The organism is Nonomuraea maheshkhaliensis, from assembly GCF_039529435.1.
Taxonomy (GTDB): domain Bacteria; phylum Actinomycetota; class Actinomycetes; order Streptosporangiales; family Streptosporangiaceae; genus Nonomuraea; species Nonomuraea maheshkhaliensis.
In genome coordinates this window covers 1-57,671 of the sequence record NZ_BAAAMU010000071.1, presented here as the reverse complement: position 1 = coordinate 57,671, position 57,671 = coordinate 1, and the positions used below count along the sequence as shown (strand labels likewise).

48 protein-coding genes (1 of these 48 running past the window's edge) are annotated in these 57,671 nt (G+C 71.2%); 17 read left to right on the top strand and 31 right to left on the bottom strand.

Annotation, left to right across the window (positions count from 1 at the left end; translation table 11 throughout):
• The 4 genes in view from ABFX54_RS36195 to ABFX54_RS36180 are tightly spaced (at most 51 nt apart) and all read right to left on the bottom strand, a layout consistent with a single transcriptional unit that may run on beyond the window.
• On the bottom strand, positions 1-867 hold the 5' portion of the coding sequence (locus ABFX54_RS36195; RefSeq protein WP_346111219.1) for a sugar phosphate isomerase/epimerase family protein. Its footprint begins 120 nt before the window's first position; only the first 867 of its 987 coding nucleotides appear in the window; the start codon lies at positions 865-867; the stop codon falls past the left edge of the window.
• On the bottom strand, positions 864-1,793 hold the full coding sequence (locus tag ABFX54_RS36190) for a nucleoside hydrolase (RefSeq protein ID WP_346111218.1): 930 nt from the start codon (positions 1,791-1,793) through the stop codon (positions 864-866). The genes ABFX54_RS36195 and ABFX54_RS36190 overlap by 4 nt, the downstream gene beginning before the upstream one ends.
• 51 nt (positions 1,794-1,844) lie before the next feature.
• Positions 1,845-3,152, bottom strand: coding sequence for a hypothetical protein (locus tag ABFX54_RS36185; RefSeq protein ID WP_346111217.1), 1,308 nt, complete (start codon positions 3,150-3,152; stop codon positions 1,845-1,847).
• Positions 3,149-4,684, bottom strand: coding sequence for a pectinesterase family protein (locus ABFX54_RS36180; protein ID WP_346111215.1), 1,536 nt, complete (start codon positions 4,682-4,684; stop codon positions 3,149-3,151). The genes ABFX54_RS36185 and ABFX54_RS36180 overlap by 4 nt, the downstream gene beginning before the upstream one ends.
• Before the next feature lie 184 nt (positions 4,685-4,868).
• Between ABFX54_RS36180 and ABFX54_RS36175 the strand changes: the two genes are divergently transcribed.
• The 4 genes from ABFX54_RS36175 (at position 4,869) to ABFX54_RS36160 (ending at position 8,876) form a co-directional block, all read left to right on the top strand.
• Entirely contained in the window at positions 4,869-6,137 is a 1,269-nt protein-coding gene (locus tag ABFX54_RS36175; RefSeq protein WP_346111214.1) for an ABC transporter substrate-binding protein, read from the top strand.
• Positions 6,134-7,108, top strand: coding sequence for a carbohydrate ABC transporter permease (locus ABFX54_RS36170; RefSeq protein ID WP_346111213.1), 975 nt, complete (start codon positions 6,134-6,136; stop codon positions 7,106-7,108). The genes ABFX54_RS36175 and ABFX54_RS36170 overlap by 4 nt, the downstream gene beginning before the upstream one ends.
• A gap of 6 nt (positions 7,109-7,114) precedes the next feature.
• Entirely contained in the window at positions 7,115-7,933 is an 819-nt protein-coding gene (locus ABFX54_RS36165) for a carbohydrate ABC transporter permease (protein WP_346111212.1), read from the top strand.
• Between the two features lie 61 nt (positions 7,934-7,994).
• Positions 7,995-8,876, top strand: coding sequence for a nucleoside hydrolase (locus ABFX54_RS36160; RefSeq protein ID WP_346111211.1), 882 nt, complete (start codon positions 7,995-7,997; stop codon positions 8,874-8,876).
• 31 nt (positions 8,877-8,907) lie between these two features.
• On the opposite strand, the gene ABFX54_RS36155 is transcribed toward ABFX54_RS36160, so the two are convergent.
• From ABFX54_RS36155 to ABFX54_RS36090, 14 genes are all read right to left on the bottom strand, one after another.
• Positions 8,908-10,839: a DNA/RNA helicase domain-containing protein gene (locus ABFX54_RS36155; RefSeq protein ID WP_346111210.1), complete on the bottom strand. Its 1,932-nt coding sequence runs from the start codon at positions 10,837-10,839 to the stop codon at positions 8,908-8,910.
• A gap of 93 nt (positions 10,840-10,932) precedes the next feature.
• The gene (locus tag ABFX54_RS36150) at positions 10,933-12,813 is read right to left on the bottom strand and encodes a DNA/RNA helicase domain-containing protein (RefSeq protein WP_346111209.1); all 1,881 of its coding nucleotides are present in this window, start codon (positions 12,811-12,813) and stop codon (positions 10,933-10,935) included.
• A 228-nt stretch (positions 12,814-13,041) separates the two neighbouring features.
• The gene (locus ABFX54_RS36145; RefSeq protein ID WP_346111208.1) at positions 13,042-14,121 is read right to left on the bottom strand and encodes a LacI family DNA-binding transcriptional regulator; all 1,080 of its coding nucleotides are present in this window, start codon (positions 14,119-14,121) and stop codon (positions 13,042-13,044) included.
• A 155-nt stretch (positions 14,122-14,276) separates the two neighbouring features.
• Positions 14,277-14,918, bottom strand: a complete 642-nt coding sequence (locus tag ABFX54_RS36140) for a DivIVA domain-containing protein (RefSeq protein ID WP_346111206.1) — start codon at positions 14,916-14,918, stop codon at positions 14,277-14,279.
• Positions 14,915-16,036, bottom strand: coding sequence for a globin domain-containing protein (locus ABFX54_RS36135; RefSeq protein ID WP_346111205.1), 1,122 nt, complete (start codon positions 16,034-16,036; stop codon positions 14,915-14,917). Before ABFX54_RS36135 ends, ABFX54_RS36140 begins: the two co-directional genes overlap by 4 nt.
• On the bottom strand, positions 16,037-16,411 hold the full coding sequence (locus ABFX54_RS36130) for a group I truncated hemoglobin (RefSeq protein WP_346111204.1): 375 nt from the start codon (positions 16,409-16,411) through the stop codon (positions 16,037-16,039). It abuts the gene before it with no gap.
• 105 nt (positions 16,412-16,516) lie between these two features.
• A complete protein-coding gene (locus ABFX54_RS36125; protein WP_346111203.1) occupies positions 16,517-16,648 on the bottom strand; it encodes a hypothetical protein in 132 nt (43 codons plus the stop codon).
• 375 nt (positions 16,649-17,023) lie between these two features.
• On the bottom strand, positions 17,024-20,032 hold the full coding sequence (locus tag ABFX54_RS36120; RefSeq protein ID WP_346111202.1) for a glycosyl hydrolase: 3,009 nt from the start codon (positions 20,030-20,032) through the stop codon (positions 17,024-17,026).
• Between the two features lie 79 nt (positions 20,033-20,111).
• Complete coding sequence (locus ABFX54_RS36115; RefSeq protein WP_346111200.1) at positions 20,112-21,926, bottom strand: right-handed parallel beta-helix repeat-containing protein; 1,815 nt, start codon at positions 21,924-21,926, stop codon at positions 20,112-20,114.
• The gene (locus ABFX54_RS36110; protein WP_346111199.1) at positions 21,923-22,690 is read right to left on the bottom strand and encodes an RraA family protein; all 768 of its coding nucleotides are present in this window, start codon (positions 22,688-22,690) and stop codon (positions 21,923-21,925) included. The genes ABFX54_RS36115 and ABFX54_RS36110 overlap by 4 nt, the downstream gene beginning before the upstream one ends.
• Before the next feature lie 8 nt (positions 22,691-22,698).
• Positions 22,699-24,603 carry a DUF8034 domain-containing protein gene (locus ABFX54_RS36105; protein WP_346111198.1) on the bottom strand — a complete coding sequence of 635 codons (1,905 nt, stop codon included), beginning with the start codon at positions 24,601-24,603 and terminating at the stop codon, positions 22,699-22,701.
• Between the two features lie 2 nt (positions 24,604-24,605).
• Entirely contained in the window at positions 24,606-25,412 is an 807-nt protein-coding gene (locus ABFX54_RS36100) for a carbohydrate ABC transporter permease (protein WP_346111196.1), read from the bottom strand.
• Complete coding sequence (locus tag ABFX54_RS36095) at positions 25,409-26,338, bottom strand: carbohydrate ABC transporter permease (protein ID WP_346111195.1); 930 nt, start codon at positions 26,336-26,338, stop codon at positions 25,409-25,411. The genes ABFX54_RS36100 and ABFX54_RS36095 overlap by 4 nt, the downstream gene beginning before the upstream one ends.
• Before the next feature lie 55 nt (positions 26,339-26,393).
• The gene (locus ABFX54_RS36090) at positions 26,394-27,665 is read right to left on the bottom strand and encodes an ABC transporter substrate-binding protein (RefSeq protein ID WP_346111194.1); all 1,272 of its coding nucleotides are present in this window, start codon (positions 27,663-27,665) and stop codon (positions 26,394-26,396) included.
• 161 nt (positions 27,666-27,826) lie between these two features.
• On the opposite strand from ABFX54_RS36090, the gene ABFX54_RS36085 reads away from it, so the two are divergent.
• Positions 27,827-28,891, top strand: a complete 1,065-nt coding sequence (locus tag ABFX54_RS36085) for an FCD domain-containing protein (protein WP_346111193.1) — start codon at positions 27,827-27,829, stop codon at positions 28,889-28,891.
• Between the two features lie 8 nt (positions 28,892-28,899).
• Here the strand turns inward: ABFX54_RS36085 and ABFX54_RS36080 are convergent, their stop codons facing one another.
• Positions 28,900-31,362: a glycoside hydrolase family 95 protein gene (locus ABFX54_RS36080; protein ID WP_346111191.1), complete on the bottom strand. Its 2,463-nt coding sequence runs from the start codon at positions 31,360-31,362 to the stop codon at positions 28,900-28,902.
• 140 nt (positions 31,363-31,502) lie between these two features.
• On the opposite strand from ABFX54_RS36080, the gene ABFX54_RS36075 reads away from it, so the two are divergent.
• On the top strand, positions 31,503-32,345 hold the full coding sequence (locus tag ABFX54_RS36075) for an amidohydrolase family protein (RefSeq protein WP_346111190.1): 843 nt from the start codon (positions 31,503-31,505) through the stop codon (positions 32,343-32,345).
• 21 nt (positions 32,346-32,366) lie between these two features.
• On the opposite strand, the gene ABFX54_RS36070 is transcribed toward ABFX54_RS36075, so the two are convergent.
• From ABFX54_RS36070 to ABFX54_RS36045, 6 genes are all read right to left on the bottom strand, one after another.
• Positions 32,367-33,413 carry an aldose 1-epimerase family protein gene (locus ABFX54_RS36070; RefSeq protein WP_346111189.1) on the bottom strand — a complete coding sequence of 349 codons (1,047 nt, stop codon included), beginning with the start codon at positions 33,411-33,413 and terminating at the stop codon, positions 32,367-32,369.
• Positions 33,410-34,114, bottom strand: a complete 705-nt coding sequence (locus ABFX54_RS36065) for an SDR family NAD(P)-dependent oxidoreductase (RefSeq protein ID WP_346111188.1) — start codon at positions 34,112-34,114, stop codon at positions 33,410-33,412. The genes ABFX54_RS36070 and ABFX54_RS36065 overlap by 4 nt, the downstream gene beginning before the upstream one ends.
• Positions 34,111-35,178: a hypothetical protein gene (locus ABFX54_RS36060; RefSeq protein ID WP_346111187.1), complete on the bottom strand. Its 1,068-nt coding sequence runs from the start codon at positions 35,176-35,178 to the stop codon at positions 34,111-34,113. Before ABFX54_RS36060 ends, ABFX54_RS36065 begins: the two co-directional genes overlap by 4 nt.
• Positions 35,166-36,356: a CaiB/BaiF CoA transferase family protein gene (locus ABFX54_RS36055; protein WP_346111186.1), complete on the bottom strand. Its 1,191-nt coding sequence runs from the start codon at positions 36,354-36,356 to the stop codon at positions 35,166-35,168. Before ABFX54_RS36055 ends, ABFX54_RS36060 begins: the two co-directional genes overlap by 13 nt.
• Position 36,357: 1 nt before the next feature.
• Entirely contained in the window at positions 36,358-37,122 is a 765-nt protein-coding gene (locus ABFX54_RS36050; protein WP_346111185.1) for an enoyl-CoA hydratase/isomerase family protein, read from the bottom strand.
• Between the two features lie 79 nt (positions 37,123-37,201).
• Positions 37,202-37,918 carry a FadR/GntR family transcriptional regulator gene (locus ABFX54_RS36045; RefSeq protein ID WP_346111183.1) on the bottom strand — a complete coding sequence of 239 codons (717 nt, stop codon included), beginning with the start codon at positions 37,916-37,918 and terminating at the stop codon, positions 37,202-37,204.
• A gap of 144 nt (positions 37,919-38,062) precedes the next feature.
• Here ABFX54_RS36045 and ABFX54_RS36040 point away from each other — a divergent pair, with 144 nt between their 5' ends.
• The 9 genes from ABFX54_RS36040 (at position 38,063) to ABFX54_RS36000 (ending at position 49,488) form a co-directional block, all read left to right on the top strand.
• Positions 38,063-38,860, top strand: a complete 798-nt coding sequence (locus ABFX54_RS36040; protein ID WP_346111182.1) for a FadR/GntR family transcriptional regulator — start codon at positions 38,063-38,065, stop codon at positions 38,858-38,860.
• Positions 38,861-39,007: 147 nt separating this feature from the next.
• Positions 39,008-39,661 carry an aspartate/glutamate racemase family protein gene (locus tag ABFX54_RS36035; protein WP_346111180.1) on the top strand — a complete coding sequence of 218 codons (654 nt, stop codon included), beginning with the start codon at positions 39,008-39,010 and terminating at the stop codon, positions 39,659-39,661.
• The gene (locus ABFX54_RS36030) at positions 39,654-40,901 is read left to right on the top strand and encodes a RuBisCO large subunit C-terminal-like domain-containing protein (protein WP_346111179.1); all 1,248 of its coding nucleotides are present in this window, start codon (positions 39,654-39,656) and stop codon (positions 40,899-40,901) included. The genes ABFX54_RS36035 and ABFX54_RS36030 overlap by 8 nt, the downstream gene beginning before the upstream one ends.
• A gap of 10 nt (positions 40,902-40,911) precedes the next feature.
• On the top strand, positions 40,912-42,252 hold the full coding sequence (locus ABFX54_RS36025; protein ID WP_346111177.1) for a four-carbon acid sugar kinase family protein: 1,341 nt from the start codon (positions 40,912-40,914) through the stop codon (positions 42,250-42,252).
• 419 nt (positions 42,253-42,671) lie between these two features.
• Complete coding sequence (locus ABFX54_RS36020) at positions 42,672-43,427, top strand: SDR family NAD(P)-dependent oxidoreductase (RefSeq protein ID WP_346111176.1); 756 nt, start codon at positions 42,672-42,674, stop codon at positions 43,425-43,427.
• A gap of 461 nt (positions 43,428-43,888) precedes the next feature.
• Positions 43,889-44,866, top strand: coding sequence for an ABC transporter permease (locus ABFX54_RS36015; protein WP_346111175.1), 978 nt, complete (start codon positions 43,889-43,891; stop codon positions 44,864-44,866).
• Position 44,867: 1 nt separating this feature from the next.
• The gene (locus ABFX54_RS36010; RefSeq protein ID WP_346111173.1) at positions 44,868-45,707 is read left to right on the top strand and encodes an ABC transporter permease; all 840 of its coding nucleotides are present in this window, start codon (positions 44,868-44,870) and stop codon (positions 45,705-45,707) included.
• Complete coding sequence (locus tag ABFX54_RS36005; RefSeq protein WP_346111172.1) at positions 45,704-47,776, top strand: ABC transporter ATP-binding protein; 2,073 nt, start codon at positions 45,704-45,706, stop codon at positions 47,774-47,776. Before ABFX54_RS36010 ends, ABFX54_RS36005 begins: the two co-directional genes overlap by 4 nt.
• Positions 47,773-49,488, top strand: coding sequence for an ABC transporter family substrate-binding protein (locus ABFX54_RS36000; protein WP_346111171.1), 1,716 nt, complete (start codon positions 47,773-47,775; stop codon positions 49,486-49,488). Before ABFX54_RS36005 ends, ABFX54_RS36000 begins: the two co-directional genes overlap by 4 nt.
• A gap of 48 nt (positions 49,489-49,536) precedes the next feature.
• Here the strand turns inward: ABFX54_RS36000 and ABFX54_RS35995 are convergent, their stop codons facing one another.
• The 5 genes from ABFX54_RS35995 to ABFX54_RS35975 all read right to left on the bottom strand — a co-directional run bounded on the left by ABFX54_RS35995 (position 49,537) and on the right by ABFX54_RS35975 (position 53,644).
• Positions 49,537-50,376: an NAD(P)H-binding protein gene (locus tag ABFX54_RS35995; RefSeq protein WP_346111170.1), complete on the bottom strand. Its 840-nt coding sequence runs from the start codon at positions 50,374-50,376 to the stop codon at positions 49,537-49,539.
• Between the two features lie 52 nt (positions 50,377-50,428).
• Positions 50,429-51,457: a saccharopine dehydrogenase NADP-binding domain-containing protein gene (locus ABFX54_RS35990; RefSeq protein ID WP_346111169.1), complete on the bottom strand. Its 1,029-nt coding sequence runs from the start codon at positions 51,455-51,457 to the stop codon at positions 50,429-50,431.
• A gap of 135 nt (positions 51,458-51,592) precedes the next feature.
• Positions 51,593-52,009, bottom strand: coding sequence for a peptidase inhibitor family I36 protein (locus ABFX54_RS35985; protein WP_346111167.1), 417 nt, complete (start codon positions 52,007-52,009; stop codon positions 51,593-51,595).
• Positions 52,010-52,081: 72 nt separating this feature from the next.
• Complete coding sequence (locus ABFX54_RS35980) at positions 52,082-53,449, bottom strand: glycosyltransferase (RefSeq protein WP_346111166.1); 1,368 nt, start codon at positions 53,447-53,449, stop codon at positions 52,082-52,084.
• A gap of 33 nt (positions 53,450-53,482) precedes the next feature.
• Positions 53,483-53,644 carry a hypothetical protein gene (locus ABFX54_RS35975; protein ID WP_346111165.1) on the bottom strand — a complete coding sequence of 54 codons (162 nt, stop codon included), beginning with the start codon at positions 53,642-53,644 and terminating at the stop codon, positions 53,483-53,485.
• Positions 53,645-53,948: 304 nt separating this feature from the next.
• Here ABFX54_RS35975 and ABFX54_RS35970 point away from each other — a divergent pair, with 304 nt between their 5' ends.
• Positions 53,949-55,856: a glycoside hydrolase family 3 protein gene (locus ABFX54_RS35970; protein ID WP_346111163.1), complete on the top strand. Its 1,908-nt coding sequence runs from the start codon at positions 53,949-53,951 to the stop codon at positions 55,854-55,856.
• Position 55,857: 1 nt separating this feature from the next.
• On the opposite strand, the gene ABFX54_RS35965 is transcribed toward ABFX54_RS35970, so the two are convergent.
• Positions 55,858-56,379 (bottom strand): snapalysin family zinc-dependent metalloprotease, encoded by a 522-nt coding sequence (locus ABFX54_RS35965; protein ID WP_346111162.1) that lies wholly within the window; start codon positions 56,377-56,379, stop codon positions 55,858-55,860.
• 150 nt (positions 56,380-56,529) lie between these two features.
• On the opposite strand from ABFX54_RS35965, the gene ABFX54_RS35960 reads away from it, so the two are divergent.
• Positions 56,530-57,671: ABC transporter ATP-binding protein (locus ABFX54_RS35960; protein ID WP_487047326.1), on the top strand; the 1,142-nt coding region annotated here is incomplete at its 3' end.

The following is a 57,671-nucleotide window of genomic DNA, read 5'->3' as shown; positions in this document are numbered from 1 at the left end:
CGCGCGGATGGTCCTGATGCTCTGCGAGAGCGCGCGTACCGGATCCTCCCGAAACGGGAACTGGTCGAGCAGCACCGGCTCGCTCCACCCGATCCGCCGCACCGCGAGCAGGTATTCGATGGTCTCGAACAGGTGCACCGAGGCCACCGGCAGGTCGTCGTCCCAGCCGCGCCAGTTGTCGTTCAGCTCGACCGAGACGAGCTTGCCGCGCCGGTGCACGAGCTGCACCGCCTCGGCCGGCGTCTCCCCGGCCAGCAGCGAGTGGCCGAAGTCCATGACGATGCCCACGTTGGGCTGGCCCGACTCGTCGATGGCCAGCAGCGTACGGGCCGCGTCGGCGAGCGTGATGCGCACCCGCGGTTCCTTCGCCTTGTACTCGATGGCGAACTGCACGTCGGGGTGCGCGGAGGCGAGCTCGCGCAGCGCGTCCACGGTCAGCTCCCACAGCCGCGCGTAGTCGGCCTGGCCGGGCAGGTCGAACCCATCCTGACCGGGCCAGAACTTCACGTAGCCGGCGCCCAGCTCCCGTGCCATGGCGACGGCCTCGTGCACGCGCTCGGCGGCGCGGCGGCGGACCGCCGGGTCGGGGTGGGTGAACGCCCCCTTCACGAACTCCCGCGTGTAGAGGTGCGGGGTGATCGCCCTGGCCCGCAGCCCGCGCTCGGCCAGCGCCCCGGCCAGCTCCGACGCCTTGGAGATCCCGTCGGCGAAGGGCACGTTGATGTCCAGGCATTCCAGCCCGTCCACGGACGCCGCCAGGTCCAGCATCTCCGTCATGGTCCTGGCGGGGCCGTAGCCGTCGGTGGCGTACCTGTCGACGATCTGCCCGAACGCCCATATCCCCGCGCCGAACGTCAGCGCACTCATGGTGCATCGCCTCCTGTTGTGGGATGTGCCTGGCGCCCGGCGAAGGCGCGCAGCTTCGCGAAGAAGTCCTCGTGGATGAACCGGGCGTCGATCGAGTCGTACGTGCGGATCGGCCGGTTGGCGGCGGAGAAGTCGAGGCCGCCGTCGAAGCGGAAGTTCGGCGCGGGCCGCTCGACCCAGGTCCCGCAGTCGGGGTGCAGCATCAGCCCGATCGCGGGGGAGTCGCCGAGCACGCGGAACTCGATCGACCCGCCGTGCTGGCGCTCGTTCCACTCGACCAGTTGCCGGACCAGGTACTCGCCGATCTCGCCGCACGGGGCGACCTTCTCGTCCAGCTCGGCGTAGCCGACGGCCGTCATCCGGTACGTCGGCGCCGGGATCTGCCAGACCTTGACGGCCGAGGAGAAGACGATGTTGGCCGCCACGATGTCGTTGGACAGGTTGAACTCGGGCCTGCCGTCCTGCGGGCCCCGCCCGTCGTATCCGCCGCCGCCGATCCAGATCACGGTGACGTCCCGTTCGGCGATGCGCGGTTCGAGCAGCAGGGCCGCGGCCATGTCGGTCAGGGGGCCGAGGAAGGCGACGTAGAGCGGCTCGGCCACGTCGCGCACGGCCTCCTCGATGATCAGGTCCACGCCGGGGGAGCGCACCGGGGTGCCGGCGTCGGGCAGCGCGTACGGCACCCCGTCCGCCACCGGCACCCGGCCGTCGAGCTTCATCAGCCGCAGCAGCAGCTCGATTTCCCCGCGGCTTTCCTCCAGGCTCCGCCTGGTGCGCCGGTTGCCGAAATGCGCGGGTACCAGCCCGCGAATATCCAGGCTCGGGGAGAGCAGCGCGTGCACGATGGCGAATTGGTCGTCGGCCTCGTTTTTGGCATCGGTGTCGACGATCACTCTGCGCCGGTGGGAAAACGTCCTGCCCGCCATGGGCCCTCCCGAGCGTGAATAACTATTCAATACTGTATCTATATTCTGATATTAGGTTGTGACATTTGCCGTGTCAAGATCCCAGAGGATGACGGAAAGGGCGTGCGGCGAGATCGTGTGGTCGTCGTGCGTGGCGTCCTCCAGCAGGTCCCATCGCCCCCGCTCGGGCCGCCCGCCGGCCAGCAGCCGCACCCGGTCGCGCACCGGGGCCTGATAGACCCGGTGGCTCACGCCGTTGAAGCAGCACTCGTCGAACCGGTTGAGTATCTGCGTCTGGCCCCGGTTCGCGCCGATCGAGGCCATCACGTACATGTCGAGGAAGTCGTCGGAGCTCGCGGCGTAGAAGCCGGGGAACGCGGCCTTCGTCTGCTCGAAGTCGCCGATCGTGGGGCTCGGCTTCGGCGAGGCCGGCCGCAGGAAGAACGGCAGCGAGCCCGCCACCGGATAGCTGCGGGTGATCCGGGGGTCGAGCGCCGCGTAGACGGTCGTCGTCCAGCCGCCGCCGGACAGCCCGATCATCTCGACCGACTCCGGCCGGTACGTCCGCTCCGCGTGGTTGAGCGTGACCGTGAGCGGCTCCAGGAAGAAGGTCAGCGTGGAGAACTCCGCCGTCTCCCACGGGACGAGCTCGCGGTGCGAGGGCGGTGGCAGCATGGTGCCCGGATGGTTCGGGTCCTCGATGCCCTGCGCGTTCCAGTGGTGGAACGGCATCGCGTACACCATGACGCGGTAACCCCGATCGAGCAGGGCCTGCGTGGTGCGGATCATCGTGTCGGGCGGCTCGCCGTGGCCGTTGTGGTACAGCGCCAGGCGGCGGTTCCAGCCCTTGCGGGGGAGCAGGTCGTACACCTTGGCGGCGATCTGATACCTGAGCGGGACCGTCAGCAGGTCGATCCGGCGCACGCCGGTGAGGTCCTTCAGCTCCGCCGGGGCGGCCACGCCCGTCTCGACCTGGGGCAGGGTCCTGGGCGGGCCGGCGCCCTTCCAGATGTAGCCGGCCATGGCGGCGCGCCTGGCCTCGATGTCGCCGGCCGTCGCGATGCCGATCAGCGGCTCGATGTCGACGCCGGCGACGGCCGGGGGCAGGGTCTTGTACTCGGGGCCGAACTTGGCCGCCGCCTCCTGGTTCACCGGGGCCACCGGGCGGGGGGCCGGCTTGCCGCCGGTGTGCGTCCTGCCGGCTCTGGTCTCGACGGCCTGCGCCGCCGCGGCCGGCGCGGCGGTGGTGACCAGGGCGGCGCCGATCCCGCCCAGCACACCTCCCAGCACCCTGCGCCTGCTCGCACTCGCACTCGCACTCGCGCCCGCGCCCGCGCCCGCACCCGAGCTCATGCCTGGGGTGTTCTTTGTGTCCGTCACTTCGCCGCTCCGTCCGCCGATTCGGGGTTCCAGCCGCCCAGCACGTACGCCGGGTCGCTCCACTGAGCCGCCTCGGCGTCGGTGAGCTGCCGGGAGCAGGGCAGCCGCTGCGAGACGTCGACCGGCTCACCGTCCAGGCCGGTGCTGCGGTACTCCCAGAACGAGGCCGACTGGGCCTGGGCGCAGTCGTTCGGGTCGATCTGCCAGCCCACCGGCGCGATGTGGGTGCCCATCTTCGTGTCGATGAACACCGCCTGGCTGTGCGTGAACCGCCACACCGCGGCCCGGCTGAGCATCACCGACCCCGCCGGCACGCCGGGCGCCTGCGTCAGCCGCGTGCGCACCAGCACGATCCCCGGCCGCGTCTCGTCGTTGCGGCTCTGCGTGATGTAGCCGGAGTCGGTCGACTCCAGCACCGAGTCCTGGATGAACACCGTCCCGGTGCCCCAGATGAAGTCCGTGTCACCGCTGATGCGGCTGTCGGTGACGAACCCCTTGCCCTGGAGCCGCAGTGTGTCCTGGTTGCTGCGCAGATCCACCCGTTCCAGGACGATGCGCTCGTTGTTCCCGCGGAACGCCTCCGCCTGCGAGCCGCCGTCCGGCGTCGTGTTGTGCACGGTGAGGTCGGCGAGCCGGAAGTCGGCCGCGTCCACGCCGAACGTCTGCCGCCAGCAGTTGTGCAGGTCCGAGGTCTCCAGCACGCGGCGCGGGCACACGTCCGCCGGGCCGCCGTCGGCCAGCGCCTTGTCGCCGTTGCGCAGGTCGTTGTTCGGGTACGCGATCACGGTGCGTCCCGCGCCGGCGCCCTTCACCGTGAGGTGCGGCCGGTCCTCGCGGACGTACACGATCTCGGTGTAGACGCCGGGCTTGACGTCGATGGTGACCGGCCGCCGGTTCCCGGTCGGCACGGCGTCGATCGCGCCCTGCACGGTGCAGAAGTCGCCGTCGCCCGCGGCCGAGACCTTGAGGCGGCGGGGGTCGCCGTGCGGCGGGCGCTTCCTGGTCCTGAACCGCCAGTCGTCGGGGTCGCGCACGCCGTCCCATCCGGGAAAGACGTCGGGATCGACGGTGACGTAGTACTCCTCGCCGTACTCCAGCGGGTGGTGCGGGTAGACGGAGGCCCGCGTGCCGTCGATCATGATCGACTCGTACGAGAAGTCGTGCGGCAGCCCCGTGTCCGAGACGGCGGCGCCGATGTTCTTCCTGTCGGTCTTCGCGGTGGCCGCCTCGACGCGGTCGGCGAGCGTGCCGTCCGCGCGGCGGATCTCGATCGCCCCCGAGGCGCCGAGCGCGGGCGCGCCGCCGGGGAAGGTGATCGTCAGCGGCGCGTCCACGCACGTCCCGAAGCCCCGCCCGGGGACCGAGAACCGCGGGCCGCCGCCGGCGGCAGCCGTCGTCCGGGAGGTGGGGGATGACGGTGACGTCGCAGGTCGCTGGGGCTCGGGGGAGGACGCGGACGCGGTGCCGGGCGGCGTCCCTGAGGCGAGCGCGGTCACCGCCGCCGTCACGAGAACCGGGATCTTTGCCTTCACATTCGGCCTCTCTATGCGCGAATGGATAGTTGGCTTTGAATATATATGTAGACCTGCTGACAAGATCGGTCAAGGGCGATGAGCCTTGTCCGTGCCCGCACCTTCGTGACATGCTGTCGGCCACGCCTGAAGTGACACGTGTAGACTCCGGGAACGACCTGGTCAACGGCCAGAAGGAGCAGTCATGAAGAAGAGCCTGGCCCTCGTGAGCCTCCTGGCCGTGCTGGCGGCGGCCGGATGCGGATCGGGAGACGCCGGCGCGAACACGCTCAGCTTCCTCGGCCCGGAAGACCCCAAGACCTTCCAGCCGGTGATCGACGGCTTCGAGGCCAAGCATCCCGGGGTCGAGATCGCGTACACGCAGATCCCGTTCGACCAGCTCAACAGCACGCTCCAGCAGCGGCTGGCGGCCGAGGACGAGACCATCGACGTCTACACCGTCGACCAGCCGCGCGTCTCCGCCCTCGCCGCCCGCGGCTTCCTCCTGGACCTCAGCGACTGGAAGGAGCGCGTCAAGCAGGCGGCGCTGCCCGCCCAGTACGACGTCAACGAGTTCAGGGGCAAGCTCTGGTCCGTCCCCATCTGGACCTCCGACCAGTTCCTCTTCTACAACAAGACCCTGCTGAAGCGGGCCGGCGTCACCCCGCCGTCCAGCGACCCCGCCGAGCGCTGGACGTGGGAGCGTACGGTCGAGGCGGGCAAGCAGGCGCAGGCCAGGGGCGGAGCCCAGTGGGCGCTCATCCCCGAGCAGATCGAGCAGTACTACCAGCTCCAGAGCCTGCCCGAGTCGCTCGGCGGCGGATCCGGCATCACCGGCGCCGACATGCTCACCCCCGCCCTGACCACCGACGGCTGGCTCAAGGCGATGACCTGGTACCGGGACCTGTTCGCGGGCGGGCTCGCCCCGCGCGGGGTCGGCTCGTTCCAGACCTCGCCGCTGTTCACCGAGGGCAAGGTCGCCTTCTTCGCCGGCGGGCCGTGGGACGTCGGCACGTTCGGGGCGGCCGGAGATCTGGACTGGGGGGTGGCGCCGTACCCCTACTTCGAGGGCGGCAAGCAGGTCACGCCGACCGGCTCGTGGTCCTGGGGCATCAACCCGGCCTCCAAGAAGCAGCGGCTGGCCCGCGAGTTCCTGGAGTACGCCGCCCTCGACCCCGAGGGCAACCTGCTGACCACCAAGGCCAGCCCCATCATCCCGGCGAACCGGGCGGCCTTCGAGAAGTACGTCCCCACCCTCGACGCCCTCGCCGGCGAGAAGAGCAGAGGCGCGGGCGCGATCCTGACCTACGACGCCGATCACACGGCCGTGGCGCGGCCCCGTTCGGTCGGCTACATCCAGTTCGAGGACATCATGACCAAGACGTTCGCCGACATCCGCAACGGCGCCGATCCCAAGACGCGGCTGGAACAGGCCGCGCGGGAAGCCACCACCGCCTGGGCCCAACTCCGATGACCACCCCACCCTCCACCCCGCAGTCCTCCACCCCGAGGCCCTTCACGCCGAGGCCCCTCACCCCGAGGTCCTCCGCCTCAGGGCAAGCCCTCACCCCGAGGCGGCCCCGCTTCGCCGACCGCCCGGCGGCGGTCGCGCTGGCCTTCCTCGCCCCCGCGCTCGTCGCGCTGCTCGTCCTGCGCCTCCTCCCGGCCGGGATCGCGTTCGTCAGCAGCCTCAACCACACCAGCCTGCTCACCGGCGAGACCTACTTCGTCGGCCTGCGCAACTACGCCACGCTCTTCTCCGACCCCACGTTCCTGCAGAGCGTCCGCGTCACCCTGCTGTTCAGCGTGATCGTCAACCCGCTGCAGATCGCCGCCGCCCTCGCCCTCGCCGTCCTGTTCACCCGGCGCTTCGCCGGCGTGCGGTTCCTGCGGGTGCTGGTCATCCTGCCGATCGCAGTCCCGCCCGCCGTCTCCGCGGCCGTCTGGAGCGTCGCCTACCGCCCCGACGGCCTGCTCAACTCCCTGCTCACCGTGCTCGGCCTCCCGCCGCAGCCCTTCCTCACCTCACCCGGCCAGGCCCTGTGGTCGCTGATCGTGCTGCTGTCGTGGATCGGCGTCGGGTACTGGATGATGTTCCTGATCGCCGGTCTCCAGGACATCCCGACCTCCCTGTACGAGGCCGCCGCCATCGACGGCGCCTCCGCCTGGCGCCGCTTCTGGCACGTCACACTGCCCCTGCTGCGCCGGCCGCTCGCGTTCGTGCTGGTGGCCGACACGGTCGCGAACTTCCTCGTCTTCGCCCCCGTCCAGATGCTGACCAACGGCGGCCCGGAGGGCTCCACGAACGTGACCATGTACGACATCTTCACCCGCGCCTACACCGTGGGAGACCTGAGCCTGGCCCAGGCCGAGGTGATGCTGCTGGTGCTGCTCGTCCTCGCCGTGGTCGTCGTCCAGTTCCGGCTCCTGCGCGGGAAGGACTGAGCCCCCGTGTCCAGACGCCTCTACACCCTGCTCGCCACGGTCATCGGGCTCGCCTTCGCGCTGCCGCTGCTGTGGGCGCTGTCCAGCTCGCTGCGCGGCGGGTCGGAGATCTTCCAGCACATCTCGCGGCTGTCGTGGGAGACGCTCGTACCGGCCTCGCCCACGCTCGCCAACTACGGCGCTCTGGCCACCGGCGCCTTCGGCCGCGCCATCCTCAACTCCCTCTTCGTCGCCCTGGTCACGGTGGCGGCCGGCCTGCTCATCTCCGCCGCGGCGGCGTTCGGCCTGTCGGCGCTGCGCTTCAGGGGACAGGGGGCGCTGTTCGCGATCGTCGTGCTCAGCTTCCTCATCCCGTTCGACGCCATCGCGATCCCGCTGGCCACCCTCTTCCGCGACTGGGACCTCACCAACACCTACGCCGGCCTGATCCTGCCCGGCCTCGGCCACGGCCTGGCCATCTTCCTGCTGCGCCAGTTCTTCCTCGCCATCCCCGGCGACCTGGTGGAGGCCGCCCGCATCGACGGGCTGGGCTGGTTCGGGGTGTTCGCCCGGATCTACCTGCCGCTCTCCCGGCCCGCCCTGGTGAGCGCCGGTCTGACGCTGTTCATCTTCCAGTGGCAGTCGTACGTCTGGCCGCTGCTCATCGGCACCGGCACCGACCACCAGCTCGGGCCGATCGCGCTGGCGAACATGCGCGGCCAGTTCACCATCGACTACGGCCAGCTCTTCGCCGGCTCGATCGTGCTGACGGTCATCCCGCTGCTGATCATCCTCCGCTTCCAGCGCCACTTCACCCAGTCCATCGCCACCACCGGCCTCAAGTAGCGTCACGGTGGGGACAGCAACGCCCGCTCGACCACCCATCCTCATTCCACGAAAGGTCTCCATGGCTGCCCGGACCCCCGCACACGTCGTCTTCGACACCGACATCGGCTCCGACGTGGACGACGCGCTGGCACTCGCCGTCCTGTTCGGCTCCCCGGAGGCGGACCTGCGCGGCGCCACCACCGTGTACGGAGACACGCTGCTCAGGGCCCGCCTGACCAAGCGCCTGGCCCGCCTGGCCGGCCGCTCCCTGACCGTCGTCCCCGGCACCGCCGAGACCCTGACCGGCAGGCCCGTCTGGTGGGCGGGGCACGAGGGCCGGCTGTTCACCGACCTGGACACGGAGACCGCCGACCCGGGGGACGCGGTGGCCTACCTCGTCGACCGGGTCACCGCCGCGCCCGGCGAGGTGGACGTGGTCGCGGTCGGCCCCCTCACCAACATCGCCACCGCGATCACCTCCGCCCCCACCTTCGCCCGCGACGTACGGCACCTGTGGATCATGGGCGGCCGCTTCGATGTCGCCGAGCCCGAGCACAACCTCAAGTGCGACCCGGAGGCGGCGGCCGTCGTCTTCGGCTCCGGCGCGCCGATCACGGTGACCGGCCTGGAGATCACCACCACCGTTCGGCTGGACGCCACCGACGTCGCCGCCATCGCCGCGGCCGGGCCGCTGGGGGAGGCGCTGAAGGCGGAGATCGAGCAGTGGTGGCGGTTCTGGAACGAGGAGTGGAACTGCCCGCACGACCCGATCACGGTGCTGACCCTGCTCGCACCGGACCTGTTCACGTTCAGCCCGGAAGGCCGGGTGACGGTGCAGCCCGACGGGACCAGCAGCTTCGCACCGGGAGGCGGCCGCACCCGCATCACCACGGCCGCGCCGGCCCGGAGAGTGGCCCAGGAGATCGTCCACCGCATCGTCTCCGCCGCCACCCCGGCCTGACCGACGTCGCCGCCCCTTTCCGGTCGGCCGGTCAGGCCGGCGGCCCGCCCACGAGCTCGCGCAGGAACTCCTGGGTCTCGGGATCGACCGCGTAGAGCACCACCCCCGCGAGCCCTCGGGTCAGGAGCACCTTGTAGGTGTTGCGGACGAGCCGGTCGAACTGCTCGTGGGTCACGGTCGACTTCGTCAGATCCTTGTCGTGGCTGCCCGCGCGGTCGGGGATCATCCGCCCGCCGCGGGCGAGGAGGTCAGGCCCGATGATCACGCCGGCCCAGTCGAACTCCAGCCCTTGGGCGGTGTAGACGCAGCCGATCTGGCCGAAGCCGCCCGGGGAGGTCGCCCAGATGTGACTCGGCGGGGCCTGCCCGACCTTGGAGGTGCTGTTGGCGTTCCAGGGACGTTCCCAGCCGTCGATCTTCACGTCGGGGACCAGGCTCTTGTCCGCGTTCGGCTTGCTCCACGGCCAGCAGTAGCCGGCGGTCATCCGCGCGGTCCAGCCGTCGGCAAGCTTGGCCCCGAGCACGGACTCCATGCAGGCCGGCGACTCGGCCACGATCACCTCGAAATTCTCGTCCCCTTCCCACGGCTCGGGCAGGGCGTCGCCGTCCCACTCCGCGTCCTCTCCGCCGAGACCGAGCAGCCGCCGGACCCACAGGTCGTAGGCGACACTGCCGCCGCACCGCCACTGACCTTCGAGCGAGATGTGGTGATGGCGTACGTTCAGCCGCTGGGCATGAGCCTTGATCGCGGCCAGGGTGCCGACTTCACCGGGCTTGACCACCTGATGTTCGTCGAGGAAGAAGACAGGCACCCGGGCGGCGTTGATCAGGTCCTCGATCTGCGGGTTGTCACTGCACTTCTCCCTGCGGAAACGGTCGAAGGACTTCAGCCGGGCACGATGAGCCTCGTCGGCGATCAGGATCTCGGCCTCGTTGGGGCGCGCCTGCGCGAAGTCGTTGAAGTACCTGAACAGGTTCCGCAGCTCTTTGTCGCCGCCCGTGACGAAGCGGCGCATCGTCTCGGTGAAGGCCCTGGACCCGGTGGCGTACCACGTCCTGCGCTTGTCCTGGGTCATGTGGCGCAGGAGTTCCATGGCCACCGCGGTCTTGCCGCTGCCGGGACCGCCGGTGATGGTCACGACACGTTTGGTGTTCGCGGCGAAGGCGCTCTCGACCGCGTGCCGGACGATGTCGAACGCCGTCTGCTGCTGGTCGAGGAGGATGAAGGCGTCCCGGCCCTTGAGCACCTCCGCGGCCTTCTTGAGCAGCGGCTGATTCGGCTGGACCCGCCCGTTGAGCAGTCGCTCCGCCGCCTGCCGTCCTTCGCCGTCGCCGAAGCGGCCGCTGAGGTAGTCGATGAACGCGCCGCGCTCCGTCTTCGTGTAGAGCCGCACGTTCTCGTCCAGGGCCAGCTTGAACAGGTCGCGCACGCTGTGCCGGGTCGCGTTGTGCAGGTAGACGACGCCTTCCACGGCTTGCGGATCCCCGTCCAGCGCGCTGCAGTTCTCCACGAGCCGGCGGCGGTAGCCGGACACCTGGATGACGGGATGGGTGTCGTACTCGTTCCGGCTGCCCGGCACGACCACCAGCTTCTCGTCCTCCTCGTACAGCTCGGCCTCGCTCCACTGCTTGAGCTCGACGACCACGAACAGATCCTTGCCCCTCCGCCGATCGGTGCCAGCGAGCACGGCGTCCGCCGAACTGCGCCTGTTGTGGGGCATCGGATATTCGAGCATCACCTCGATCCGGCCGAGCCCGGCGTCGCGCAGGTCCCGGACCAGCGCGGACACGCTGTTGGTCCACGCCCGCAGCTGGCTCTTGGTCGCCGGTCGCCCCGTCTGACGCTGCGTCGCCTCGGCGAGCGAGGCGGTGAACGCCTTCTCCATCTCCGAGGTGGGCGCGGTCAACGCGGCGAAGAGCTGGTCCACCGACCCCACGTAGGCGGGTGCGGGTGGCTTGGCCATGCGATACCCCCAGGGCACGAGTGATTCGTGCGGTGTGGGGGCGTGTCCGGATCACCGGAAGCCCGTCGGGCCGCTTCTGACAGTGGTGCTGAGCTATGCGGCGGGCAGCAGCCGCCTCAGGAACGTCTGGGTCTCGGCGTCGGCCGAGTAGAGGAGGGTGCCGAGCATTCCGCGGGTCAGCAGGACCTTGTAGGTGTTCCTGATCAAGCGGTCGGCCTCCTCGTCATCGGTGCCGCGAGTGAGAGCCGGGTCCCTGCTCGCCGCTCTGACCGTGATCAGCCGGCCGTTCCGCGCGACCAGGTCGGGCCCGATGATCACGCCGTTGTAGTCGTACTCGAAGCCCTGAGCCGTGTAGACGCAGCCGACCTGCTCGAAACCACCGTCCATGGTCGCCCACAGCGCGCTCGCGGGGGCCTGGCCCACGGCTCGGTCGCCCTTGACGTTCCAGGGGCGGGTCCAGTCGCCGATCCTGACGTCGTGGACGAGCGTGCCGTCCTTGCGCGGCTCACTCCACGGCCAGCAGAAACCGGCCGTCATCCGGGCGGAGTAGCCCGCGTCCAGCTTCGAGCGGAGCAGGTCTTCGAGCCGCCGGGGCGAGTCGGCCGCGGCGACCGTGAAATGATCGTCCCCCGTCCACACTTCGGGGAGGCCGGGTTCCAGCCCGAGCAGGCGCAGCACCCAGTTCTCGTAGGCGCGGCTGCCGCCGCAGCGGAACTGCTCGTCGAGGGAGACCTCCTGGACACGCACCCCGCGAGCCCGCGCGTGCGCCCTGATCTCGGCGACGGTGCCCATCTCCCCAGGCCGTACGACCTGATGCTCGTCGAGCAGGAAGACCGGCACCCGCGCCGCGTCGATGAGCTCGTCGACCTGGCGGCGGTCGCCGCGCAGATGGGCGGCGGTGTAGCGGGTCTGCGAGGTCTCCCGGATCCGATGGGCCTCGTCGCAGATCAGCACATCGAGGTCGTCGGGACGGGCCTTCGTGAAGCCGTTGAAGTATTTGAACAGGCTCTTCACCTTCGATGACCCTCTGCCCGGCACCCGTCGCAGCGTCTCGGTGAACGAACGGGACCCGGTGGCGTGCAGGACGGCCCGCCCCTGCCGCGACAACTCGCCCAGCAGGGACAGGGCGATGACGCTCTTGCCGCTGCCCGGCCCGCCGGTGACGATGACGACCTCCTTGGCACCCGCCCGCCGCGCCCGCTCGACGGCGTGCTGGACGAGTTCGTAGGCCAGCCGCTGTTCGGCGAGGAGAACGAACTGCTCCCGTTCCTTGATCTCCTGGGCCGCGAGCGCGAGCAACCGCTTCGACGGACGGATCGCGCTCTCGAGTAAGCGGTCGGCGGCGTCGGCGCCGGGCCGCGGCGCGAACTGGCCACGCAGGAACCGGAGAAAGTCCGCGCGCCGGCTCCTGGAGAACATCCGGGCCCGCCCGTCGCCCGCCACCGGGTACAGATCCCGTACGTCCGGGTCGGCCGCGTTGTGCAGGTACGCCACACCGGTGAGGGCATCGTCGCGCCCGTCGAGCACCTCGGTGAAGTCGGCGAGGTAATCGCAGTAGCCCTGCACCTGCAGCGCCGGATGCAGCCGGGGAGCGCCGGGCCATCCCTCCACCAGCACGAGCTCGGGATCGTCCTCGTACAGCTCGGCCTGGCTCCACTGCTTGAGCTCCACCACCATGTAGGCGTCGCGCCCGGTGCGCGGGTTCACGCCCGCGAGCACGACGTCGGCGCGCTTGCTGGTCAGCGGAAGCTGGTATTCGATCAGCATCTCGACCGCGCCCAGCCCGGCGTCGAGCAGGTCACGGGCGAGCACGGGAAGGCTGCGGTCCCAGGATCGCGACTCCGCGGGGGAGGGGCTGATGTGCGCGGTCCTCCCGAGGTGCTCCGCGATGGCCTCGCTGAGCCGCCGCTCGGGGATCGAAGCACTGGTCACGAGCTTGACCAGGCTTTCGGCGGAGTGCCGAAACGCCGTCACGGACCTACCCCCAGGCAGCACGAGAGACTCGTGCGGTATGGGGGCGTGTCCGGAGATCAGCCGATCCGCGGAAGCCCGTCGGGCCGCATCACTACGACAGGCAGATTACCTCGATCAACCGACGTTTTCCCGCGAAGGCGGCTCGTCGTTCCGCGGGGCCGGATCGCCTGCCGCAGGGCCGCCTCTGGGCCGCCTCTGGCCGGGACCGGGGCGGTACGGACGTGGGGTTCAGCGGTGGAGGCGGGGTTCCGGGCAGCCGCAGGAGCCTCGGGTGATCAGAGTGGCGGAGAAGATCTCCGTCAGGGGCTCCTCGTTCTCCTTCTCGATCGCCGCCACCAGGGTTTCCGTGGCGCGGCGGGCCATCTCGGCTATCGGCTGGCTGATCGTGGTCAGGCCGGGCACCGTGTACGCCGCCTCCCTCGCCCCGTCGAACCCCACCACTGCCACGTCCTGCGGCACCCGGAGCCCGAGGTCGGCGGCGGCGCGCATGGCGCCGATGGCCTGGGTGTCTATGGAGGCGAACAGGGCCGTGGGGCGCTCGGCCGAGGAGAGCAGGCGCAGCGCCGCGTCATAGCCGCCCTCCAGGCTGAACTCCCCCTCCGCGATCAGGTCGTCCGCCCGCAGGTCGGCCGCCGTCGGTTCGGCCGGGGTGAGCGGGCTCGTCGCCGGTCCGGGCGGGAGGAGAGCGGACTCGCGCAGGGCTCGTAGCCGGCCGATGGCTCTGAGGCGGACGGGGGTGATGTCGAGAGGGCCGCCGATGTAGCCGATCCGCCGATGGCCGTGCTGGACGAGGTGGCGGGTGGCCTGGTAGCCGCCCTCCTCGTCGTCCACCGCCAGCCGGGAGAAGTGGGGCGGCGCCGCATGGTCGATGGTGACGACCGGGACGCGGCCCCGCATCTCCTCGGCCCGCTCAGGCGTGATGGGTACGCGCATCAGCACCAGCCCGTCCACCTGGTGCTCCATGAAGCGCCTGACGTAGCCCTCCGCCCGCATCGGGTCCTCGGCGGAGTTGCCCAGCAGCACCGAGTAGCCCCGCTGCCAGGCCACCTCCTCGCAGGCCCGGGTGAACTGGCTGAAGAACGGGCTGGTGCCGCCGGTGTTGCCGGAGGCGATCACGCCGATGGTCCACGTACGGCGGGCGCGCAGCGACCTGGCCACCGCGTTGGGCCGGTAGCCGAGCTCCGCCACCGCCGCCAGCACCCGCCGCCTGGCCGCCTCGGAGACGGGCTTGGGGCCGTTGTTGATCACATAGCTGACCACGGCGGCGGAGGTGCCCGCCAGGCGCGCCACGTCGTTGCGCGTCACCATGCTCGTCCCACCCCGGCTCTCACGAGCACAGCTTACGGTCCGCCGGTCCCTTCAGGGCCGCGTGAGGTGAAGCCGGGCCGTCCAGGCCGCGTGAGGCTGAGCAGGTCAGTCCCGGCCCGATGAGGAGCGGACGGTCCCGGTCTGATGAGGAGCGGTCAGTCCTGGCCCGACGAGGAGTACGCGGCGGGCCGGCCCGTGTCGGGCAGCTTGCCGAGTTTGTTCACCTCGTTCGTCAGCCCTTCCAGCACCGCCCGCAACTGGACCTGCGTGACCTCCGCGAACGTGCGCAGGTAGGCGATCCGCCGTTCGAGCTCCTCGGCGTCGGCCGACTGCTGCGCGCCGCTCGACCGGTAGACGTCGACCGCCTGGTTGCCGGCCTCCTCCGCCCGCTGCTGCGCCTCGTGCAGGATCTGCTCGTACTGGTGGCGCGCCTGGCCCACCAGCCGGCGGGCGTAGTCCTCGGCCTCGGCGATCTGGGCGTCGGCGGTCTGCTGGGCGCGCGACAGCAGGTTGACCGCGTCGACGTTCAGCTTCTTGGCGCCGGAGTTGTCGACGTCGGTGCCGCGCTCCTTGTACCAGTTCTTCAGCCGTTCGACCTCGGCGCGCAGGTCGGCCTTCTCCATGTCGCCGGTGGCGATGTCGTCGGCCACGCGGTACAGGAAAGCCCGTACCTCGTCCTCGCTGTATCCGCGGTGCCCGAGCTTGGTGCGGGAGAAGTCCTTGTTCCGCACGCGATCAGGGGTGAGGCGCCGCTGGTCGTTCGACGGGCGCTCTCCCCATGGCGTCTCTGTCGTCACGGCTCCCTACCTCCAGCAGTGGTGAACTCGTCGAAGCGGATCAGCTCGGGCGGCACGCCGGCGTCGAGGAGCCGGGCGACGGAGTTCTGCACCATCTCCTCGGAGCCGCAGACGAAGACGTCCTGGCCGCGCCACGCCTTCAGCGCGACGTCCACGGCGTGGCCGTGCTCACCGCTGTAGAAGGCGTCGCGGGACACGACGGGCACCACGCTCAGCCAGGGGTTCTCGGCCTCCATCTTGGACAGGGCCTCGAGGTCGTACAGCTCGCGGGAGGTCCTGGCGCCGACGAAGAGGCGGACGCCCCGGGGCGGCCCCTCGTACGCCACCTGCTCGACCAGCGCCTTGAGCGGCGCCAGGCCGGTGCCGCCCGCGATGAGGAGGAGCTCTTTGGACTGGTTCTGGCCGAGCGTCAGCCGGTCGCCCACCGGGGCGCCGACCTTGAGGATGTCGCCGCGCTGCGCCCCGTGGACCAGGGCGGTGCTGACCACGCCGCCGTCGACCACGCGTACGTGCAGGTCGATCGTGTTGTCGCGGCGCGGGGCGTTGGCGAAGGAGTAGAAGCGCCACAGCTTCGGCCGCAGCGCGACCGAGATGGAGGCGGACTGGCCGGCGCGGAAGGCGTACTGGTAGTTCAGGCGGGCGCGGATGACCGCGATGCCGGGCGCGCGCTCCTCGTGCAGGATGATCTCGCCCTCCCACCAGGGAGGCGTGACGGCTGAGGACTCCTCGGCCGCCTCGGTCATCACCTTCGCGACCAGCCCGTACGCCGCCGTCCAGTCACGCGCCAGGGCCGGCGTCCAGCGGTCGCCGAGGAAGTGCTCCAGCGTCGCGAGCAGCGCCTGCCCGACGGCCGGGTAGTGCTGGGCGACCACGGCGAACTTGCGGTGGTCACGGCCGAGCTGCTGGAGGAACGGCACCACCTCGTTCACCCGGTCGACGTTGCTGACGACGTGCCCCAGCGCGTTGACGAGCCGGTCGCGCTGGGTGGCCATGGACACCGGGAACAGGGCGCGGGTCTCCGGGTACATGAGGAATAAGGCGGAGTAGAAGAACAGCGGCACCTGGTCACCCGACTGGGCGACCAGTTGCCAGCTGCCCTTCAGGGCTTGCGTGTCCACTTATCCCGCTGCCCCTACGGGCTTTTCCACGATGGAGCCGCGCACCTGGCCCAGCACGGTGGCGACATGCTCGACGAGGCCGTCGTCGGCGCCGAAGTCCTCGCGCAGCACGGTGACCAGGATCTGGCCGACCCGCTCGTAGTGTGCGCCGGTGATGCCCATTCCCCGGTGGGCGTCGCCCAGGTCGTGACCTTCGTAAACTTCCGGGCCACCGAGGACGGAACACAGCAGCATGACCATGTGCCGCTTGAGCCGGACCATGTCGACGCCGTCGAAATACGGCTTGAGCTCGGCGTCGTCAAGCACGACCACATAGAAGCGGTCGACCACGTCGCGAATGGTCGAAGCGCCGACCTGCTCGTAGTACGAAGCCATGGGAACTGCAAACCTCCTGAATGAAACGACATTTTCCTGCGTATCAACGCGCGGTTAATTCGCCGGTTCTGTGGTGTCGCCGAATCCCTTCCGACTGGACTCTCCTCAGTCGGATGCCTGGGTACCCTCCTCGGCGGAGGCCTCGCCCTTGAGGCGTACGCGGGTTCCGGCCCAGGCCCGTACGCTCATGACCTCGCCGTCGCGGCGGCTACCGCGTCTGGTCCGAGTGCCATTCATGCCCCCATGATGCGGACTCTGCGCCGGGCCCTTACCTGTGCCGGCTCTTAACCACCGGATTTTCCGAGCACGTGAAGATGTGTCAGAAACATTAGGGGGTGAGCAGACCGCCCGCAACCCGTATGGAGACGGCAATGGCCGGTTTTCGGACGGCCATTCCGTCTTTCGCGGCTATTCCACGCGGAGGGCTCGATACGGTCGGTTCGGGGAAGAAAGCACGCGCCATGGGTGACTGAATGCGCGCACCCGGCCGCGAAACGTCAACATTACCGTGCGGCCGGGCCGGGAAACGTCACGCGATTCGGCCTTCATGATTACGAAGCGTCGATCCGGCCGGGCCCGTTTGGAGCGCGAAAGGTTGATCCGGCGGTCCGTTCAGCCGGCGGCGGCCTCTCCGTACGGCACCAGCCTGGCCGGGCCGAGCAGACCGTACGGCTGGCGGGTCAGCCCGCCGTAGACCTCCGGGTCCGCGACCCTGAGCCGGTTGCCGAGCGGGGTCGCGACCTCCACCTCGACGGTGTTGGAGCCGCGCCGGAGCCGCGAGCCGAGATCGATCACCGGGTGGAGCTGGTCCACCGGGTCGAGCCGGCGGCCGTTGACGGTGACCCGGCAGGTGTCGGTGACCTCGCCCAGCTCCAGGTACGCCGGCGAGCCGTCCCAGTCCAGCCGCGCCGTGTACGTCCCCACCCCTGAGGCGTCGGCCAGTTCGGGGATCTCCGGCCAGGGGACGAGGCGGTCGAGCTGCACCGTGTGCACCGTCTTCGCCGTTCCCGCGGGTCCGGGACCCCAGGACTCGACCCGCAGCCACCACGAGGTGAGCTCGACGGGGGCGGCGACGGGGCCGATGACGGTGGTGACGGTGCGGCCGTCGGACAGGGTGGTGGTGTAGGTGCCGGGCCGGGCGGCGCGGACGAGCAGGCGTCCGGCGGGGGAGAAGGTCACCTGGTCGGCGTCGGTGCTGGTGGCGTGCGTACGGGCGCCCGCCGCCCTGGCGCCGGACGGGCCGGACGGGCCGGGCGAGGCGGGCGTGCCGAACAGGCCGGGGCGGGCGATGGCGACGATCCGGGCCTGGCCGGGGCGCAGGGCGACCCGCAGGCGCACCCCCTCCTGCCCGTCGTCCGCGTACAGCGCGACCCGGGTGACCCGTCCCGTCCACGGATCCAGCAGGTACGGCACCCCGTCACGATCGGTGCGGGCCAGCGTGACCTCGTGGTCGATCGGGGCGACGGGAGGCTTGACGTTCTCCTGGTGCCTGCCGTTGCACAGGTAGTAGTAGTCCACGTCCCCGTCCACCCGGCGCAGGGTGAGCAGCGTGGACGGCGTCGCGTACCGCACGTCGGGCCGCACGCCGAGCGAGGCGAGCGCGGCGGGCACGTCCGTCTGGGCCGCGACCGTCCGCACCGTGGGTTCGGAGGTCAGCGACGAGACGAGGGCGCGGAGCCGTTCGTCGTCGCCGTCGCGCGGCACGCCGGGCACCGAGGCCGCCGACCAGTCGCCGAGCAGGACGACGGGCAGGCCCGCGCGGGCCAGCTCCAGCAGCCGCCGGGCCGTCGCGAGCGTCATCGTGCACTCGCCGGCGTAGAAGCGGTCGCCCTCGACGAGCAGGGCCTTGTACGCGGGCCCGCCCAGCCGCCCGTCCCTGACCCGGGCCGTGGGAAGGCCGAGGAGGGGGCCGCTGACGAACTGGTGGGTCCACCCGGTGGGCACGCCGCTCGCGGTGAACCAGGAGGCGCCGATCCCGGTCTTGGTGTAGCCGGTCTGCCGCAGCACGGCCACGTCCACCCGCGGCACCCCTTGTCGCATGATCAAGTGAATTCGCGCGAAATATCGGGAAACGTCGTGGATGTGGGTCCAGGTCGGCTGGCGCGGCCCCCACGACTCCGCGTACCCCGCCTTGCCGTCGTACGGCGTGAACGCCGCGAACCCCGGCCACGCCGCCCCCGGCGCGCTCGCGTACGAGAAGCCGTGCAGCACCGTCTGGTTGAGCCCGGCCGCGTACGCCCCGCCCATCGTCAGCAGCAGCTTGCGCCAGGTCGTGGTGTAGGCCCCGCCCTGGTACGCCCCCGCCTCGCAGGACAGCACCTCGCCGCCCGCCAGATCCCGGCCTCCGGCCAGGCAGCGGTAGTCGTCGAGGTTCTTGAAGCCCAGCGACTCGCCCTCCGGCACGTCGAGGATGGCCGCCGCCTCGATGGCGTCGGTCCGCAGCCCGTAAGGCTGCGCCCGCAGCCGCAGCCCCAGCGAGCGCGCCCAGTCGCGCAGCCGGATGAAGTGGTGCTCGTTGAGCAGTTCGGAGACCGTGTCCCAGAAGTCCTTGCGGGCGTGCCGGGTCAGGACGGCGTCGTAGGCGAAGACCGGGTCCTCGTCCGCCAGCACGACCACCGGCAGGTAGGGCGCCAGCGCGTACCCGCGCCGCCGCTCGAACTCGGCGGGCAGGTCCGGCGTCCACGGCAGCGCGTCGCTCTCGATCTCGATGGAGTCCTCGAACAACGCCCCGCCCGAACGCCGCAGCAGCCCGCGTACGGCGGGGGTGAGCAGCTCCGACGTCCAGTAGTCGATCACCGCCTGGGTGCCGGCCCGGCTGAAGTGGTCCACGACGTAGGACTCGGGCGCGGTGTGCGGGCCGGACTCGGGGCGCTGGCCGGTGCCGCGCTGCCAGTAGGAGATCAGCAGCCACTCGCCCTCGGCGGGCGCGGTCCACGTGAGGTTGTCCCCGTTCACGGGGACGGTGGTGACGGAGGAGGGGTCGAGGCCGGTCTCGTCGCGGGTGGAATGGGCCGGTTCGATCCTGGCCGCCTGGACGAGCAGCAGCTCACGGACGGGCTCGCCGTCGACGGCGGGCGGCGGGACCGGCCCCGCGTACCTGGCGCCGGCGGCCACCGCGACGGATCCGTGGGCCAGCTCCTTCGCCGCCGCCGGATGGCCGGGGGTGATCGTGGGAACGGCCGCGGGCCAGGAGGGGCCGATGGTCAGGTCGATCGACAGCCCGCGCCTGGCCGCCTGGTCCAGCGCGGCCTCGACGCCGGCGTTCCACACGGGGCTGCCCCAGCCGTGTCCGGCCGGGTCGAGCAGGGACTTGTCGCGGATGCTGTGGTGCACGGCCGCGATCTCCGCGCCGCCGAAGCCGGCGTCGGCGAGCTGGTTCACCTCGCGCCGGATCTCGGCCGGATCGACGTGCCCGTCCGGCCACCACCACCGCACCATCGGCCGCACACCCGCCGGCGGCCGGGCGAACCGGCCCGCCGAGACGGCGGGAGAAGCCGGGCCCGGGAGAGCACCCAGGACGGCGGGGGCGAGGACGCCGAGCGAGAGGAAACCACGCCGCGTCAGCGGAAAAGTGCGGGACAGTTCAGCCGGAGGGAGATCGTGCCGGGTCGGGTCGTTCACGGGCGCTCCAGGAAGCCGTTCCTGACAGGGGGGTCGCCGGTGGGACGGGGGCGCCGGGCCGGCCCGGCGCCCCCACGAATCAGGCCGGGATCGGGTACGGGAACGCGCTCGTGACGCCGATCTTGTCGTACTCCATCTTCGAGCTGTCGAACCCGTCCTGCCAGTCCGAGTTGCTCACCTCGTTGCACTGGTAGGCCTGGTACTTCTGGTCGCTGACCTTGCCCACCTGCACGTTGCTGATGGCGAACCCGCAGCCGCCGGCGTCCATGTGCACGCCGCGCGTCCCGGAGTCGGGCATCTGCCCGGCGGGGTCGTTGATCACGTCCCCGATCACCATCTGGTCCACGTAGTTGTCGATCGGGTGCGGCTCGACGTTGTGCACGCCGTAGGTGTAGAAGGCGCCCATGTCACCGCTGTCCAGGCCGGTCTCCTCCAGGCGGATGTAGGAGAAGCGGTTGCCACGGGCGTAGTTGTCGGCGTTGGCGATCTCGGGGCGGACCTCCAGGCTGATGCCGTAGCGGGCGCTGTGCTTGACCACGACGTGGCTGACCGTGTTGTGGCCGGTGCTCATCAGCTCGATGCCGGACGCGTCGCCGGGCACCAGCTCGCCGACGTGGTCGATGTACGTGTTCGTGATCGTGTGGTGGCCGGAGATGTCCCCTTCGCCGGGATAGCCGCCCTCCACCTTGATGCCGTCGCCGCCGAGGTTGGCCAGCAGGCTGTCGCTCACCTTGACCCGTTCGTTGGCGAAGAGCATGAAGACGCCCGTGTAACCGCTGTCGGAGATGCTCAGCCTGCTCAGGTCGATGTCGCGGGTGTTCTCCAGCGTGATCATGCCGAACCGGTTGCGGGGCAGCTCGATCTGCCGGTCGTAGACGGGGTACTTGTGCACGACGCCGGAGTCGCCCGCGTCGTTCCACCCGTACCGGTACCAGTCGACGAAGTCGGAGTACTGCAGGGCGAGCCCGTCGAAGGCGAGGTTGCGCACCCGCTGGTCGGGCGAGGAGCCCTTGAGCGAGACGAGGGTCTTGACGGTGGGCGCCATGACCTTGTCGATCGAGGTCTTCGGCCAGTAGTAGACCTCGCTGTTGGCGAAGTCGAAGTAGTACTCACCCGGCTGGTCGAGGAAGCGCAGCGTGTTCTGCAGGAAGTAGCGCGAGCCGCTGCGGCTGTTGACCAGCGCGAACCGGGAGGAGTGGTTGAAGGTGAAGAAGTTCTTGCGGAAGTCGGCGCCGCCCAGCGGGATGGTGTCGCTGAACCAGCTCCACGAGCCGCCCGACCAGACCACGATCTGGGAGTTCTTGTCGAAGTCGGGGTCCCACTCCTGCGGGATGTCCTTGGGGTCGAAGAACAGCCAGGTGTGCTGCGCCTGGTACTCCGCCTCCGGCGTCACCGAGAACAGGTAGGGCGACCACAGGTCGTCGGCGCTGCGGTTGGGGTGGCGGGCGGTGGTGGCGCGGGCGCCGTCCTCGAACAGCGTGTAGAAGGTACGGTCGACCTTGGTCTTGTAGATGTTGTCCTTGTACTTCTGCCAGCCCGTCAGCGGCCTGGCCCCGAGCAGGCGGGCCTTGCCCGGCCCGTCGGCGCTGCGATAGGTGATCTTGTGGCCGTCGCGGCCCGAGTCGGCCTCGGTGAACTCGATGGTCTTGTCGACCACGTAGTCGCCGGCCTTGACGTTGACGACGACGTCGCAGTTCGTCAGGTTCTTCTTCGTCCTGAGCTGGTCACGGGCCTGCTCGATGGACTTCCACGGCCTCTTCTCGCTGCCGTCGGCGCGTTCGCCGCCGGACGGGGACACGTAGAAGTCGCAGGTCTTGGCGGTGGCCGTGGCCGGCGTAGGAGCCGTCAAGCCGCCCAGCAGTAAGACCACCGCGCCTATGGACCTGAGGATCACTGGCTCTCCTTAACATCCCGCCACCGTTCGAACTCGGCGCGGGTCTCGGGGGTGAGGGGGTAGTAGTCGGAAAGGGTCGCGCCCTCCTCGATGCGGCCGCGGCTGAAGAGCTCCCACTGCTCGTGGTCGGCCGCGGCATCCAGCACCGACGCGGCCCGCCGCAGCGGCACCACCACGGCGCCGTCGTCGTCGGCCACGCACAGGTCTCCGGGCAGCGCGAGCGAGCCGCCGACGGCCACGGGCACGTCGTACGCCCACGGGAACAGCTCCGCCTGCGAGGCGTAGTGCGGGGTGGCGCCCGTGCACCAGATGGGCACGCCGAGGCCGCTGACGCGCGGCAGGTCCCTGATCCGGCCGTCCACGACGATGCCGGCGCCGCCCCTGCGCTTGAAGTAGCGGACCAGCATGTCGCCGAAGCAGCCGGTGTAGGCGCTGCCGTACGCCTGCACCACGAGCACGTCGCCGGGCCGGATGTCCTCCAGCACGTGCCACAGGGCCGTGTGCCGTTCGACGTACTCCTGACCGAGCCCGGAGGCGATGTCCTCGCGCTGCGGCATGAACTGCAGCGTGCGGACCCGCCCGGCCAGCTTCTGGCCCGGCGCGATGGGGCGCGGCCCCTCGATGAAGGTGCGCCTGATGCCCTGGGCGTGCAGCTTGGCGCAGGCGGTGGCCGAGCTGATCCGGGACAGCCCCGCCACGAGAGCGGGATCGGGCGCGGCGGGCAGCGACCCCCGAACGGGGAGATCCCAGATGGCGTCGTCCATGTAACTCCTCAGTAGTGCTGGTGCGACGGCGTGCGGACGCGCGCGGTCGTGTGCAGGTCGAGCCGGATGCGGCGGCCGGGCGGCAGCTCCACGAGCAGGCGCGGCCCGTCGACGGGCACGTCGTGCTCGGTCTCGGCGATGGGAGGCGGGGTGTAGCCGCGCGGGTCGCCCGGATAGCCGTCGCCGGCCCGGGTGACGGTCGCGCGGTCGATGCGGTGCTCGCCGAACGCGCCCGCCTGCAGCACGACCCTGCGGGTGCGGGTCAGGCTGAGGTTGACCAGCTCGACCTCGACGCCGCCGGGGCGGACGGAGCCGACCAGCGCCGCCACGTCCTCGGGCAGGCCGGGACGGTGGCGGTCGGCGTCGAAGTAGGCCAGCCGGGCCGGCAGCAGGCCGCCGTTGTAGAGCACCTGCGGGGTGCCGGTGACGAGCTGCAGCAGCGCCTCGGTGACCACCGGGTTGAGCCGCTGCCAGTGGTGCACGTGGATGGTGGCCAGGTCGGCCTGGTCGGCGTCGATGAGCGCCATGCGGCGCTGCACCTGGCCGAGCGCGGCGGTGAGCATGCGCTCGGGGAAGCCGGGGTTGGCGCCGCGCAGGTACTCCAGCCACGGGGCCTCGTGCCCGGCCTCCTCCTTGTTGCGGAACGGCCGCACGGTCGTCCAGTCGTAGCCGGAGCCCTTGCGCACCCGGTCGAGCCGGTCGGCGTCGGCCCCGGCCAGGCTCATGTGCCAGAGCCAGACGGGCAGGCCGAGCTGCGGCGGCTGGAAGTCGAACCAGCCGCCGCCGTCGTGCCGGTTGGGCACCAGCATGGTCGGCTTGCCGGCCTCGTCGCCCAGCTCGGCCAGCCAGCGGTCGCTGATGCTCATCTCGGTCTCGGTGACGCCGGCCTGGATCGCGCGCTCGTACACGGCCTCCAGCGGGTCGCGGCCGATGGCGAGGGCGGCGTCGTCGCCGGTCAGCAGGTGGGCGTTGACGGCGGCGACGGCGGCGGCGGCTCCGACGCTGTAGAGGCCGTGCGGCCACTGCCAGCCGTAGTGGCCGCCGTACCAGCGGCCGTCGTTCAGCTCGCCGACGACGCCTGACGGGCCCACGTTGTCGGGGATGACGCCGCCGTTGGCCTCGGCCCTGCGCTGCCAGGCGCCGATGTAGCGCAGCGCCCAGTCGCGGTAGCGCTCGTCGCCGTCGTACAGCCAGGCGTTGACGGCCAGGCTGGTCGCGGCCAGGTTGACGGCCACGTCACCGCGGCCGATGCGCTCGCTCATCGCCGCGCCCATGCGGGCGGCGTTGCACGGATCGCCCAGGTCCTCCCAGGACGAGATGCCCGGCAGGTCGCGCAGCGGCAGCCCGAACGGCCGCATGCTGGTCAGGTCGGTGTGGTAGGAGGCCCACTCCCACTGCAGGCCGTAGCGGGGGCCGCCGGCGCCGTTGTGCGGGGCGCGGATGATCTCGTGCTCGGCGTCGTAGTTGGCCGAGCCGGGCAGGTACAGGTCGGCGAAGCGGCGGGCCCGCTCCCGGAAGCGCTCGTCGCGCGGGTCGGCGGCGCAGATGCCGTAGAAGAGCAGCATCGACTCGCCCTGGTGGAACCAGTCGTAGCCGCGCTCGTACTCCTCCACCAGGTAGCCCAGCTCGGTGAGCTGCGTGGTGACGCCCTCCCAGTGGTGCTTGGCCGCGTCGAGCAGGTCGTCGGCGCCGCCGAGCTGGTAGAGCGCGGGCCAGTTGAAGAACGCCTCGTAGAAGTCGTCGGCGCCGTCGCGGTCCGCGGCCGGGCCGTGGTAGATCAGCCGCCCGTCCGGCCCGCAGTAGCGGGCGGAGAAGGCCCGCCACGCCTCGTCGAGTGCGTCGAACAGCCGGCGCTCCAGGACCGCCCAGGCCGGCGGCACGCCGAGGGGCACGGTCGCCTTGATCTCGCGCATGTTCACCCTTTCGTAGCTCCTGCCGTGAGGCCGCTGATGATGTGCCGTTGCATGAAGACGAAGAAGATCAGCAGCGGGGCGATGGCCAGCAGCAGCGTCGGGAAGACCACCGTGTAGTCGGTGGAGTACTGGCTGACCGCCGCGTAGACGCCGGTGGTGACGGTGTAGAGGCCGCTGCCGGGGCCGAGGATGATCTGCGGGTTCACGAAGTCGTTCCACACCGAGAACGTGTTGAGGATGACCATCGTGGCGACCGCGGGCCGCATGAGCGGGAAGACGATCTGCCAGAACGTGCGCAGCCTGCCAGCCCCGTCCACGGCCGCCGCCTGGTCGAGCACGGCGGGGATGGTGGCGATGTAGCCGGCGTACAGGAAGATCGAGAACGGGATCGTGAGCGTGGTCTCGAACAGCACGAAGCCGCGGATGGTGCCCATCAGGCCTAGGGTCTTGAGCACGTACACGACGGGGATGACCAGCACCTGGCCCGGGATGAACGTGCCGGCCAGGAAGAACAGCATGAGCACGCGGAACCTGCGCTTCGGGCTGCGCGCGATCACGTACGCGGCCGGGGCGGCCAGCCCCACCGACAGCACGTTGACCGCCACCACGAACAGCAGCGTGATCGCGTACCCCTTGACCACGTTGAACTGCGGGTTGGTCAGCGCCCTGCCGAGCGGTTCGAGGGTCAGGCCGCCGAGGCCGAACGGGTTGGCCAGGATGTCCTGCTGGCCCTTGAACGCGTTCGCGGTGAGCACGTACAGGGGGATGAGCATGAAGGCGGCGCTCGCCCACAGGAAGGTCTTTCTCACTGGTGCACCGCCAGTTCGCCGCGCCTGCGCAGCTTCGTCACCACGAACGCCAGCGCCGCCGTGACCAGCATGAGGATCACCGACTGGGCCGAGCCGAAGCCGAGACGGGCGTCGTGGAAGGAGTTCCAGAGGATGAGGTAGGCGACGGTCTGCGTCTGACCGGCCGGCCCGCCCGCCGTGAGCGAGACCACCAGGTCGTACGTCTTCAGCAGCGTCACCAGCGACAGCACGATGTTCACCGTCACGGACGGCCCCAGCGCGGGCAGGGTCACGTTCCTGAACACCTGCGCGCGGGTGGCGCCGTCGATCCGCGCCGCCTCGATCAGCGAGTGCGGCACCGCCTGCAGCCCGGCCAGGTACAGCACCACGTTGACGCCGAACCCGGCCCAGACCAGCACCGCGATCATGGTGACCGTGGCCCAGACCGGGTCGGACAGGAACGGGATGACCTGCCCGCCCCACGTCGTCACCAGGTTGTTGACCGCGCCGGTGGTGCCCAGGATGGCCGACCAGAGAAAGCCGACCACCAGGGCGCTGAGCACGTGCGGGTAGAACAGCACGATCCGGAAGAACGTGTTGGCCTTCGACGCCCCGTTGACCAGGAGGGCGAAGCCGAGGCCGAGCAGGTTGAGCCCGGCCGTGCCGGCCGCCGCGACCAGCAGCGTCACCAGGGAGGCGCGCTGAAGCTCGGGGTCGTCCAGGAGCTTGACGTAGTTGGCGGCGCCGACGAAGGCGGGGTCGGCGCTGAAGCCGTCCCAGTCGGTCAGGCTCAGGTAGAGGGCCAGGCCGACCGGGATGATCAGCATCACGACGTAGAGGACGGTGGCGGGCGCCACCATGAGGGCGTTGGCCCATCCGTCGTGACGTCTGCGCCGCTCCGGGGCCGCGGCCCCGGTGACCGGGGGCGCTTGCCTGGTGAGGGTCATGAGAACTCCTCCGCCGGCCTCATGGCCGGGGTGCTGCGTTCGTCGGCGAGCCGGGTCATGCGCGTCCGGCCAGCCAGCGGTCGACGCCCTCGGCCACGTCCTTGGGCGACTTGCCCACGTACAGGCCCTGGACCTCGGTGTTCCAGGCGGAGTTGAAGCCCTTCGGCAGGGTGGCGTCGCCGTAGCCCTCGCCCTGGGGGACGCCCTGCGGGGCCTGGTCGAGGATCTCCTGCACCTGCTTCTCCAGCGGGGTGAACTCGCGCTCGACGCCGGTGCGGAAGTTGCCGTCCTGGGCGAGCTGGCTCTTGACCGCCGCCGGGTCGGTGACCAGCCACTGGACGAGCTTGAGCGCCGCGTCCTTCCGGGGCGTGGACTTGAGGATCATGTACGGCGCCGCCAGCGTCGCGCCCTGCGGGCCCGGGTAGGTCTGGCCCTTGTCGACGGGGGCGGGGAAGACGCCGACCTCGAAGTCCTTCTTGGCCTTGGCCTCGGTGGCGGTGAACCAGCTCCCCATGACGTACATGCCGGATTTGCCGGACAGGAACTGGGTCTCGGCGTCGGCGTACTTCATGCCGAGCGCGTTCTTGTCGACGTAGCCCTTGTCGATCCAGGTGCGGTAGCGATGCAGGTAGGGCAGCAGCGACTCGCCCGCCTTGATCTTGCCCGCCTTGACGTCCTGCTGCCAGGCCGGATGGGTCTGGGCCCGGCTGGGGTTGGACAGCTGCAGCACCTGCAGCCCGGTGAGGAAGTCGCCGCCCGTCTGCAGCGGCAGGTAGCCGGCCTTCTTCAGCTTGCCCATGGCCGCGTCGAACTCGTCGAACGTGGTCGGCGGCTGCTCGATCCCGGCCTTGGTGAAGGCGGCCTTGTTGTAGAAGACCAGCGACTGGGCCTGCACGCCGACGCCGACCGAGTAGATCTTGCCGCCCAGCCTGGCCTGCTCGGCCAGCGGGGTGTCCTTCGCCCACGGCTGATCGGTCAGGTCGAGCATCTGCTTGGCCAGCGTCTCGTCCGCCATCAGCGTCTCCACCACGTCGGGCGCGTTGCCGGCGGCGAGCTGCTGCGGCAGCGTGTCGGCCACGCCCTTGCCGGTCGGCGCCTCGATCTTGACGTCGATGCCGGGGTTGGCCTGCTCGAACGGCTTGACCAGCCCGTCCCAGTACGCCTGGGTGAGGTTGGGGCTGATGTTGACCAGCATCCGGAGGGTGATCTGGCCGCCCTCGCGTCGCTGAGCCTGGGAGTCGCCGGCGAAGCCGCCCCCGCCGCAGCCGGTGAGCAGGAGCACGCAGCCGAGAACCGGTAGGACGAGGGATGGACGGGGGGAACGCATCGCACCTCCAAAGGGGCGAGATCTGCGACGCCTTTTAATGGGTCGTTACTCGATTAGCGATTATTTAATACGTTGGTCACATGGGCCCGTCAAGGGGAAACGTGACGCTACAAATATGTGTACGGTGCCTTGCTGAGTCATAAGTACGTTAAGCTCGGCTCGTGGCAGGACGTGAAGCCGACAACCGGCTGACTTTGGGCGCGGAGGAGCTGGCGACGCTGCGGGAGTGGGCGGGACGCACACCGGAGGGAGGGCTGGCGCTGCGCAGCCGCATCGTGCTGGCCTGTGCCGACGGCCTGTCCCGCAAGGAGATCGCCGCCGGCCTGGCGGTGAGCCCGGCGACGGTGGCGAAGTGGCGGGCCCGGTTCGTGGAGCGCGGCCTCGACGGGCTCGCCGACGCGCCCAGACCCGGCCGCCCGCGCAGCGCGGAGCGGGCCGAGGCCGAGCGGGTGATCGCCGCCGCGGCCGAAGGCGCCGCCGTGCCCTCCACCAGGACCATGGCCGCCCAGCTGGGACTGTCGCAGTCCACGGTGGCGCGCATCTGGCAGGAGCAGCAGATCGCCCCGCCCGCGGCCCGGCTGCTGCCCAGAGAGCTGCTGTCGGACCGCGTCTACGCGCTCCTGCGCGGCTGGATCGTCTCCGGCGAGCTGCTCGCCGGACAGCGGCTGGTGGAAGCGGAGATAGCCCGGCGGGTCGGCACCAGCCAGGCCCCGGCCAGGGAGGCGATCAAGCGGTTGGCGCACGAGGGGCTGGTCATCTCCTATCCCAACCGGGGAAGTTACGTCGCGGAGATCTCCGACGAGCAGGCCAGGGAGGTCCGCGACATCAGGGTGTTGCTGGAGGAGTATGCCGCACGCGGCGCCGCCGCCCGCATCCAGCCCGACACGTTGCGGCAGCTCACGGCCGATGTGATGGCCATGCGCAAGGCCGCCAAGGACGGCGACATCGGCGGTTTCCGCGACGCGGACCTCGCCTTCCACCGCCGGGTCTGCGCGGCCTGCGGCAACTCCTTCCTGCTGCGGTTGTGGCGGACGATCGAGTCCAACCTGTGGAGCCTGCACGTGGTGGGCAACCCTCTCTACGACGGCGACTGGACGGCGATGGCGGGCCACCACGACGACCTGGTGGCCGCGCTGGCCGCGGGCGACCCCGAGGAGGCCGCCCGCCTGTTCGCCGCCCACGCCCGCGGCGAGGCCTCCCGCACCCGCCCCAGGGCCCGGCCCTAGAGGCTGGCTCAGGCCGACGGCACCACCTCGTACGTCGCCCCGCGCCGGGTGCCGAGGACGACCACGCCCGCCTCGGGACGTTCGACCTTGACCGGCCGCCCGCGTTCGGTGACCGTCACCGCTCCGGCGGTGCGCAGCGTCAGCTCGCGGCCCAGATCGGAGCGGATCCGGCCACGGCGCAGCGCGCCGCCCGCCCACTCCAGGTCCACCTCGAACCCGCCGCGCGCCCGCAGCCCGCGCAGCGACCCGGCGGGCCAGGCGGACGGCAGCGCGGGCAGCAGGTGCACCTGGCCCGCGTGGCTCTGCAGCAGCATCTCCGTGATCCCGGAGGTGCCGCCGAAGTTGCCGTCGATCTGGAACGGCGGATGCAGGTCGAACATGTTCGGCGCCGTACGGGCCGGGATCAGCAGGTTCGACAGCCGCTTGTACGCCTCCGCCGCGTCCAGCAGCCGCGCCCAGAAATTGATCTTCCAGGCCAGCGACCACCCGGCCCCCGCCTCGCCGCGCAGCTCCAGGGTGCGCCGCGCGGCCGCGGCCAGCTCGGGTGACAGGCGCGGGTCGATCTGGTGGCCGGGGAACAGCCCCCACAGGTGCGAGATGTGCCGGCTGCGCGACAGCGCCGCGTCGCCCCGGTAGTCCTCCTGCCACTCCTGGATCTGCCCGAGGTGGCCCACCTGGTTCGGCACGAACCGCGCCCGCGCCTCCTTCACCCGCGCCCGCAGGCCCGCTTCCGTGCCGAGGACCTCCGACGCCTGCTCGAAGGCCCCGAACAGGTCGCGCAGGATCTGCATGTCCATGGTCGGGCCCGCGCAGATGCTGACGTTCTCGCCGCCGTCCTCGTGGTGGCCCACCTCGGGCGAGTGCGACGGGTTCGTCACCAGGTAGCCGGTCCTGGGATCGGTCTGCAGCGTGTCGAGGAAGAACTCCACCGAGCCCTTGATCAGCGGGAAGTGCTCGCGCAGCCGCCGCTCGTCACCGGTGTAGAGATAGTGCTCCCACAACGTCAGGCACAGCCACGCGCCGCCGGTCGGCCACACGCCGTAGAAGGCGAAGTCCACGGGCGCCGTGCCGCGCCAGCCGTCGGTGTTGTGGTGGGCCACCCAGCCGGCGGCCCCGTAGTGCGTCTTCGCGGTCCGCGCGCCCGTCTCCGCCAGGTCCCTGATCAGGTCGAACAGCGGGTCCATGCACTCGATCAGGTTGCCCGGCGCGGCCGGCCAGTAGTTCATCTCGCAGTTGATGTTGATCGTGTACTTCGACTCCCAGGCGGGCGCGAGCGAGTCGTTCCAGACGCCTTGCAGGTTGGCGGCGTGGCCGGGCGCGCGGGAGCTGGAGATGAGCAGGTAGCGGCCGTACTGGAAGTACAGGGCGGCCAGTTGCGGGTCGGTGTCGAGTTTCTGGCGGGCGATGCGCTCGTCGGTCGGCAGCGCGACGGCCTCCGAGGTGCCCAGGTCGATCTCGACCCGGCCGAACAGCTCCTGGTAGTCACGCAGGTGCCGGCGTCGCAGCACCTCGTACGGCCGCCCGCTCGCCTTGGTCAGATGCCGCCCGGCGACCTCGGCGGGATCGCCGCCCACGTCCTTGAAGCTGCGGTAGCTGGAGCCCATGGAGATCAGCAGCGTGACCTCGTCCGCGCCCTCGACGGACAGCGTGCCCCCGTCCGTGCCGACCGTGCCGCCCTTCGCCTTGGCCTCGGCCAGGGCGCGGAAGCGGACCTCGCCCTTCATGCCCTGGGTGTCGCCGCTGACGCCGTCGATCGCGATCGTGGCGCGGCCGGCCGCGGACGTGGTCGTGGCCTGCGGGCTGGAGAAGGCGGCCGTGAACGTCACCGAGCCGGGCTTGTCGGCCGTGTGCCGGACCACCACGACCTGGTCGGGGTTGCTGGCGAAGACCTCACGGGTGTGCCGCACGCCGTCACGGACGTACGTGACCGTCGTGACGGCCCTGGTGAGGTCGAGCTCGCGCCGGTAGTCCGTGAACTCGGCCGAGCCCGGGAAGGTCAGCGTGAGGTCGCCCAGCACCTGGTACGGCGCCTGCTCGCTGGGCCGGCCGAGGAACTTCTGGTCGGCCAGGTTCTGCGCGGCCTGCCACTTGTCCTCCCAGACCCACTGCCTGATCCGCGGAAGGGCGGCCAGCGCCTCGGGGTTGTCGTAGTCGTGCGGCCCGCCGGCCCAGATGCCGTCCTCGTTGAGCTGCAGCCGCTCGGTCTCCACGCCGCCGAAGACCATGGCGCCGAGCCGGCCGCAGCCGACCGGCAGCGCCTCCAGCCACTGGGCGGCCGGGCGGGTGTACCAGAGGGTGAGCGGGTTGCCCCGCGTGCCCGCCCGCGCCGGTCCGGCGGCGACGCCGTTCACGAGCAGGGATCCGGCTGCGGCGCCCAGCCCGGTCGCGAGCACGCCTCGTCGTGTGTAGCCCTCGTCGGTGTCGCCGGTGCCGTTGGTCCTGAGAGTCCTGATGGTCCCGTGATCGGTCACGGTCGCTCCTGTTCCGATGGGGGGGGTTCGGCGCACTCGCCCGAGATCGGGGGTCGCCATACGTCGGATGTATCTCTACGCTTGTCCTGGTTTTCTGTCCAGAGTCCACGTGATTTTCCGGAAACATTGGAGGTCTTGGGATGAGTCGTATCGACGCCCACCACCACGTCTGGGATCTGTCCGCCCGCCCGCACGCCTGGCTGGAGCAGCGCAAGATGGCGCCCGTGCGGCGCACGTTCACCCTCGACGATCTCGCCGGGCCCGCGGCGGCGGCCGGCGTGAGCCGCACCGTGCTGGTGCAGGTGGTGGCCGACGCCGCCGAGACCAGGGAGTTCCTGGCCCTGGCCGCAGGGTCGCAACTGGTCGCGGGGGTCGTCGGCTGGACCGACCTCACCGCGCCCGGCGCCGCCGACGCGCTCGCCGAGCTGACCGCGTTGCCCGGCGGGCTGGTCGGCGTGCGCCACGGCGTGCAGTCCGAGCCCGACCCGGCCTGGCTCAGCCGGCCCGATGTGCGACGCCGGCTGGCCGCCGTGGCCGCGGCCGGGCTCGCCTACGACCTGCTCACCCTGCCGCACCAGTTGCCCGCCGCCATCGACACCGTGACCGCGCTGCCCGAGCTGACGTTCGTGCTCGACCACCTGTCCAAGCCGCCGATCGCCGCCGGCGAGCTGGAGCCGTGGCGCGGCCGGATCAGGCAGCTCGCCGCCCGGCCCAACGTCTACTGCAAGCTGTCCGGCCTGGTCACCGAGGCAGACTGGACCGGCTGGCAGGTGGCCGACCTGCGGCCGTACGCGGAGGTCGTGCTGGAGGCGTTCGGGCCAGAGCGGGTGATGTTCGGCTCCGACTGGCCGGTCTGCCTGCTCGCGGCGGAGTACGGCCAGGTGGCCGCGGCCGCCGACGAGCTCTGCGCCGGCCTGTCGGACGCGGAGCGGGCCGAGGTGTTCGCCGGGACGGCGCGCAGGGCGTACCGGCTGGAGGGGTAGCCCCCGGCGGGGGCCGTCAGCTCATGCGGCCTCCACCCGGAAGGTCGTGTGGTACGTCCGCGACTCCTGTGCGCCGAGCCAGATCATGCTGCCGTCCCGCCTGGCCGCCGCGTCACCCGACACGTGGTGCGTGGACGGCTCCAGCCCGACCGCGTAGTTGCCCGAGCGCAGGTTCAGCCACTCGAAGAAGTACGGGAACTCCTCCGCCCGCCACTCCACCGCCACCCGCATGCCCAGCCGCTCGTTGACCACGGCCACGCGGTGCAGGCCGTCGGGGCGGGGGACGAGCGCGTGCTCGTACACCTGCTCCACGAACCCCGGCACGGGCCCGGGGAACGTCAGGTGATCGGCCTTCTGCTCGGCCACGCTGTCGCTCTGCCAGAGCGTCTCGCGGATGTCGGCCTCCAGCCTGGCGCCCTCGTCGAGCAGTGGCCAGCCCAGATTGATGTGATACAGGTACATGTGCGGCGCCGGCTCGAACCCGGCGTTGGTCACCGTGTCGATCAGCCGGATCTCGTTCCCGCCCAGATCCGCCTCGATCCGGCGCACCAGGCGCAGGTTCTCCGCGAAGACCGCCGCCTGGCGCACCTCGCCCTCGGCCCACAGCACGCACCGCTCGCCGTCCCACCGCTCGCCGTAGCCGGTCAGGCGGGCGGGCAGGTTGCCGGCCCGGCCGTGCAGCCCGTGCCGTACGGACTCGCGCGGCGGATACCGGTAGCCGTCGGCCGGCACGTCGCCGCCGAACAGCGTGTGGTCCAGCCCGGCCGTGACGATCAGCCCCGAGAACGAGCGCAGCCACGACAGCCCGTCCTCGTCGTTGTTCTCGTGCAGCCCCGGATGGCGGAAGCCCGTGGGGGAGCGCCAGCCGAACGAGCGCCCCGCGTGCTCGGCGGGCCCGATGTCCATGCACCGGTCCACCAGCACGTCGAACGCCAGCCCCGACCCGGTGCGGAACTCCAGCGCCCTGACCCCGCGCTCGACGCCGTCGGCCAGCGTCACCAGCCGGACCCCGCCGGCCGCGCTCAGATCGCCCGTCAGCTCGGCCAGCCGCCTGCGGTCCCGCGTCATGCCATCACCCACCCTCCGTTGACTTCGACGCACTGCCCGGTGACGAACGAGGCGTCAGGCCCGGTCAGGAACGACACCACGGCCGCCAGCTCCTCGGGCGTGCCGCGCCGCCGCAGCGCCTGCCGTTCCAGGACCATCCGGTTGTACGCCTCCAGGTCCTCGTGGATCTCCTCGGCCGCGGTCGGGAACGCGCCGGGGGAGACGCAGTTGACCCTGATCTCCCTCGGCCCGAGCTCGCGGGCCAGCGCCCTGGTGAAGGCGGCCGCCGCGCCCTTGGTGGAGACGTACGCGGCCAGGTCGGGCCAGCCGCCGTGCATGGTGATCGAGGCGACGTTGACGATCGCCCCGCCGCCCTGACCGAGCATCTGCCTGGCCGCGTGCTGGGCGCACAGCCAGTAGGCGCGCTGGTTGACCGCGACGACCTCGTCGTACTCCTCCGGCGGCACCTCCAGGAACGGCCGGGCGGGATAGACGGCGGCGTTGTTGACGAGAATGCCGACCGGGCCGAGCCTGGCCGCCGTCTCGGTGAAGGCGGCCTCGATCGCCGCCGGGTCGCGCAGGTCGGCCTTCAGGTCGAGTGCGCCGTCGAGGCCGTCCGCGTCGACGTCGAGTGCGGCCACCTGGTGGCCGTCGGCGGCCAGGCGGCGCACGATCGCGCGGCCCAGCGCCCCGGAGGCGCCGGTGACGAGCGCCGTGGTCATGGGGTCCTCCATTCCTCGTGCAGGGTCTTCAGCAGGTCGCGGGCGGGGATGCGGGCGAGCAGCCCGTCGCGGATCAGCGCCGACGAGCGCTCCTGCGCGGCGATGTAGCCGGGGAAGCGCGGCCTGATCCAGGCGGCCTCCATGGTGGCGAGCGTGTCGCGGTAGAAGCTGCTGCTTCCCTGTCCGGTCCAGACCGAGCGGGCGGCCGGTTGGCCCCCTACCGAGGGGAACAGCTCCGCCTGCACCGGCTCCGACACCAGGCGCAGCAGGTGCGCGCGGATCGCGTCGCGGTGCGCCCCGAGATTCGCACTGAGGCGCCGGCGCGATACCACGAGCCCGGTGCCGCCGAGCACGCTGCCCGGCGGGTGGCCGGGCCAGGCGGGCGCGTCGCCGAAGGCCAGGGGATAGGCGACGTAGCCGTACAGAAGCGGGCAGAAGTCCACCTGGCCGGCCGTCATCGCGTCCAGCACGCCGATCGGGTTGAGCAGCGACACCTCGGGGTCCGACAGCGCCAGCAGCTCGGCCATCAACTCCAGCGCCCGCTCGCCGGCCCGCTCGTCGAGGAAGTCCTCCGTACGAGCGGGGCCGCACAGCGCGCAGAACATCAGGAACGCGTGCGGCCCGCCCAGACACAGCGCCGTCCGCGCGCCGGTGGACAGCGCAGTCACCTCCGGCCACGTACGCGGCAGCCGCACGCCGGGCCTGGCGGCGGCCACCTGGGCGGCGGCGTCCAGGGGCAGCGCCCACTGGCGGCCGTCCAGGCGGTAGCTCTCGTACGAACGGCCCGCGAACCGCAGCCCGGCCAGCTCGGCCGGCTCGAACAGCTCCTCCATCGGCACCAGCGCGTCCAGCGCCGCGCCCAGCCCGGGATGGTCGATCACCAGCACGTCGTACGTCTCGCACAACCGCGCGATCGGCTCGGACTCGAACCCCTCCAAGGGCTGCCGGTCCCACTCGATCGGCTCGGGGACGGCCCCGTACCGGTTCGCGCCCGCGTGGTCGAGCCGGGTCAGCTCGTCCAGCGGGGCGTACCCGCGCGGATGGTCCCAGGTCAGTCCTCGCATGCCAGCACGCCCTCCGCCACCAGCTCCTCCGTCTTCTCGGTCGAGTAGCCGAGCTCGCCGAGCAGCTCCCTGGTGTGCTCGCCCACGAGCGGCGCGCCCCTGCGGACCTCGGGCGGGGTGGCGCTGAAGCCGTAGGGGAAGCCGGGGGTGGTGACCGTGCCCTCGGTGCGGTGCTCGTAGGTGACGAACGAGCCGTTGTGCTTGACCTGCGGGTCCTCGACCAGGTCGGCGTAGCCGTAGACGGGGCCCGCCCACAGGTCGTGGCGGGCGCAGATCTCCAGCCACTCCGCCGTCGTGCGCGCGGGCAGGCGGGCCGCCACCAGCGCGGTGATCTCGTCGCGCCTGGTGTGGCCGTCGGCGTCGCCGTCCATCGCGGCCAGCTCCGGCAGGTCCAGCGCCACGGCGAGCCCGTCCAGCCTGGGCATGCCGAGCGCGATGTAGCCGTCCTTGGTGGCGAAGACGCCGTACGGGGCGCGGATGTAGGTGTGGCCGTGCGGCTCGCGCCCGCGCCGCTGCGGCACCCCGCCGACCGTGTAGATCGACAGCTCCTGCATCTGCACGGCGACGGCCGCGTCCAGCATGTTGACGCTCACCCGCTGGCCCTCGCCGGTGCGCTCGCGGTGCAGCAGCGCGGCCAGCGCGCCCTCGAACGCGCTGTAGGCGGTGATGGCGTCGATCGCGTAGGAGCCGGCGGGCGCAGGCGGGTCGCCCTCGCGGCCGGTGCTCAGCATGGCGCCGCTCATGGCCTGCAGCAGCAGGTCCTGGCCGGGGCGCGAGGTGTACGGGCCGCTCTCGCCGTAGCCGGACATCGAGACGTACACGATCCGCGGATTGAGCCCGCTGATCGTCTCGTAGTCCATGCCGAGCCGCTCGGCCACGCCCGGCCGGTAGTTCTGCAGGAACACGTCCGCCGTCGCGGCCAGCCGGTGCACGATCTCGCGGCCCGCGTCGGTCTTGAGGTTGACGGCCAGGCTGCGCTTGTTGCGGTTGAGCGACAGGAACGAGGCGTTCACCCGCCTGCCGGTGGCGCCGCCGGCGGGGGCGTGCCGCTGCCACTCGCCGCCGACCGGCTCCACCTTGACCACGTCCGCGCCCAGATCGCCCAGGCGCATCGCGGCCAGCGGGCCCGCCATCGCGATGGACAGGTCCACCACGCGGTATCCGTCGAGCACGCCCATGTCAGCGGCCCTCGAACGCGGGCTCGCGGCGCGCGGTGAACGCGGCCCTGCCCTCGGCGGCGTCGGCGGTGGCGAAGCAGACGGTCTGCAGGTCGCGCTCGTACTGGATGGCCTGGTCGAGCGGCATCGAGTAGGCGGCCTTGAGGTTGGCCTTGGCCGTCTGGGCGGCGATCGGCGCGCGCCTGGCGATGGTGGCCGCCAGCTCCTTCGCCGCCTTCAGCAGCTCCTCGCGCGGATGCACGTCGGTGACCAGCCCCCATGCGCGGGCTTTCGCGGCGTCGATGGGGTCGCCGGTGAGCAGCATGGTGGCCGCGTTGCCCGGCCCGACCGCGTGCGCCAGCAGCGCCGACTGGCCGCTGCCGCCGATCCAGCCCAGCTTGATCTCCGGGGCGGCGAACGTGGCCGTCTCCGCGGCCAGCCTGACGTCGCAGGCCATGGCCAGCTCCAGGCCGCCGCCGTAGGCGTAGCCGTTCACGGCTGCGACGATGGGCTTGCGCAGGGCGCGGACGGCGTCGCCGTAGTCGCCGCGGTTGCGGAACTCCCAGGCGGTGGCGTACTCGTCGAGCTCGCGGATGTCGCTGCCCACGCAGAACGAGCGCTCGCCCGCTCCGGTGAGCACCGCCACGCGCAGGCCGGGGTCGGCGTCGATCCGCGACAGGCAGGCGCGCAGCGCGGCGGCCATGTCCGGGGTGACGGCGTTGAGTTTCGCGGGTCGGTTGAGGGTGACGACGGCCACCGGGCCGTCGACGTCGAGGAGGACGTCCAAGGGAGCCCTTTCTTGCGGGTAGTTCCAGCGGCTTGCGGCCGGTTCCCGCGGGTTGTGCCAGCGGCTTCCGGCCGGGCGTTCAGCAGCAGAGGCGTACGTGCTGCTCGGCGTCGGCGCGGGCGACCTCGACCACCGTGCGCATGGCCTCCTCGGCCTTGCGGTGGTGGCGTCGCCCGATGGCCTGGGCCACGCGTTCGTGACCGGGCAGCGTCTCCTTGTTGTGCGCCACCGAGCGGGTGTGCACCTGGCGCACGGACCGCAGGGCGATGCTGATCATGTCGTAGATGTAGAGCAGCAGGTCGTTGTCGGCCGCGGCGAAGACCGCCTTGTGGAAGGCGAGGTCGGCCTCGATGAACGGCTCCGGGTCGTCGGCGGTGGCGTACAGCGCCTCCATGGCCTCGTCGATGCGGCGCACGGCCGCGGCGTCGGCCCGCTCGGAGGCCACCCGCGCCGCGCCCGGCTCCAGCGCGACCCGCAGGTCGGCCAGCACCCGGATGTCGTCAGGCGTGGGCTCGGGCTCGAAGCGCCAGCTCAGCACGTCGGCGTCGAGCAGGCTCCAGGACCCGCGCGGGCGCACGATCGTGCCCGCGCTCCTCCTGGTCTCCAGCAGGCCCTTGCCGGCCAGCACCTTCACGCCCTCCCGCACGGCGGAGCGGCCCACGCCGAGCTCGCCGACCAGCTCCTCCTCGATGGGGATGGACGTGCCCGGGGGCAGCGTGCCGCCGACGATGCGGGCGCCGAGGGCCTGGACGACCTGGACGTGCCGGGCCGAGTCCCTCTGGGGATCGTTTGCCACGGCACCGCACGCTATCCCGAGCGGGCTGGAATTCCTAGGCTTTCATCTGATGAAGTTGTTTTTTCATCAGATGAAGTGACTTTTCAGGATATTGGTAGTACCTTTCCGGCAAGTGGTACGACCAATCGCGCCGAGGTACCCACCATGAGCACCGACCCCGCTATCGGCCCTGGCACCCCGTCCGGACCCGCCGCCGACCCCGCCACCGGCGCCCTTTCCGGCGCCGGGTCCGATTTCGCCGCCGCCGATTTCGCCTCCGGCTCCCTGTCGGATGCGCTCTCCGATGCTTTGTCCGATCTGATCCGCGATCTCGGCGAGGGCGCCAGGCTGCCGCCGGAACGGGAGCTGGCCGGGCGGCTGGGCGTCAGCCGCGGCGCGCTGCGCGACCGCCTGCGGCTCCTGGAGGGCTTCGGCGTGCTGAGCCGGCGCCAGGGCTCCGGCACCTACGTGCGCCGGCTGGCCCCGCAAGGGCTCGAATTCGCCCTCGACCTGGCCCTGTCGGCCAGCCACCTCAGCATCGAGTCCCTGCACTCCGTACGGGTGGCGCTGGAACGCCAGGCCGCCAGGGAGGCCGCGCGCAAGGGAGACCCGGTCGCGATCGGACACGTCGGCAAGGCCCTGGCCGACATGGAGGCCGCCGTCACCGCCGAGGACATCGACCGGGCCGACTTCGCCTTCCACCAGGCGCTGCTGCACGCCACCGGCAACGCCGCCCTGACCTTCTTCGCCGACGCGATGACCGGCGTGCTGTTCCGCGCCGTACGCCAGCGCCGCGACCGGCTCAAGACCCACCCGCGCGACAAGGAGCTCTCGCTGGCCGCCCACCGGCCCCTGTACGAGGCGCTGCTGGCCGGCGACGAGGACGCCGCCGGGCAGGCCAGCGACGACCACTTCCAGGTCTGGCACGACCTGTTCACCCAACCCGAGATGCAACGGCCATGACGACGGGCCCGCGCCGGACGCGGCCGGGCGACGCGGCCGGGCGACGCGGCCGGGCGACGCGGCCGGGCGACGCGGCCGGCACACACCCTTGACGGAGACGCGGCCATTGACGGCGCCACCAGGACCCACCCCTCACGGAGACAGGCCATGACGACAACCCTGGGACTCATCCACACTTCGGCCACGCTCGTGCCGGTGTTCGCCGAGTTGTGCGCGAAACACCTGCCGGGCGTCGAGACGTTCAACATCGTCGACGACAGCCTGATCAAGAACACCGTGGCCGCCGGCCACCTCACGCCGAGCACCGCGCGCCGGGTCGCCGGCCACATCGGCTCGGCCGAGGCCGCCGGGGCCGATCACATCCTGGTCACCTGCTCCTCCATCGGCGCGGCCGTGGAGGCGTCCGAGCCGCTGACCGGCGTGCCGGTGACCCGGGTGGACCGCCCGATGGCCGACAGGGCCGTGGCGCTCGGCCCCCGCATCGGCGTGTGCGCCACTCTCTCCACCACCCTCGACCCCACCGCCGACCTGGTACGCAGGCGCGCCGCGGCGGCCGGCGCCGAGATCGAGCTGACCGCCAGGCTGTGCGAGGGCGCCTTCGAGGCCCTGATGAGCGGCGACGCCGCCACTCACGACGCCCGCGTGGCCGCCGCGCTGGCCGAGCTGGCCGGGCAGGTGGACGTGATCGTGCTGGCCCAGGCGTCGATGGCGCGGGTCGCCGGGGCCGCCGAGTCACCGGTGACCATCCTGGCCAGCCCCCCGCTGGCCATGGAACACCTGGCGAAGGAGCTGCATGCGTGAGATGACGGTGGCCACGTACCGAGTGGTCACCCGCCTGCCGCTGGAGCAGGCGGTCAGCGCCATCGCGGGCGAGCAGAGCACCGGCACGTTCGTCAGCGTCGCGGGAGAGACCGACGAGCTGCGCGCCCGCCACAGCGCGGTGGTGCTCGGCATGACGGAGATCCCCGCGCCGATCGGCGAGGCCCTGCCCGGCACGCGCGGGTCGGGGCCGCTGCACGCCGCCCTCGTCAGGATCGGCTTCCCGCTGGACAACACCGGGCCGTCGCTGACGAACCTGTTCCCGGTGGTCGCGGGCAACCTGTACGAGCTGCGCGAGCTGGCCGGACTCAAACTGGTCGACCTGGAGCTGCCGGACGCGTTCGGGCGGGCGTACCTGCCGGCCGCGTACGCCGTCGAAGGCACCCGGCGGCTGACCGGGCGGCCGGAGGGCGTGCTGATCGGCACCATCGTCAAGCCCAACGTCGGCCTGCGCCCGCCCGACTACGTGGACCTGGTGCTGGAGCTGGGCCTGGCCGGGGCCGACTTCATCAAGGACGACGAGGTCAACGCCGACTGCCCGCCCGCCCCGCTCGCCCAGCGCGTCAGGGCCGTGACGGGGGCGCTGGACGAGGTGGAGCGGCGTACGGGGCGGCGGCCGATGTACGCCTTCAACATCAGCGACGAGCCCGACCGGATGCTGCGCCACCACGACATGGTGGTGGCCGCCGGCGGAACCTGCGTGATGGTCAACCTCAACGTCGTCGGCTTCCCGGCCGTTGCCATGCTGCGGCGGCACGCCAGGGTGCCGATCCACGCCCACGTCACCGGCATCGGGGCGCTGGCCCGGCATCCGGGGCTCGGGATCGGGCCCGCGGCGTACCAGAAGCTGGCCCGCCTGACCGGCGTCGACCACCTGCACTGCGGCGGGTTCCACAGCAAGTTCTACGTGAGCGACGACGAGGTGGCCGCCATGGTCGGGGCGGTGCGCGCGCCACTGCTCGGCGGCTTCCCGTGCCTGCCGGTGCTGTCGTCGGCGCAGTGGGCGGGAACGGTGCCGGTCACCCTGGAACGTACCGGGACGGACGACCTGCTGGTGCTGGCGGGCGGAGGCGTGCTCGGCCACCCGGACGGACCGGCGGCCGGCATCACCAGCATCCGCCAGGCGTGGACCGCCACCGCCGCGGGGGTGCCGCTGACGGAGGTCGACTCGCCGGAACTGTCCAGAGCCCTCGAACACTTCGGCGGCGTGGTGACGAGATGAAACCGGCGTCATGACGTTGATCGCCTTCGTGGCCGACGACTTCACCGGGGCGACCGACGCGTTGTGGCAGTTCAGGCGGTTCGGGTTGAGTGGGTCGCTGGTCACGGACGTGGCTCACCTGCACGATCGGGACGACGTCATCGGCGTCGCCACCACCGCCCGCGCGTCGGCCGACCCGGTCGCGGTCGCGCTCCCGGCGCTCAGGGCGGTGGCGGCGCTCCGGCCGCTGGCCGCCCAGTACAAGATCTGCTCGACGTTCGACTCCTCGCCCACGCACGGGAGCATCGGCGCGGTCATCGCGGCCCTGCACCGGGAAGGGCTGGCCCGGCGCGCGGTGCCGGTGCTGGCCGCGCAGCCGGAGTTCGGGCGCTACACGGTGTACGGCAACCACTTCGTCCAGGCCGGGGACGAGGTCGTCCGCCTCGACCGGCACCCGCCCGCCCGCGACCACCCCGTCACCCCCGCCACCGAGGCCGACCTGCGGGTACGCCTGGAGGAGCAGGGCGCGGGGCGCACCGGCCTGCTGCCGGCGGAGGCGTCGGAGGAGATGTACCGGGCGCGGAGCCGGGACGCCGCCTTCATCGCGGACGCCTCGACCGAGCAGCACCTCCGCGCTCTGGGCCGCCTGCTCCTCGCCGACACCGCCCCGGGGGACGTGCTGTTCTGCGCCGGCTCAGGGGGACTGAGCTACGCCCTCGCCTCGGCCCTGACCCCCCACCCCACCCAGTCCCCACCCCACCCACCGGCACCACCAGAAGCCGGGCCGGGGTCGAAGGCCAGGCCGGAGGCAGAGGCCGGGCCGGGGTCAGTGGCGATGGCGGGGTCGGAGGCGTTGGCGAGGCCTACAGCGGGGCCGGTGGCGCCGACAGCGAGGGCAGGAGCGACGGCGAGGGCAGGAGCGGTGCTGGTCGTGTCCGGGAGCCGGTCGCCGGTCACCGTCCGGCAGATCGGCGTGGCGGAGCGGGTCGGCTGGAAGGTGGTGGACGTCTCCACGGGTCAGGACACGATCGTCCAGGCCGAGGAGAGCCTGCGTGCCGGCTGCCACACGATCGTCCAGTCGACCAGGGGCCCGGCCCGCGACCCGGCCGGGATCGGTGAGCTGCTCGGCCGGGTGGCCGCCGCGACGGTCCGGGCCGGGCTGGTACGGCGGCTGGTGGTGGCCGGTGGCGACACCTCCGGCCAGGTCGTCGCCGCGCTCGGGGCCCGCGCCCTCGACGTGATCGGCACGCTCGCCGTAGGAGGCCCGGTGTGCGTGCTGGCCGCGGACGATCCGGCGTGCGACGGACTGGAGGTGGCCCTGAAGGGCGGCCAGGTGGGCGACGACGACTACTTCCTGCGAGCCGCGACGTGAGGCCGGCCGTGGGTTGCGAGGTATGCCCGGTCCGCGATGTGAGATCGGCCGTGGGTCGGGACGTAACCCCGGCCTGCGACGTGAGACCGGTCGCGCGTTGCGACGTATCCCTGGCCTGCGAGGTGAGACCGGGCCCGGATGGCGACGTGGTCCCGGATCGCGACGTGACTCGCGCATCCCCTGGCCCGAGCTGCGGGCCGCGAGTCGGCTCGGGCCTTCGGTCTCCGGCCCGGCCCGAGTGCCGCCTCCGATACGAGGCCAGGCCGTTGCTCCCGTGGCGAGGGTTCGTTCGTAGCCGGGCAGGGGTCCGTACGACCAGGGCGGTATGTCCGGGGAGGGGCGTGCACCACGGGAGGCGGAGGCGGGGACGCGCCTCGGGCGGGATGCCGGCGGCCGGCCCCGACCGGCATCGTGAAGGCATGATGTTTCCGGATTTGCAGGGCAAGGTAGCGCTGGTCACCGGTGGTTCGGGTGGCATCGGGCGCGAGACCGTACGGGTGCTGGCCGCCCAGGGCATGCGTGTCGCCGTCAACGGCCGTGACCCCGCCGCCATCGAGGCCACCGTGAACGAGGTCCCGGACGGCCGGGCCATCGGGGTGGCGGCCGACACCACCGACCAGGCCGCGGTCGAGGCGATGCGTGAGCAGGTCGAGCGGCGTCTGGGCCCGGTGGACGTGCTGGCGGTCTTCGCGGGCGGTGGCACGGGCCGGCCGCGGCCGATCGACGAGACGACCGCGGCGGACTGGCACGCCACCGTGGACGCCAACCTCACCTCCACGTTCCTCGTCATCAGGACCTTCCTGCCGAGCATGAGAGAGCGCGGACAGGGCTCGATCATCACCATGTCGTCCCTGGCCGCCCGCACCCCCACCCCCGCCTCCGTGGCGTACACGGCGGCCAAGGCCGGGGTGATCGCGCTGACCAGGCAGCTCGCGTACGAGCTGGGCCCGGCCGGCGTGCGGGTCAACAACGTCGCGCCCTCGACGATCATGACGGAGCGCCTGGAGGGACGGATGCCGCCGGAGTTCGCCGCGCGCGTGCTGGCCGAGCACCCGCTCGGACGGCTCGGCCGGCCGCTGGACGTGGCCAACGTGACGGCCTTCCTCGCCTCTGACGCCTCCTCCTGGCTGACGGGCCTGACGATCGACGTGGCCGGCGGCAAGTGGATGCCATGACGGCCCGAACGGCCCGGCGCGGACGCCCCGGCCCGGACGACTCCCCGCCGGTCGCCGCAGGAGCCGCCGCCGGGCCGCCTGCGGGCGGGAGCGCCGGGAGCCGTTTGACGGCGCGCACTCACCCCTCAGCGAATATGGTGTGGATCACGTAGGTTCGTCCTCATTCATGTACGGATCCTGTGACACAGGGCATCTGCGAGACGTCCGAAAGGGGATCTGGTAGGCGATATTTCCGCAGGTCGAGGCCGGGAAGCGAACTCGTCTGACAGGGCTCGTCGATCTTTTGTGAGTGACCTGACCGTTATATGGCTCCGTTTCTGCCTGTTATCCCTTTTCTTATATTGTTCGCGTTGATCGCCATCCCGCTGACATGTGAATTTCACGACGCGGGACGGGTTTACGTTGAGGGGGCGCTGCTCCGCCTGTGAGTTCGCGCCCTCGATCAGCGCGAACGGAGAGTAATGGGCAAGTACCTGCTCCGCAGGTTGGCAATAAATGTGATCTTGGTAGCCATCGCGGCCAGCCTCGCGTACATGCTCGCGGCGACGACCATGAACCCGCGAGCCGCGTACGAGGGCCGGCAGCCGCCGGTGCCCGAGGCCGTCATCGACGCCACACTTGACGCCTACAACCTGAACGACAAGACCCCCGTGCTCGTGCGTTACGGCACCTGGGCCAAGGGGGTCGTCACCGGGGACTTCGGCAAGACCTGGAACGGCGGCTCGGTCAACGGCGAGATGGGCCGGCGCATCATGGTCAGCCTGCGCCTCCTGCTGATCGGCACGGTCCTGGGCTTCGCCCTGGGGGTGGTGCTGGGGGCGGTCTCCGCGGTGAAGCAGTACAAGTTCAGTGACCGGTTAATCGGGGTCAGCTCTTTCGTGATCATGGCCATCCCGGTGTTCGTGCTGGCGACCCTGCTGGCGATCGCCACGTACAACCTGAACAGAGGGCTGGGGTTCACGCTGATCGAGTACACCGGCGAGTACAACCCGCGGCTGACCGGCTGGGACCAGTTCGTCAACCGGCTCAACCACCTGATCCTGCCGACGATCTCGCTCAGCCTCGGCTCGATCGCCTTCTACAGCCGGATCCAGCGCAACATGATGCTGGACGTGCTGGGCCAGGACTTCGTCCGCACGGCCATGGCCAAGGGGCTGCGGCGGCGGACGGCGCTGACGAAGCACGCGCTGCGCACCGCGCTGATCCCGTCGGCCACCTACTTCGCCTTCGCGTTCGGGACGATGTTCACGGGAGCCACGTTCACCGAGAAGATCTTCGCCTGGCACGGCATGGGCGCCTGGCTGGTCGACTCGATCAACCAGAACGACGTCAACTCCGTCGCCGCGGTCACCTTCTTCGCCGCCGTCTGCATCCTGTTCGCCTCCTTCCTGTCGGACCTGCTGGTCGCGGCGCTCGATCCTCGGGTCCGGGTGAGCTGACATGCGTTCGAAAGTCGTCTTCAGGCGCCTGCTGCGCAACAACCAGGCCCGGTACGGGTTCGTCGCCCTGGTCCTGCTGGTCGGGCTGGCCTACGTCGGGCCGTACTTCGGCGCGTACGAGTGGACCGAGAAGGACTTCATGTCCTTCCTGTCGCCTCCGGGTGGTGACCACTGGTGGGGCACCACCTCGATCGGCCAGGACATGTACGCGGTCACGCTGCGCGGCATGCAGAAGTCCATCATCATCGGCCTGCTGGTGGCGCTGATCTCGACCGGCCTGGCGGCCATCGTCGGCGCGTTCGCCGGATATTTCGGCGGATGGGTGGACCGGGTGCTCATGTGGGGTGTGGACCTGCTGCTGGTCCTGCCGAGCTTCCTGGTCATCGCGATCATCTCGCCGAGACTGCGCGAGGGCACCTGGCTCTGGTTCGTCGCGCTGCTCGCCGCGTTCTCCTGGATGATCACCTCCAGGGTCGTGCGCAGCATGACGCTCTCGCTCCGCGAGCGGGAGTACGTCCTGGCCGCCGTCTACATGGGCATCCCCCGCTGGAAGATCATCTTCCGGCACATCGTGCCCAACCTGTCCTCTCTGCTCATCATCGACGCGACGCTCAACGTCAGCGGCGCGATCATCGGTGAGGCCGCGCTGTCCTTCTTCGGGTTCGGCATCCAGCCACCCGACGTCTCGCTGGGCACGCTGATCGCGGCCGGCTCCGGCAACGCCACCGGCTATCCGTGGCTGTTCGCCTTCCCCGCCGGCCTGCTGGTCGCCCTGGTGCTCAGCGTGAACCTGATCGGCGACGGCCTGCGCGACGCACTCGACCCGGGGAGCAACACGTGAGCATTCTGGAGGTCAAGGACCTCACCGTCACCTTCCCCGGCGGCATCGAAGCCGTGCGCGGCGTCAGCTACGAGGTCGAGCGCGGCGAGGTGCTCGGCATCGTCGGCGAGTCCGGTTCCGGCAAGTCGGTGACCTCGCTGGCCGTGATGGGCCTGCTGCCGAGGAACGCCGTGGTGGACGGCTCGGTCACCTTGCACGGGCAGGAACTGCTCGGCATGAAGGAAGACGACCTGGTCAAGGTGCGCGGCAAGGCGATCAGCATGATCTTCCAGGATCCGCTGTCGGCCTTCACGCCCGTGTTCACCATCGGCGACCAGATCGCCGAGGCCGTCCGCATCCACCAGAAGACGGGCAAGGACAAGGCCGCCAAGCGGGCCGTCGAACTGCTCGACCTGGTCGGCATCCCCAACCCGAGCCTGCGGGCCAAGGCGTTCCCGCACGAGTTCTCCGGCGGCATGCGGCAGCGCGCGATGATCGCCATGGCCATCGCCAACGACCCCGACCTGCTGATCTGCGACGAGCCGACCACCGCGCTCGACGTCACCATCCAGGCCCAGGTGCTGGAGGTGCTCAAGACCGCGCAGCAGGAGACGGGCGCGGGCATCGTGATGATCACCCACGACCTGGGCGTCATCGCCGGCATGGCCGACCGGGTGCTCGTCATGTACGCGGGGCGGCCGGTCGAGCAGGGGCCCGTCGAGGACATCTACTACCGGCCGCGGATGCCGTACACGATGGGGCTGCTCGCCTCGATCCCCAGGGTCGACGGCGAGGAGGGGCCGCTGGTGCCCATCGACGGCAACCCGCCGTCGCCGGCGGCGCTGCCGCCCGGCTGCCCGTTCGCGCCGCGCTGCCCGATGAAGGTGGACATGTGCGACGACGAGGAGCCGCCGCTGACGGCCTTCGGCGGCGGGCGGCACGTGGCCTGCATCCGCGCGCACGAGATCGAGCACAAGAACCTGACCGGGGCCGACGTGTTCCCGGTGCCGGTCATCCCGCCGAGCGACGTGGTCCGCGTGCCGCGCGCCGAGCGGCCGACCGTGCTGGAGCTCGACCAGCTGATCAGGCACTACCCGCTGATGAAGGGCGCGGTCTTCAAGCGCCGCGTCGGCACGGTGTACGCCGTCGACGGCATCAGCCTCGACATCGCCGAGGGCGAGACGCTGGCCCTGGTCGGGGAGTCCGGCTGCGGCAAGACCACCACGCTGCAGCAGATCATGCAGCTCCAGCCGCCGCAGGGCGGCCGGGTGGTCGTCCTCGGCAAGAACAGCGCCGAGCTGGACAAGGCGGCGCGCAAGGCGCTCCGCGGCGACCTGCAGATCGTCTTCCAGGACCCGATGGCCGCGCTCGACCCGCGCATGCCGATCGGCGACATCATCGCCGAGCCGCTGCGCGCGCACGGCGTCAAGGAGGACGTGGCGGGCAAGGTCGCCGAGCTGCTGCGGCTCGTCGGGCTGGCGCCTGAGCACGCGGAACGCTATCCGCAGCAGTTCTCCGGCGGCCAGCGCCAGCGCATCGGCATCGCCCGCGCGCTCGCGCTGGAGCCGAAGCTGCTGGTGCTGGACGAGCCGGTCTCGGCACTCGACGTGTCCATCCAGGCAGGCGTGATCAACCTGCTGGAGGAGCTGAAGAACAGGCTGGGCCTGTCCTACCTGTTCGTGGCGCACGACCTGGCGGTGGTACGGCATCTCGCCGACCGCGTGGCGGTCATGTACCTGGGCCGGATCGCCGAGATCGGGACGGTCGAGAACGTCTACGACCGTCCGGCGCACCCCTACACGCAGGCGCTGCTGTCGGCGATCCCGCTGCCCGACCCCGAGATGGAACGCACCCGCAAGCGGATCCTGCTCGAAGGGGACCTGCCCAGCCCGGCGGATCCGCCGTCGGGATGCAGGTTCCGCACCAGATGCCCCAAGTTCGCCCGGCTGAGCGAGGCCGAGCAGCGGCGGTGTGTGGACGAAGAGCCCTCGGTTGCCCGGCTGACGCGTGCCGTGGACCACGGTGCCGCCTGCCATTACGCGGAGGAGATCGAGGTCATCACGGCCTCGGAAAATCAGGAGGAAGAGTGAAGGTTCATTACCGTGCGGCCGCTGGGCTGGCGGTCCTGGCCATGGCCGTCGCGGCCTGTGGCGGTGGCGGCGGCACCGAGAACAAGCAGCCGAACGCCGAGCAGTCCAAGCAGGCTCAGCAGCAGATGACGGAGACCCCGATCATCAGCATCAACTCCGTCCCGTACGCGCAGGTCAAGGACGGCGGCACGCTCACCCTGGCGATCGGGCAGTGGCCCACGCAGTGGAACGGCAACCACGTCGACGGCAACCAGGCCGACACGGCGACGATGCTGGACCCGATCATGCCGCAGCTGATGATGGCGGACGAGAACGCCACGTTCACGCCGAACAAGGACTACGTCACCGACGTCAAGAACGACATGTCCTCGGGCAAGCAGGTCATCACCTACACGCTCAACGACAAGGCCAAGTGGTCGGACGGCACGCCGATCACCTGGAAGGACCTTGAGGCGGCGTGGAAGGCGAACAGCGGCGAGAACAAGAAGTTCAAGCCGGCCTCCACGGACGGCTGGGACAAGATCGAGTCCGTGGTCAAGGGTGACTCGGACAACATCGCGGTCATCACCTTCAAGAAGCCGTACTCGGAGTGGCAGGGCCTGTTCAACCGCGGCACCTCGCACCTCTTCCCGGCCGAGCACATCGACACGCCGGAGAAGTACGAGAAGGACTACCTGCAGAAGATCCCGGTCACGGCCGGTCCGTTCAAGGTGGAGTCCCTCGACGAGGGCACCAAGACGCTGACCCTGGTGCGCGACGACAACTGGTGGGGCCAGAAGGCCAAGCTCGACAAGCTGATCTACCGGGCCATCCCCGACCCGGCCGCCGAGGTCAACGCCTTCGCCAACGGCGAGCTGGACGCCGCGGAGATCGCCGCCGGCGCCCCGGCCGACCTGAAGCGGGCCAAGGAGGTGCCGGGCGCCGAGATCCGCAAGTCGCTCAGCCCGAACTGGCGCCACATCACGGTGAACAACCAGAGCGAGTTCCTGAAGGAGAAGGAAGTCCGCCAGGCTGTTCAGTACGCGATCAACCGTGACGTGATCACGCAGTCGGACCTGAAGGACATGGAGTGGCCGCTGCAGACGCTCGGCAACCACGTCTTCATGAACAACCACAAGGGCTACGTCGACAACTCCGGCGACCTTGGCAAGTACAACCTGGACAAGGCCAAGCAGCTGCTCGACACGGCCGGCTGGAAGCAGGAGGGCGAGTACCGCAAGAAGGACGGCAAGGAGCTCGCGCTCACCTTCGTCATCCCGACGGCGACGCCCATCTCGCAGACCGAGGGTGAGCTCACCCAGGCCATGCTCAAGGAGGCCGGGATCAAGGTCACGATCCGCCCGGTCCCCGTGGACAAGTTCTTCAACGACTTCATCATCAAGGGCGACTTCGACCTGGTGCCGTTCTCCTGGATCGGCACGCCGCTGCCGCTGGGCTCGCTGCCGCAGATCTACAAGACCGGCTCGGAGAGCAACTTCCCCAAGATGAGCGACCCCGAGGTCGACGCCGCCATCCAGGCGGCCGTGGACGAGATGGACCCGGCCGCGGCGATCACGAAGGCCAACGAGGCCGACAAGCTGATCTGGGACCGGGTGCACACCATCCCGCTGTACCAGCGGCCTGAGATCTTCGCGACGAAGAAGACGCTGGCGAACTGGGGCGCCCGCGGTTACAAGTACTACGACTGGACGGCCGTCGGCTTCACCGGCTGACGCTCCGTCACCAGGGACCCCCGGCCGCTCCGGCCGGGGGTCTTTCGTCTATTTCGCGAACTCCTGGATCGTCATCGGCGGCCGGCCGCCGTGCCGCTCGATGCTTTCGGTGACGCGGTAGAGCGGGTGGTCGCCGGCGCCGATGAAGCGGAAGAGCGCCCACAGGTGGGTCAGGTGCTCGACGGTGACCGCGTCGCCGTACACGTCCGCCGCCCACGCCTCCCACTCCTCGGGCGGTACGTCCGCGTACGTCACCCCGAGCGCGTCCGCCGCCTCACCGGCCCTGGCCATCTGTCCCGTCACCAGGCATACCGGGTCTGCGGGAGCTTGGTCGAGCAGCAACCCCGTGCCGACCCTGGCCACGTCCTCGGCCGCGACCAGCGGGATCCACGTGTCCGCGGGGCCGAGGGGGAGCGCCAGCCGGCCCGCCGCGGCGGCCACGACGGCGAGGTTCTCGAAGAACACCGCCGCCCTCAGGTGCACCGCGCCCACCCCGGCCCAGTCGAAGACCTGCTCCGACACCCAGTGACGGCGCATCCTGGGCGTGCCCGCCTGGGGGGAGGCGTCGAGCTGGGAGACCTCGACGACCCGCTCGACCCCCTCCTCCCTGGCCGCCGCCGCGAACGCGCCGGTGGCCTCCAGCAGGCCGGCCGTCACCGGGTAGGTGAAGAACGCGCGCCTGATCCCGCGCATGGCCGGGCGTACCGACGAGATCTCGCACAGGTCGCCGACCACCACCTCGGCGCCGAGCTCGCGCAGCTCCCGCGCCCGGTGATCGTCGGTGTGGACGAAGGCGCGCACGGCCTCGCCGCGCCGTAGCAGCAGGTCCACGACGTGCCGCCCGGTCGAACCCTGCGGCCCGCCGGCCGCTCCCGTGACCAGGATCATCGCCGCTCCTCAAGGTTCGGGGTGGCAGGGAAGAGCTTCCGGCCGGCCGGAGTCATCGGCGCTCCCCAAGGGTCAGGGTGAGCAGGCCGAGGCGTTCCAGGTCGCGCAGGAACGGTTCGGCGGGGAACGCCTCGGCCGGGGCGTACACGCCCGGCTCGCCGGGGCCCAGGCCGTCGGCCAGCCGGACGGCGGCCTCGACCGAGGTCAGGGCGCTCATGCGCCACAGGTCCCGTCCGCGCGCCTGCCCCGCCCGGCCGCCGCCCTCGGTGATCACCTGCACGGCGACCGTGAACTCTGAGCCCGCCCGGGTGGCCGCGTCGGCGTCTTCGCTGGTGAACGCCTGCTCCTCCTCGAACGTCGCCGCCGTGAGCTGCGCCTCCACCCGTGCCGTCCGTACGTGCCTGGGCACGGTGACGACCTCGGAGAACGGCACGGGGGCGATCATCGTGCGCGGCCCCAGCGGCGGCGGGAACGGGAAGACGGCGTTGCGCGGCTCGACGTAGCCGACCCGCTGGACCCCGTCGGCGAACGTGATCCGCTGCGTGTCGGCGAACAGCAGCTCGGCGGTCGCCTTGGCGCCGGTGGTCAGCCGCCAGCCGCTGATCGCGTACGCGGTCACCACCCGCTCGATCCCGGCCGTCCCTGCGGCCACGGCCCCGGCCAGCAGGTCGCCCAGCCCGCCGTAGAAGCTCATCGCCGTGACCATGGTGATGCCCGCCGCCCGCGCCGGCTCCGTCATGGCGTCGAACATCCACTTCGTGTGGTGCTGCTCCAGGGCGTGGTCCACGTAGTGGCAGCCGGCCTCGGCGGCGGCCGTCGCGACCGGCTTGCCGGTGTGCGTGAACGGACCCGCGCAGTGGATCAGCACCGCCGCCCGGCCGGCCAGCTCGCGTAAGGCGGCGGGGTCGTCGAGCGCGGCCTGGTGCACGGGCGTCCCGCCGAGCTCGTCGGACAGGGCTTTGAGCGCGCCGCCGTCGCGGCCTGCCACGATGACGTCCCGGCCCCGGGCGCGCAGGTCGGCCGCCACCAGGCGCCCGGTGTGGCCGGTGGCGCCGTAGACGGCGATGTGCGGTGATGACATGGCTGCAACTCCTCGGTTTTACGTCACTATGTTCGGAGATTTCCCATCGCGTCAATGAGAATCCGAATATGTGAGCGAGAAACCGGGAGGGCGGCCGAGCCTCTGTCCGGGCTCGGCCGCCCCGGGTGATGCCGGTCAGCCGTGGGAGTCGGGCACCGAGCCCTTGAGGGTGATCCCGCAGGACGGTCCGTTCGGGCCGTCGAAGCGGACGGAGTCCCAGAAGTCGCGGAAGTCGATGTAGAAGTTGCCCTTGCCGCGCGGGCTGGTCACCGCCGTGCAGCCGCCGTAGCCGGCCTCGGAGTAGAGGTGGATCCAGGAGCCCGTACGGTTCCAGTCGGACTTGCCCCGGTCGGCCATGCCGAGCGCGGCCAGGTCGGGCGTGTTGCCCTGGATCTGGATGACGTCCCCGGTGCCGTCGAGCCCGGAGAACATGCAGTAGTAGCCCTCCTGGCATCGGTCGTACCCGTCGGCGGCCTGGGCCGGCCCGGTGAGGGCCGTCGTCATGGCCGCGGCGGCCAGCGGTAACGCCAGAATGTGAAACTTCTTGCCCACAGTTCCTCCATGGCCGAAACTTTCTTTCGGCTCGAACATACAACGCGCGATCTTGTCAGGAAAGGGGTTGACTTACGCCGCCGCGCCGAGGGACACCTCGACCGAGCCGCGGGTGCCCCAGCGGTTGACCCGCCGGCAGGTCAGCAGGGCGTAGACGTACATCGGGCGCAGCACCAGCGACCGCCAGACGGAGGCCAGCGGGGCCAGCGCGAACGCCAGCAGCCGCGCGCCCGCGCTCTCGTCCGAGCGGCGCACGGTGAACAGCCGCAGCGCCATCAGGTAGTTCATCGCCGCCCCGGCCTGCGCCGCCGCCAGGGCCAGCTCTCCCAGCCGCCCCCGGTACGCCGGGTCGGCGACCAGCACGACCGGGACGGCCAGGGCGAGCAGCAGGTGCAGGTACTCCGCGACCGTGGTCCAGAAGACCGGCCCCGTCAGCGGCTGGTAACGCAGCCACCACAGGTGCCGCACCGCGGTGCCGCGCATCCAGCGCAACTGCTGCTTGGCGTAGTGGCCGAGCCGCTCGGGCGCCAGCGTGAACACCATCGACGACGGCTGGTGCACCGTGTGCCCGGACAACGAGGCGTAGAAGGTGAGCATGGAGTCGTCGTTCATCTGCGTCGGCCGCCCGCGGAAGCGCTCGTTCTCGTACGCGCCGGCGCAGGCGCGGACGACGTCCGCCCGGTAGAAGGCCAGCGCGCCCGAGTTCATCGTCACCCGGCGCAGCACCGACTGGGCGCTGCGCAGGCCGCTGGTGAAGGGCAGGTACAGCACGCCGGTCAGCCGGGTGAGCAGGCCGGCGGTGCGGTTCAGCACCAGCACGTGCCCGGCCACCGAGCGCACCCGCGGATCGGCGAACGGGGCCAGGCCCTCCCTGACGGCGTGCCGGTCGAGCACGGAGTCGCTGTCGAGGGTGAGGAAGACGTCGCCGTCGTCCTCGGCCAGCACGTGCATCTGGGCGAAGCGCTTGCCCCGGTTGCCGGTTCGGTCCCAGGTCGTCTCGATGCCGCGGAGCATGGCCTCGCACTCGAAGTCGCGGCGTACGTCGTCGTAGCGGACGGGTTCCCCGGCGAACGCCGACCCGTCGTCCACCACCCGCACCCGGTTCACCGGCCGGCTCTGTGTCAGCACCGAGCGCAGGCACGCGCGCAGCGCCTCCGGGTCCTCGTTGTAGACGGGGATCTGCACGGTCACCCGCAGGGCGTCGATCCGCTCCCGCGCGTCGGGCGGGACCTTGATCGGCCGCTCCATCCAGGACAGCGGCAGCCACCACAACAGCGCCAAGGAGACGAGCCAGACGATGGGCAGGTGGCCGGCCGCTCCCGTCAGGGTGGCCAGCTGGGTGACGGCCCAGGCCGAGCAGGCCGCGACCGCGAACGCGCCGAGGACGAGGAGCCCTCCCGATCCGGCGTAGCGGGCGGTGAGCTTCCCTGGTGCGACCATGTCCTGGCCCTTTCGTTGGTCCTGCCCGTTTCGTCAGCGGGACATCGGGTCCCGGCCGCGCCGGAACCCGGTGCGTACCAGGAAGGCCCCGGCCAGTACGAGTGACAGGCAGACGCCGACCAGCCAGGGGTGCCCGCCCGCGAGCGCGGCCACGGCCACGCCGCCGCCGAAGCCGGCCAGAGATCCGTACGCCATGCGCCACTCCTTCTCCGCGCTGATCTCCACGCTGATCCTCGCGCTGATCAAGCTGACGCTGCGGACCTAGCCGGAGGCGGGTTCCGGTAACCCCTCGGCCGCTTAAAGGCCCGTGCAACAGCTCGCCGCGAAGGGGACGCACGGCCGGGTCAAGGGGCGGTGAAAGTTTCACCGTCTCCCGGCCTGTTTCCGCCGGTGCCGGTCACCGCGCCGGCCGGTGCGGCGGGCCGGGCAGGGAAACTCGGGCACGGGAGCCTACAGTGCCCCTGGGACCGCCCCTTCGAGCCGGTTGGAGCAGCCTGCGATGAGCAACCCGAGCAGCAGATGGACGAAGGTGGCGGCGGTGCTCGCGCTCGTCGCGGCCGGCCTGGTCATGCCGCCGGCGACGGCTACGGCGGCCTTCCCGCCATCGGACCGGGGGGCCTTCCCGCCATCCGACAGGGCGGTCCTCCCGTCACCGGCCACAGCCAGGGCGGCCTTCCCCTACCAGGACCCCGGCCTCCCGGTCCCCGTCCGGGTCGCCGACCTCATGTCCCGGATGTCGCTGGACGACAAGCTCGGCCAGATGACCCAGGCCGAGCGCGGTTCGGCCAGTGCCGCCGACGTCACCGCGTACCGGCTGGGCTCGGTGTTGTCGGGCGGCGGCTCCGCGCCGCCGGTCAACACGGCGGCCGGCTGGGCGGACATGTACGACAGCTATCAGAACGCCGCCCTGGCGACGCCGCTCGGCATCCCGCTCGTCTACGGCGTGGACGCCGTGCACGGCCACAACAACGTCGTCGGGGCCACGATCTTCCCGCACAACATCGGCCTCGGCGCCACCCGTGACCCTGACCTGGCCGAGCGGATCGGGCGGGCCGTGGCCGAGGAGGTGTCAGGCACCGGGATCGACTGGAACTTCGCGCCCTGCCTGTGCGTGGCGCGCGACGACCGGTGGGGGCGTACGTACGAATCGTTCGGCGAGACCCCCGACCTGCCCGCGTCGATGACCTCCATCGTGACCGGGCTGCAGGGCGAGAGGCTGGGCGGGCCCGCCTCCGTCATGGCCACCGCCAAGCACTACGTCGGCGACGGCGGCACCACCGGCGGCGCCGACCAGGGCGACACCCGGCTGTCCGAGGCCGACCTGAGGGCCGTGCACCTGCCGCCGTTCGCCGCCGCCGTACGACGCGGGGTCGGCTCGGTGATGATCTCGTTCAGCCGATGGAACGGCGTCAAGGTGCACGGACACCGCTACCTGATCACCACGGTGCTCAAGGAGGAGCTGGGCTTCGGCGGGTTCGTGGTCTCCGACTGGAACGGCATCGACCAGATCGACGGCGTCCCCGGCACCTCCGCGCTCGACGTGCGCACCGCCGTCAACGCCGGCATCGACATGGTGATGGTGCCGGTCGAGTGGCGCAGGTTCATCGACCTGCTCCGCGCCGAAGTGCGGGCCGGGCGGGTGAGCACGGCGCGGGTGGACGACGCGGTGCGGCGCGTGCTGACCAAGAAGTTCGAGCTCGGCCTGTTCGAGAAGCCCCTGACCGACCGCTCGTACACGGCGAGCGTGGGCAGCGCCGCGCACCGGGCCCTGGCCCGCCAGGCCGTGGCCAGGTCGCAGGTCGTGCTGAAGAACGACGGCGGCGTGCTGCCCCTCGCCAGGACCGGCGGCAAGATCTTCGTGGCGGGCAAGAACGCGGACGACATCGGCAACCAGAGCGGCGGCTGGACGATCACCTGGCAGGGCTCGTCCGGCGCCATCACCCCGGGCACCACGATCCTGCAAGGCATCAGGAACACCGTCGGATCCGCCGCCACCGTCACCTACAGCAGGGACGGCAGCGGCATCGACGGCTCCTACCGGGTGGCCGTCGCCGTCGTCGGCGAGACCCCGTACGCCGAGACCAAGGGTGACCGGCCCGGCGGGCTCGGCCTGGACGCCGCCGACCTGAACACCATCGCCACCCTGCGCGCCTCGGGCGTGCCCGTCGTCGTGGTGCTCGTCTCCGGCCGCCCCCTCGACATCGCCGCCGAACTGCCCGGCTGGAACGCCGCCGTGGCAGCCTGGCTGCCGGGCACCGAGGGGCAGGGCGTGGCCGACGTGCTCTTCGGGCTCGTCCCGCCGACCGGGCGGCTGCCGATGACGTGGATGCGCGCCTCGTCCCAGCAGCCGATCAACGCGGGGGACGGCAAGGCGCCGCTTTTCGCGCAGGGGCACGGGCTCACGTAGGTCACCGGTCGGTGTGGATCCTGCCGAACTCGACCAGCGGCGTCCCACCGGCGAAGTTGCCGTCGACCTCGGCCCGCTCGGCGGCGCTGGGGTTGGCGTTGGTGCAGCTCACGGGCGCGCTGGAACCCGACATCAGGTCGGTGCAGCGCCCGGTGCGCCGGTCGGGCAGGCCCAGGATGTGGCCGATCTCGTGGGTGGCGATCCGCAGCGGGTAGTAGCCCTGGTCGACGGCCTGCCGGCCCATCCAGATCGTGCCGCGTCCCAGGCTGGTGGGCAGCGCTCTGGGCCAGCCGTTGTCGGCGAGCACGACGAAGTGCGCGGGCGTGCCCCTGACCAGCCGGACGTTGGCGACACTGGAGTTCCACACCTGCGCGGCCTGGTCCACGGTGGCGCTGAACTCGGCGGCCCGGCCGGCGTCGTACCTGAGCACCGTGACCAGCCCGGTGGCCTGCGCGGGCGCGGTGACCAGCAGGAACGCCAGGGACAGCAGGGCGCTGAGCATGAGGCGGAGCGGTCGTGACACGGATCCTCCTGGGGGAGTGGGGGGTGCTGTGAACGGTATGCGCGCTCCGTCCTCCCGAAGAGCTGTCAGATTGCCCCTATCACGGTGATATGGCGCACTGGCGACACCGTGGCTCGCGGAACTGTCAGTGGCCGCGTGCAGACTCGATGCATGCAGAACGAGGAGCCCGAGCCGCTCGAGTTCGGCGAGATCGCCCTCACCGGCTGGAACGCCCACACCGACAAGATGGCCGAGGTCGGCTTCCTGACCATCGCGGGCAGGCTCCCGTCGCTCGTCGGCCAGGCGCTGCGGATGGCCTGGGCCGCGAGCCCGCGCGACACGCTGGCCACGGTCGCGCTCAACCTGCTCGGCGGCGTGTTCACCGCCTTCGGCCTGCTGGCCACCACAGGGGTGCTGACCGCGCTGTTCAGCGAGGGCCCGACCCCCGACCGCGTCATGGCCGCGCTGCCCAGCCTGGCGCTGGTGGCGGGCGCGGCGGTGCTGCGCACGGCGACGCAGGCGGGCGCGGGCTGGGCGCAGTCCCGGCTCACCCCGCAGATCACCCGCCACACTGAGGAGCGCCTCTACGGCCTGACCAGCCAGGTGGAGCTGGTCGCCTACGACGACCCCGACTTCCACGACGCGCTCGAACGCGCGGGCAGCCGCGGCGTGTCCGTGGCCGACCCGGTGGTGGGCTCGGCCGTCGGCGTGGTCACCGCGGGCGTCGGCATCGCGGCGGCGGCCGGCGTGCTGGGCGTGCTGCACCCGGTGCTGCTGCCGCTCCTGCTGCTGGCCGTGCTGCCCGACGCCTGGGCCGCCGTGCGCAGCGCGCGGATGCGTTACTCGACGATGTACTCCCTGATCCCCGCCCGCCGCCGCAAGTGGATCCTCGCCGGCCTGCTCGCCGAGCGCGAGAACGCGGCCGAGGTGCGCGCGTTCACGATGCGCGGCTTCCTGCTGCGCGTCTACGACACCGTCGCCCGCGCGGAGCAGGACGTCATGCTGCGCCTGGCCCGGCGGCAGACGACGGCCAGGCTGGTGGGCGAGGCGCTCGGCGGCCTCGGCACGGGCCTGGTCTACGTCGCGCTCGGCATCCTGCTGACCGTCGGGGCGATCCCGCTGGCGGTGGCGGGCACCGCGGTCCTCGCCATCCGATCGGGCCAGTCATCGCTGCTCAGCCTCATGTACGCCACCAACCGCCTCTACGAGCAGGGCCTCTACTTCACCGACTTCCTCGACTTCTGCGCCGACGCCGAGAGACGGCTGACCGGCCCCAGGCCGCTGCCCGTCCCCGGCTCCTTCGAGCGCATCAC

Coding starts and splice junctions, on each gene's coding strand:
- ABFX54_RS36015 (WP_346111175.1), top strand. CDS start 43,889: ATGGGCAAGTACCTGCTCCGCAGGTTGGCAATAAATGTGATCTTGGTA.
- ABFX54_RS36160 (WP_346111211.1), top strand. CDS start 7,995: ATGGCTGCCCGGACCCCCGCACACGTCGTCTTCGACACCGACATCGGC.
- ABFX54_RS36075 (WP_346111190.1), top strand. CDS start 31,503: ATGAGTCGTATCGACGCCCACCACCACGTCTGGGATCTGTCCGCCCGC.
- ABFX54_RS36110 (WP_346111199.1), bottom strand. CDS start 22,690: ATGGACGACGCCATCTGGGATCTCCCCGTTCGGGGGTCGCTGCCCGCC.
- ABFX54_RS36125 (WP_346111203.1), bottom strand. CDS start 16,648: ATGAATGGCACTCGGACCAGACGCGGTAGCCGCCGCGACGGCGAGGTC.
- ABFX54_RS36095 (WP_346111195.1), bottom strand. CDS start 26,338: ATGACCCTCACCAGGCAAGCGCCCCCGGTCACCGGGGCCGCGGCCCCG.
- ABFX54_RS36170 (WP_346111213.1), top strand. CDS start 6,134: ATGACCACCCCACCCTCCACCCCGCAGTCCTCCACCCCGAGGCCCTTC.
- ABFX54_RS36190 (WP_346111218.1), bottom strand. CDS start 1,793: ATGGCGGGCAGGACGTTTTCCCACCGGCGCAGAGTGATCGTCGACACC.
- ABFX54_RS35980 (WP_346111166.1), bottom strand. CDS start 53,449: ATGGTCGCACCAGGGAAGCTCACCGCCCGCTACGCCGGATCGGGAGGG.
- ABFX54_RS36175 (WP_346111214.1), top strand. CDS start 4,869: ATGAAGAAGAGCCTGGCCCTCGTGAGCCTCCTGGCCGTGCTGGCGGCG.
- ABFX54_RS36105 (WP_346111198.1), bottom strand. CDS start 24,603: ATGCGCGAGATCAAGGCGACCGTGCCCCTCGGCGTGCCGCCGGCCTGG.
- ABFX54_RS36035 (WP_346111180.1), top strand. CDS start 39,008: ATGACGACAACCCTGGGACTCATCCACACTTCGGCCACGCTCGTGCCG.
- ABFX54_RS36060 (WP_346111187.1), bottom strand. CDS start 35,178: ATGCGAGGACTGACCTGGGACCATCCGCGCGGGTACGCCCCGCTGGAC.
- ABFX54_RS36090 (WP_346111194.1), bottom strand. CDS start 27,665: ATGCGTTCCCCCCGTCCATCCCTCGTCCTACCGGTTCTCGGCTGCGTG.
- ABFX54_RS36130 (WP_346111204.1), bottom strand. CDS start 16,411: ATGGCTTCGTACTACGAGCAGGTCGGCGCTTCGACCATTCGCGACGTG.
- ABFX54_RS36020 (WP_346111176.1), top strand. CDS start 42,672: ATGATGTTTCCGGATTTGCAGGGCAAGGTAGCGCTGGTCACCGGTGGT.
- ABFX54_RS36070 (WP_346111189.1), bottom strand. CDS start 33,413: ATGACGCGGGACCGCAGGCGGCTGGCCGAGCTGACGGGCGATCTGAGC.
- ABFX54_RS36055 (WP_346111186.1), bottom strand. CDS start 36,356: ATGGGCGTGCTCGACGGATACCGCGTGGTGGACCTGTCCATCGCGATG.
- ABFX54_RS36155 (WP_346111210.1), bottom strand. CDS start 10,839: ATGGCCAAGCCACCCGCACCCGCCTACGTGGGGTCGGTGGACCAGCTC.
- ABFX54_RS36065 (WP_346111188.1), bottom strand. CDS start 34,114: ATGACCACGGCGCTCGTCACCGGCGCCTCCGGGGCGCTGGGCCGCGCG.
- ABFX54_RS36010 (WP_346111173.1), top strand. CDS start 44,868: ATGCGTTCGAAAGTCGTCTTCAGGCGCCTGCTGCGCAACAACCAGGCC.
- ABFX54_RS36030 (WP_346111179.1), top strand. CDS start 39,654: ATGCGTGAGATGACGGTGGCCACGTACCGAGTGGTCACCCGCCTGCCG.
- ABFX54_RS36145 (WP_346111208.1), bottom strand. CDS start 14,121: ATGGTGACGCGCAACGACGTGGCGCGCCTGGCGGGCACCTCCGCCGCC.
- ABFX54_RS35995 (WP_346111170.1), bottom strand. CDS start 50,376: ATGATCCTGGTCACGGGAGCGGCCGGCGGGCCGCAGGGTTCGACCGGG.
- ABFX54_RS35970 (WP_346111163.1), top strand. CDS start 53,949: ATGAGCAACCCGAGCAGCAGATGGACGAAGGTGGCGGCGGTGCTCGCG.
- ABFX54_RS36040 (WP_346111182.1), top strand. CDS start 38,063: ATGAGCACCGACCCCGCTATCGGCCCTGGCACCCCGTCCGGACCCGCC.
- ABFX54_RS36025 (WP_346111177.1), top strand. CDS start 40,912: ATGACGTTGATCGCCTTCGTGGCCGACGACTTCACCGGGGCGACCGAC.
- ABFX54_RS35990 (WP_346111169.1), bottom strand. CDS start 51,457: ATGTCATCACCGCACATCGCCGTCTACGGCGCCACCGGCCACACCGGG.
- ABFX54_RS35975 (WP_346111165.1), bottom strand. CDS start 53,644: ATGGCGTACGGATCTCTGGCCGGCTTCGGCGGCGGCGTGGCCGTGGCC.